This window comes from Nosocomiicoccus sp. HMSC067E10, from assembly GCF_001810835.1.
Taxonomy (GTDB): domain Bacteria; phylum Bacillota; class Bacilli; order Staphylococcales; family Salinicoccaceae; genus Nosocomiicoccus; species Nosocomiicoccus ampullae_A.
The window spans coordinates 1-57671 of record NZ_KV802771.1 but is presented as its reverse complement, the minus strand read 5'-3'; the positions used below and the strand labels follow the sequence as shown (position 1 = coordinate 57671).

57 protein-coding genes and 1 riboswitch (1 of these 58 running past the window's edge) are annotated in these 57671 nt (G+C 36.2%); of the genes, 18 read left to right on the top strand and 39 right to left on the bottom strand.

What is annotated here, in order from left to right; genetic code table 11:
- The 3 genes in view from HMPREF2767_RS06505 to HMPREF2767_RS06495 are tightly spaced (at most 17 nt apart) and all read right to left on the bottom strand, a layout consistent with a single transcriptional unit that may run on beyond the window.
- A protein-coding gene (locus HMPREF2767_RS06505) for an NAD kinase (protein WP_068127875.1) crosses the window boundary here: on the bottom strand, nt 1-496 show its 5' portion. It extends 302 nt beyond the left edge of the window; only the first 496 of its 798 coding nucleotides appear in the window; it begins with the start codon at nt 494-496; its stop codon lies off the left edge, out of view.
- Nucleotides 497-513: 17 nt separating this feature from the next.
- Nucleotides 514-1134, bottom strand: coding sequence for a GTP diphosphokinase (locus HMPREF2767_RS06500; RefSeq protein ID WP_068127871.1), 621 nt, complete (start codon nt 1132-1134; stop codon nt 514-516).
- A 15-nt stretch (nt 1135-1149) separates the two neighbouring features.
- Nucleotides 1150-1500: a UPF0738 family protein gene (locus tag HMPREF2767_RS06495; RefSeq protein WP_070623260.1), complete on the bottom strand. Its 351-nt coding sequence runs from the start codon at nt 1498-1500 to the stop codon at nt 1150-1152.
- Between the two features lie 115 nt (nt 1501-1615).
- Here HMPREF2767_RS06495 and HMPREF2767_RS06490 point away from each other — a divergent pair, with 115 nt between their 5' ends.
- The 3 genes from HMPREF2767_RS06490 to HMPREF2767_RS06480 are packed head-to-tail and all read left to right on the top strand — an operon-like array spanning nt 1616 to nt 3368.
- A complete protein-coding gene (locus HMPREF2767_RS06490; RefSeq protein ID WP_083302075.1) occupies nt 1616-2185 on the top strand; it encodes a CYTH domain-containing protein in 570 nt (189 codons plus the stop codon).
- A 10-nt stretch (nt 2186-2195) separates the two neighbouring features.
- Complete coding sequence (locus HMPREF2767_RS06485; protein ID WP_070623254.1) at nt 2196-2561, top strand: globin domain-containing protein; 366 nt, start codon at nt 2196-2198, stop codon at nt 2559-2561.
- Nucleotides 2562-2588: 27 nt separating this feature from the next.
- Nucleotides 2589-3368, top strand: a complete 780-nt coding sequence (locus HMPREF2767_RS06480) for a DsbA family protein (protein ID WP_083302074.1) — start codon at nt 2589-2591, stop codon at nt 3366-3368.
- 65 nt (nt 3369-3433) lie between these two features.
- Here the strand turns inward: HMPREF2767_RS06480 and pepF are convergent, their stop codons facing one another.
- The 4 genes from pepF to spxA form a co-directional block, all read right to left on the bottom strand.
- The gene (gene pepF / locus HMPREF2767_RS06475; RefSeq protein WP_070623248.1) at nt 3434-5233 is read right to left on the bottom strand and encodes an oligoendopeptidase F; all 1800 of its coding nucleotides are present in this window, start codon (nt 5231-5233) and stop codon (nt 3434-3436) included.
- A 42-nt stretch (nt 5234-5275) separates the two neighbouring features.
- Nucleotides 5276-6250 (bottom strand): competence protein CoiA, encoded by a 975-nt coding sequence (locus tag HMPREF2767_RS06470; RefSeq protein WP_070623245.1) that lies wholly within the window; start codon nt 6248-6250, stop codon nt 5276-5278.
- 51 nt (nt 6251-6301) lie between these two features.
- Entirely contained in the window at nt 6302-7057 is a 756-nt protein-coding gene (locus HMPREF2767_RS06465; protein WP_070623243.1) for an adaptor protein MecA, read from the bottom strand.
- Between the two features lie 122 nt (nt 7058-7179).
- Entirely contained in the window at nt 7180-7575 is a 396-nt protein-coding gene (gene spxA, locus HMPREF2767_RS06460; protein WP_070623240.1) for a transcriptional regulator SpxA, read from the bottom strand.
- Between the two features lie 226 nt (nt 7576-7801).
- On the opposite strand from spxA, the gene trpS reads away from it, so the two are divergent.
- The gene (gene trpS / locus HMPREF2767_RS06455) at nt 7802-8800 is read left to right on the top strand and encodes a tryptophan--tRNA ligase (protein ID WP_070623237.1); all 999 of its coding nucleotides are present in this window, start codon (nt 7802-7804) and stop codon (nt 8798-8800) included.
- A gap of 33 nt (nt 8801-8833) precedes the next feature.
- Here trpS and putP read toward each other — a convergent pair whose 3' ends face one another.
- The 8 genes from putP to HMPREF2767_RS06415 all read right to left on the bottom strand — a co-directional run bounded on the left by putP (nt 8834) and on the right by HMPREF2767_RS06415 (nt 18969).
- Nucleotides 8834-10384, bottom strand: a complete 1551-nt coding sequence (gene putP / locus HMPREF2767_RS06450; RefSeq protein WP_070623235.1) for a sodium/proline symporter PutP — start codon at nt 10382-10384, stop codon at nt 8834-8836.
- 183 nt (nt 10385-10567) lie between these two features.
- A complete protein-coding gene (fabF, locus tag HMPREF2767_RS06445; RefSeq protein ID WP_070623232.1) occupies nt 10568-11806 on the bottom strand; it encodes a beta-ketoacyl-ACP synthase II in 1239 nt (412 codons plus the stop codon).
- 14 nt (nt 11807-11820) lie between these two features.
- On the bottom strand, nt 11821-12765 hold the full coding sequence (locus HMPREF2767_RS06440; RefSeq protein ID WP_070623229.1) for a beta-ketoacyl-ACP synthase III: 945 nt from the start codon (nt 12763-12765) through the stop codon (nt 11821-11823).
- A gap of 112 nt (nt 12766-12877) precedes the next feature.
- Nucleotides 12878-14710 (bottom strand): oligopeptide ABC transporter substrate-binding protein, encoded by a 1833-nt coding sequence (locus HMPREF2767_RS06435; RefSeq protein WP_070623226.1) that lies wholly within the window; start codon nt 14708-14710, stop codon nt 12878-12880.
- 255 nt (nt 14711-14965) lie between these two features.
- Nucleotides 14966-16006, bottom strand: a complete 1041-nt coding sequence (locus tag HMPREF2767_RS06430) for an ABC transporter permease (RefSeq protein ID WP_083302073.1) — start codon at nt 16004-16006, stop codon at nt 14966-14968.
- A gap of 12 nt (nt 16007-16018) precedes the next feature.
- A complete protein-coding gene (gene opp4B / locus HMPREF2767_RS06425) occupies nt 16019-16981 on the bottom strand; it encodes an oligopeptide ABC transporter permease (RefSeq protein ID WP_068127828.1) in 963 nt (320 codons plus the stop codon).
- On the bottom strand, nt 16982-17923 hold the full coding sequence (locus HMPREF2767_RS06420) for an ABC transporter ATP-binding protein (RefSeq protein ID WP_068127825.1): 942 nt from the start codon (nt 17921-17923) through the stop codon (nt 16982-16984).
- On the bottom strand, nt 17923-18969 hold the full coding sequence (locus HMPREF2767_RS06415; RefSeq protein WP_070623223.1) for an ABC transporter ATP-binding protein: 1047 nt from the start codon (nt 18967-18969) through the stop codon (nt 17923-17925). Before HMPREF2767_RS06415 ends, HMPREF2767_RS06420 begins: the two co-directional genes overlap by 1 nt.
- A 243-nt stretch (nt 18970-19212) precedes the next feature.
- Here HMPREF2767_RS06415 and HMPREF2767_RS06410 point away from each other — a divergent pair, with 243 nt between their 5' ends.
- Together HMPREF2767_RS06410 and glpK are read left to right on the top strand one after the other, a co-directional pair.
- Nucleotides 19213-19407, top strand: a complete 195-nt coding sequence (locus HMPREF2767_RS06410; RefSeq protein ID WP_040929341.1) for a DUF2929 family protein — start codon at nt 19213-19215, stop codon at nt 19405-19407.
- A 68-nt stretch (nt 19408-19475) separates the two neighbouring features.
- Nucleotides 19476-20969, top strand: a complete 1494-nt coding sequence (glpK, locus tag HMPREF2767_RS06405; RefSeq protein ID WP_148129004.1) for a glycerol kinase GlpK — start codon at nt 19476-19478, stop codon at nt 20967-20969.
- 39 nt (nt 20970-21008) lie between these two features.
- On the opposite strand, the gene clpB is transcribed toward glpK, so the two are convergent.
- A complete protein-coding gene (gene clpB / locus HMPREF2767_RS06400; RefSeq protein ID WP_070623217.1) occupies nt 21009-23600 on the bottom strand; it encodes an ATP-dependent chaperone ClpB in 2592 nt (863 codons plus the stop codon).
- Nucleotides 23601-23772: 172 nt separating this feature from the next.
- Between clpB and HMPREF2767_RS06395 the strand changes: the two genes are divergently transcribed.
- Entirely contained in the window at nt 23773-24606 is an 834-nt protein-coding gene (locus tag HMPREF2767_RS06395; RefSeq protein ID WP_070623214.1) for an undecaprenyl-diphosphate phosphatase, read from the top strand.
- 492 nt (nt 24607-25098) lie between these two features.
- On the opposite strand, the gene thiT is transcribed toward HMPREF2767_RS06395, so the two are convergent.
- Together thiT and HMPREF2767_RS06385 are read right to left on the bottom strand one after the other, a co-directional pair.
- Nucleotides 25099-25647: an energy-coupled thiamine transporter ThiT gene (thiT, locus tag HMPREF2767_RS06390; protein ID WP_070457429.1), complete on the bottom strand. Its 549-nt coding sequence runs from the start codon at nt 25645-25647 to the stop codon at nt 25099-25101.
- Between the two features lie 29 nt (nt 25648-25676).
- A riboswitch (TPP riboswitch) is annotated at nt 25677-25764 on the bottom strand.
- Nucleotides 25765-25853: 89 nt separating this feature from the next.
- On the bottom strand, nt 25854-26162 hold the full coding sequence (locus HMPREF2767_RS06385; protein WP_040929346.1) for a metal-sulfur cluster assembly factor: 309 nt from the start codon (nt 26160-26162) through the stop codon (nt 25854-25856).
- Nucleotides 26163-26264: 102 nt separating this feature from the next.
- Between HMPREF2767_RS06385 and HMPREF2767_RS06380 the strand changes: the two genes are divergently transcribed.
- Genes HMPREF2767_RS06380 through HMPREF2767_RS06370 form a run of 3 tightly spaced genes read left to right on the top strand, consistent with a single transcriptional unit; the run spans nt 26265 to nt 29268 of the window.
- Entirely contained in the window at nt 26265-27095 is an 831-nt protein-coding gene (locus HMPREF2767_RS06380; RefSeq protein WP_070623211.1) for a Cof-type HAD-IIB family hydrolase, read from the top strand.
- Nucleotide 27096: 1 nt separating this feature from the next.
- On the top strand, nt 27097-27939 hold the full coding sequence (locus tag HMPREF2767_RS06375) for a DegV family protein (protein ID WP_070623208.1): 843 nt from the start codon (nt 27097-27099) through the stop codon (nt 27937-27939).
- Between the two features lie 3 nt (nt 27940-27942).
- On the top strand, nt 27943-29268 hold the full coding sequence (locus HMPREF2767_RS06370; RefSeq protein WP_070623205.1) for a CoA-disulfide reductase: 1326 nt from the start codon (nt 27943-27945) through the stop codon (nt 29266-29268).
- A 16-nt stretch (nt 29269-29284) separates the two neighbouring features.
- Here the strand turns inward: HMPREF2767_RS06370 and HMPREF2767_RS06365 are convergent, their stop codons facing one another.
- The 13 genes from HMPREF2767_RS06365 to HMPREF2767_RS06305 all read right to left on the bottom strand — a co-directional run bounded on the left by HMPREF2767_RS06365 (nt 29285) and on the right by HMPREF2767_RS06305 (nt 45825).
- Nucleotides 29285-30688, bottom strand: coding sequence for an alpha-amylase family glycosyl hydrolase (locus HMPREF2767_RS06365; RefSeq protein WP_070623202.1), 1404 nt, complete (start codon nt 30686-30688; stop codon nt 29285-29287).
- Between the two features lie 123 nt (nt 30689-30811).
- A complete protein-coding gene (locus tag HMPREF2767_RS06360; protein ID WP_068127794.1) occupies nt 30812-31192 on the bottom strand; it encodes a YisL family protein in 381 nt (126 codons plus the stop codon).
- Nucleotides 31193-31204: 12 nt separating this feature from the next.
- Nucleotides 31205-32095, bottom strand: coding sequence for a fumarylacetoacetate hydrolase family protein (locus HMPREF2767_RS06355; RefSeq protein ID WP_070623199.1), 891 nt, complete (start codon nt 32093-32095; stop codon nt 31205-31207).
- Between the two features lie 65 nt (nt 32096-32160).
- The gene (locus HMPREF2767_RS06350; RefSeq protein ID WP_070623196.1) at nt 32161-33228 is read right to left on the bottom strand and encodes a DUF418 domain-containing protein; all 1068 of its coding nucleotides are present in this window, start codon (nt 33226-33228) and stop codon (nt 32161-32163) included.
- Nucleotides 33203-36751, bottom strand: a complete 3549-nt coding sequence (gene addA / locus HMPREF2767_RS06345) for a helicase-exonuclease AddAB subunit AddA (protein ID WP_070623193.1) — start codon at nt 36749-36751, stop codon at nt 33203-33205. The genes HMPREF2767_RS06350 and addA overlap by 26 nt, the downstream gene beginning before the upstream one ends.
- Nucleotides 36744-40268 (bottom strand): PD-(D/E)XK nuclease family protein, encoded by a 3525-nt coding sequence (locus HMPREF2767_RS06340; RefSeq protein WP_070623190.1) that lies wholly within the window; start codon nt 40266-40268, stop codon nt 36744-36746. The genes addA and HMPREF2767_RS06340 overlap by 8 nt, the downstream gene beginning before the upstream one ends.
- A 14-nt stretch (nt 40269-40282) precedes the next feature.
- The gene (gene lepB, locus HMPREF2767_RS06335) at nt 40283-40816 is read right to left on the bottom strand and encodes a signal peptidase I (RefSeq protein ID WP_070623187.1); all 534 of its coding nucleotides are present in this window, start codon (nt 40814-40816) and stop codon (nt 40283-40285) included.
- 10 nt (nt 40817-40826) lie between these two features.
- The gene (locus tag HMPREF2767_RS06330) at nt 40827-41429 is read right to left on the bottom strand and encodes a TVP38/TMEM64 family protein (protein WP_070623184.1); all 603 of its coding nucleotides are present in this window, start codon (nt 41427-41429) and stop codon (nt 40827-40829) included.
- A 119-nt stretch (nt 41430-41548) separates the two neighbouring features.
- Nucleotides 41549-42742: an ornithine--oxo-acid transaminase gene (locus tag HMPREF2767_RS06325; protein WP_070623181.1), complete on the bottom strand. Its 1194-nt coding sequence runs from the start codon at nt 42740-42742 to the stop codon at nt 41549-41551.
- 32 nt (nt 42743-42774) lie between these two features.
- The gene (gene pruA, locus HMPREF2767_RS06320) at nt 42775-44328 is read right to left on the bottom strand and encodes an L-glutamate gamma-semialdehyde dehydrogenase (protein ID WP_371327357.1); all 1554 of its coding nucleotides are present in this window, start codon (nt 44326-44328) and stop codon (nt 42775-42777) included.
- Nucleotides 44329-44492: 164 nt separating this feature from the next.
- Nucleotides 44493-44876 carry a S1 domain-containing post-transcriptional regulator Ygs gene (gene ygs / locus HMPREF2767_RS06315; protein WP_040929362.1) on the bottom strand — a complete coding sequence of 128 codons (384 nt, stop codon included), beginning with the start codon at nt 44874-44876 and terminating at the stop codon, nt 44493-44495.
- A 69-nt stretch (nt 44877-44945) separates the two neighbouring features.
- Nucleotides 44946-45149: a hypothetical protein gene (locus HMPREF2767_RS06310; RefSeq protein WP_068127769.1), complete on the bottom strand. Its 204-nt coding sequence runs from the start codon at nt 45147-45149 to the stop codon at nt 44946-44948.
- A gap of 88 nt (nt 45150-45237) precedes the next feature.
- The gene (locus HMPREF2767_RS06305; protein ID WP_070623178.1) at nt 45238-45825 is read right to left on the bottom strand and encodes a peptidylprolyl isomerase; all 588 of its coding nucleotides are present in this window, start codon (nt 45823-45825) and stop codon (nt 45238-45240) included.
- 155 nt (nt 45826-45980) lie between these two features.
- On the opposite strand from HMPREF2767_RS06305, the gene HMPREF2767_RS06300 reads away from it, so the two are divergent.
- From HMPREF2767_RS06300 to mnhG, 7 genes are read left to right on the top strand one after another with little or no spacing between them, the layout of a single operon-like run.
- The gene (locus HMPREF2767_RS06300) at nt 45981-48374 is read left to right on the top strand and encodes a Na+/H+ antiporter subunit A (RefSeq protein WP_070623176.1); all 2394 of its coding nucleotides are present in this window, start codon (nt 45981-45983) and stop codon (nt 48372-48374) included.
- Nucleotides 48358-48825, top strand: a complete 468-nt coding sequence (locus tag HMPREF2767_RS06295) for a Na(+)/H(+) antiporter subunit B (protein ID WP_070457402.1) — start codon at nt 48358-48360, stop codon at nt 48823-48825. Before HMPREF2767_RS06300 ends, HMPREF2767_RS06295 begins: the two co-directional genes overlap by 17 nt.
- Nucleotides 48825-49166 (top strand): Na(+)/H(+) antiporter subunit C, encoded by a 342-nt coding sequence (locus HMPREF2767_RS06290; protein ID WP_040929366.1) that lies wholly within the window; start codon nt 48825-48827, stop codon nt 49164-49166. Before HMPREF2767_RS06295 ends, HMPREF2767_RS06290 begins: the two co-directional genes overlap by 1 nt.
- Nucleotides 49156-50649: a Na+/H+ antiporter subunit D gene (locus HMPREF2767_RS06285; RefSeq protein WP_068127758.1), complete on the top strand. Its 1494-nt coding sequence runs from the start codon at nt 49156-49158 to the stop codon at nt 50647-50649. Before HMPREF2767_RS06290 ends, HMPREF2767_RS06285 begins: the two co-directional genes overlap by 11 nt.
- Complete coding sequence (locus HMPREF2767_RS06280) at nt 50650-51129, top strand: Na+/H+ antiporter subunit E (RefSeq protein ID WP_068127756.1); 480 nt, start codon at nt 50650-50652, stop codon at nt 51127-51129.
- Complete coding sequence (locus HMPREF2767_RS06275; protein ID WP_070457398.1) at nt 51126-51425, top strand: Na(+)/H(+) antiporter subunit F1; 300 nt, start codon at nt 51126-51128, stop codon at nt 51423-51425. Before HMPREF2767_RS06280 ends, HMPREF2767_RS06275 begins: the two co-directional genes overlap by 4 nt.
- Nucleotides 51418-51819, top strand: coding sequence for a monovalent cation/H(+) antiporter subunit G (gene mnhG / locus HMPREF2767_RS06270; RefSeq protein ID WP_246827393.1), 402 nt, complete (start codon nt 51418-51420; stop codon nt 51817-51819). Before HMPREF2767_RS06275 ends, mnhG begins: the two co-directional genes overlap by 8 nt.
- 81 nt (nt 51820-51900) lie before the next feature.
- On the opposite strand, the gene HMPREF2767_RS06265 is transcribed toward mnhG, so the two are convergent.
- The 8 genes from HMPREF2767_RS06265 to HMPREF2767_RS06230 form a co-directional block, all read right to left on the bottom strand.
- Entirely contained in the window at nt 51901-52125 is a 225-nt protein-coding gene (locus tag HMPREF2767_RS06265) for a hypothetical protein (RefSeq protein ID WP_070623173.1), read from the bottom strand.
- Nucleotides 52126-52256: 131 nt separating this feature from the next.
- A complete protein-coding gene (locus HMPREF2767_RS06260; protein ID WP_070623170.1) occupies nt 52257-52619 on the bottom strand; it encodes a hotdog fold thioesterase in 363 nt (120 codons plus the stop codon).
- Nucleotides 52612-54078, bottom strand: a complete 1467-nt coding sequence (locus HMPREF2767_RS06255; protein ID WP_070623167.1) for a M17 family metallopeptidase — start codon at nt 54076-54078, stop codon at nt 52612-52614. The genes HMPREF2767_RS06260 and HMPREF2767_RS06255 overlap by 8 nt, the downstream gene beginning before the upstream one ends.
- Nucleotides 54079-54088: 10 nt before the next feature.
- Entirely contained in the window at nt 54089-54406 is a 318-nt protein-coding gene (locus tag HMPREF2767_RS06250) for a YuiB family protein (RefSeq protein WP_052327367.1), read from the bottom strand.
- A 57-nt stretch (nt 54407-54463) separates the two neighbouring features.
- On the bottom strand, nt 54464-55675 hold the full coding sequence (locus tag HMPREF2767_RS06245; protein ID WP_070623164.1) for an NAD(P)/FAD-dependent oxidoreductase: 1212 nt from the start codon (nt 55673-55675) through the stop codon (nt 54464-54466).
- A 96-nt stretch (nt 55676-55771) separates the two neighbouring features.
- Complete coding sequence (locus tag HMPREF2767_RS06240; RefSeq protein WP_068127736.1) at nt 55772-56131, bottom strand: HesB/IscA family protein; 360 nt, start codon at nt 56129-56131, stop codon at nt 55772-55774.
- A 31-nt stretch (nt 56132-56162) separates the two neighbouring features.
- Entirely contained in the window at nt 56163-56426 is a 264-nt protein-coding gene (locus HMPREF2767_RS06235; protein WP_068127732.1) for a DUF1450 domain-containing protein, read from the bottom strand.
- A gap of 44 nt (nt 56427-56470) precedes the next feature.
- Nucleotides 56471-56713: a NifU family protein gene (locus HMPREF2767_RS06230; protein ID WP_040929377.1), complete on the bottom strand. Its 243-nt coding sequence runs from the start codon at nt 56711-56713 to the stop codon at nt 56471-56473.
- A gap of 98 nt (nt 56714-56811) precedes the next feature.
- On the opposite strand from HMPREF2767_RS06230, the gene HMPREF2767_RS06225 reads away from it, so the two are divergent.
- On the top strand, nt 56812-57126 hold the full coding sequence (locus tag HMPREF2767_RS06225; RefSeq protein WP_040929378.1) for a YuzD family protein: 315 nt from the start codon (nt 56812-56814) through the stop codon (nt 57124-57126).
- The last annotated feature ends 545 nt before the right edge of the window (nt 57127-57671 follow it).

The following is a 57671-nucleotide window of genomic DNA, read 5'->3' as shown; positions in this document are numbered from 1 at the left end:
GTGACTTGTTGTATGCTGTAGAACCAGACGGTGTGGACACACAAATACCGTCTCCTCTAAACTTTTCAAAATGTTTCCCACCGATACCAACATCCACCGCAAGCGTCGACCCTTGTACCATTTTTAATGTCGTCTCATTTAACGCGAGATGACGTTCTTCACCGTCATCTGTATTTACTGTAACAGCGACTAATGGGAATTCTGTTTCAACAAATTTCCCACGGTCTATTAAGTCTATTAACAGGTCCGCTTCTTCTGGATGAAAATCTGCGTAAAATCCGAGGTTTCCAGTATGTACACCGACAAACATCGTTTCTTTTAATAAATGTTGATACATATGAAACGCACCGAGTAACGTTCCATCGCCGCCGACGGAGATAATAATTTCCGGATGTATATTATCTTCTTCCATACCGCGCTTTTTCATCCCTTGAATTAAATACTCGCGTGTATACTTTGACTTTTCGTCGTTTTTTGAGATAACTGTAAATCGCATAATTATCTCCTCCTCGTTTAGATGTTGCGTTTCTTAGAAAAGAACTTTTGTGCCTCTTGAACTTCTTCGCGTATTAATGACATTTCTTGGTCGAGCTGATACGCGGCGTCCGCTGCATTTTGAAGTCTTTCTTTTATTTCTACTGGGTACTCACCTTTATATTTGTAGTTCAGAGAGTGTTCAATCGTCGCCCAAAAGTTCATAGAAAGTGTACGGATTTGAATTTCAGCTAATATATTTACCGTACCGTCTACTGTTGAAACTGGGTATTCTATAATGATGTGATACGAACGATATCCACTTTCTTTCGTATGTTTAATATAATCACGCTCTTCGATAATTCTCATATCTTCTCGCTTATCGATTAAGTCTCTAATAATCATAATATCATCGACGAACTGGCACATAATACGGACACCAGCGATGTCGTACATATCTTTTCTAAGTTCGTCATAAGAGATATTATTTTTACTCGCCTTCTCAATAATACTTTGTACTGGCTTTACTCTTGCAGTAACAAATTCTATTGGAGACGAACGGTTCGTTAATTTATATTCTTGTCGAATACCTTTTAACTTAATTTTAAGTTCATCGATGGCTTGTCGATACGGAGATAAAAATACGCTCCACTCATCCATATTTTAAGCCCCCTTTTAAATTGCAAAACTTTCTACAATTTTACCTTCAAACTCTTTGCCATAATTACTATTATCTTTAATATTGTCGAGTAACACATCTAATTCCGTGAAAAACTCTTTAAGCTCTACTTGATCGTTTACAGTGACAGTTTTGTTATAGTATCTCGCTAACATTTCCCACGTTTCGGATACGAAATGCGTGCGGATGTACTCTTCACCATCATCTAATATGTAAATAATCGTAAAGTTATCAGAGTCTACAATCATTTGCTCTGTACTTATGAGTGTTTTATTCGTCAAATCATTTTCAACATAACATTTTAATGTATCGTCTTCATATTTAATTTCATTAATATATATATCCATTACTTTCACCTCTACCGGTACTTATTCTACCACACTTGTACCCTTTCGACGTACTTAATGTGTAATGCTTTACTTAATCTTATGAAATCGCAATAATAATGAATAGGAGGTCATTATGCAAGAGACTGAAATTGAATTTAAAAACTTATTAACTAAAGATGAATTTGAAAATATAGAACGTGCGTTATTTAAAGATGTTGAAGCTGTCTCTCAGACGAATTACTACGTCGATACGGACCGTTTCGATTTAAGAAGTAATTACTTAATGCTACGTATTCGAAAGCGTGAAGATATGAATATGTTGACGCTAAAAGTTCCGATGGATGAACACGTGACTGAAGAGTTTCACAACCCTCTTAATGAAGATATACATATCGGAGATATTGTAAATAAAGATATGCTCAGTCGTCCGATGTTTTTAATTATACGTAGTCATTTAATTAACCGAACATTACGTGTCGTAGACAAATTAACGACACTTCGTAAAGAAATAGATTATAATGGTGGAACACTCGTTTTAGATTACAGTACATATTTAGGTCATGAAGATTACGAAATCGAATTTGAAGTAGATGACGTGTCGAAAGAGACGGTCTTCAATGAGCTGTTAGATACGTTTAACATTACAAAAAAAGATACACCCGTTAAAGTTGAACGTTTTTATAATGCATTAGAGTCGAATTAAGGAGAAATAGATGGTTACAGTATATAAGCAACTTGGTGAAGAGACAATCGAAGCGTTAGTCGATCGTTTTTATGATTATGTTGATAATGACCCACGCATGCGTTTTTTATTTCCAGATGATTTAACTGAAACGCGCTACAAACAAAAACTCTTTCAAATCCAATTTCTCGGTGGTCCAAATAAGTATAATGAAACATTTGGTCATCCGATGTTAAAAATGAGACATATGCCGTTTCCTATCACAACAAAGGAAAGAGATGCTTGGCTCGACAATATGTCTAAGGCAATGAACGACTTAAACATTCCAGACGAAGTTAAAATTCAAGTATTAAGACGTTATGAAATTACAGCAAACGCGATGGTTAACAGTCGCTGATTTATTATTATTTAGAGGTGACAGATTTTGAAACATTCAAATGTAATTTCACTATTCCTCGAACCAGTAGAACATCAAATTGAAATATATTATTTCTTTGATCCGTTCCATAAAGATGCTTTAAAAATGGAAGCAATCGTAAACAAGCTACTACTCGAGTATGGTGATTATGTTCGTATCAATAAAATACTTGCTCCCTCATTAAGAGTACTGACAAAATGTCAGGCACAGTCGACTTCAAAGATTGACAATATCGCTCTTGCGTACAAAGCAGCAGAAGTGCAAGGAAGAAATAGAGCACGTAAGTTTATGCGTTATTTATTTAACAGAATTTCACCGACGAATTCTGTGTGCACAAAAGAACATATTATCGATAGCGCAACGCTCGCAAACCTTGATATTCATTCATTTATGGATGAGATGGAATCTGAAAACTTACACACGTTATTAAATCGTGATCTTGCATTATATCGTGAACTGGATATCAATCTACTACCAACTTTTGTATTTTTTAGCGGTGACATTGAGTCCGAAGGTCTTAAAATTGAAGGTGTTAACGAATATTTCATTTACGCATACGTCATCCATGAATTACTAGAAATCGATATACAAAAGAAAGCATTGCCTCATATTTATGAATATATTAAAAAGAACGAACTCGTCAGCATCGATGAGTTAAAGATAATCTATGATTGGCAAGATTCTGTATTACTAAAAGAATTAAAACAACTACAATTGTCACAGTATATCAGCTCTGTCACACACGGAGATGAAATCTATTTTGAAGCAGTCGGCAACCATGTATAAATGGTTGCTTTTTTATATATAAAAATATGAGAGTCACGAGTGACTCTCATATTTAGTTTATATCATTATTTATTTTTAATGAGTTGTTCGAATTGATCTAACTTCTCTTCAAAGAATTTCATCGCTTTTTCAATTGGTTCACGCGTTGTCATATCGACACCCGCATTTTTTAAGATTTCAATTGGATAGTTTGATGAACCTTTTTTCAGGAATTCATTAATGTAGCGATCGCTATCTTCTTTTGTACCGTTTAATACGATTTCAGATAACGTCGCAGCTGCTGAATAACCTGTTGCATATTGATAGACGTAGTAATTCATATAGAAGTGTGGAATTCTTGCCCACTCTTTACTTATTAAATCGTCATATGATACTGCGTCACCGTAATATTTCTTGTTTAAATCACCATACACTTCGTTTAATTTGTCCGCTGTTAACGGCTCGCCGCTTTCTTTTAACGTATGAATCTTATGTTCGAATTCAGCAAACATCGTTTGACGGAATACCGTTCCTCTGAATCCTTCAAGTTGCTCATTTAATAGATATAATTTCTTTTTATCGTCATCTAAATTTTTATATAGATAATCTGCAAGTAATGCCTCGTTAAATGTAGAAGCCACTTCTGCGACGAAAATTGAATACCCTGATTGGTTCGCTGTTTGGTTTTTACGGCTGTAGTAGCTGTGTACTGAATGCCCAAACTCATGTGCTAACGTAAACATGTTATCAACGTTATCTTGCCAGTTCATTAAAATATATGGATTTGTACCATATGTTCCAGAAGAATACGCACCAGAACGTTTACCTTTGTTTTCGTAAATATCTACCCAGCGGTTGTTAAATCCTTCTCTTAAAATGTCTTGATACTCTTCACCGAGTGGTGCCATTCCTTCGATGACGTGATTTTTTGCTTCTTCGTATGTGACTTTAAAGTCTTCGTCGACGAGCGGTGTATAAATATCATACATCGTTAACTCATCTAAACCTAACATCTCTTTACGTAACTCAGTATATCTGTGTAGTAAATGAAGGTTATCATTAACTACGTCAACAAGTTGGTCATATACTTCTTCAGGAATGTGGTTGTTTGATAACGCTTGATCACGGCTTGACTTGTAGCCACGTGCTTCAGCAGTGAACACATGACTATCGACTTCACCAGAAAGTGTTTGAGCTAACGTATTTTCATATTCTCCATACTTCTTGTATAGAGTTTCATATGCTGATTTTCTAAGTGTTCTATCGCTTGATTTAAGTAAATCAATATACGTCCCTTGAGTTAATACGTGTGAATTTCCGTCAGAGTCTACTGCATTATCAAACGATAAATCTGCGTTATTAAAAATCGCATATGTCGATCCTGGGTTGTTTAATACGAGACCTGCTTGAGCGAGTAACTTTTCTTCTTTATCGCTTAATACGTGTGCACGTTGTTTGTTAATCTTTTCTAGGTCGAACTTAAATTCTTTTAATTTATCTTCTTCAGCATAGCTGTTTAACGTCTCTTCATCGATTTGCATAAGTGCTGGAGTTAAGAAGCTCCATGCTGAAGCAAATTTTGTATATAAAGACATTGCACGAGATTCCATGCTTTGGTATTTACTGTTAGATGTATCCTGGTCATGTTTTAAATGTGAATACACATATACTTGTGATAAAGTAACGCCTAAATCTCTTTCAGCTTCAAGCACTTCTAGTAAGTCGTCAGAACTTTGAATGCCTTTTTCTCTGAACGTATCCGCTTCAGAAAGACGATCCTCTACTTCTTTATATGCTTCCTCCCATTTTTCATCTGATTCAAAAATTGATGTTAAATCCCACGTATCTTCTACGCGTTGATCTTCACGTTTTAATAATTCTCCCATAATGTACCTCCAAATTTGTAATCACTTACATTTTCTCAATATTTAGACTTTGATGCAACTAATTTTGTTCGCAATTCGAAATATTTCTTTAAATTCTTTTAATAATCGATTCGCGATATCATATTCACTCATCCCATTCACTTTTCGTATACTTAGAGATTTTACAAATTGATTAAAGTCATAATTTTTATTAATTGCAGCATGGTACAAAAAAAGCTTCCATTCAAGTGGATTATTATTAATATATCTCTCGGATGGTGTGATGTAGTATAGAAATTTTGGTAAATGATTTGTACTAAGGGATAACTGATATAAAAGTGAAATCGTCGGATTTAAATAACTACGTTTATTTCTTTCTTTTTGAATTTCAGATAATAGATCATCATTACTTCTCGTTTCAATCGAAAATAAAGGACAATAATGTTTAAATATTTCTTCATATCTTATTGTTTCGTTTTTAAAGAGCCACTTGTTTTGTTCAATGTTTTTAAGTAATACATAGCGTTTTACAGTGAGTTGGTCGTTAACTGTGTATAATACGAAATCTTTCATCACTGCATAGTGAAACTGTGTTAAGTAAAGAAGATTCCCTCTTAGAATTAAGTCCTCTTCTTTTAATAACCACGTGACGTCAATTCCTTCTTTTTTATATCCTTTTGTTCGATTTAAAATAATCGTCGGAGAAACTTTTGATAGTTGAATTTCAACTGCGTGATTATCATCGATGAGTAAATCTGGTATTTGCTGGATACGTTCTAAATAGTATTCCATTTTCACGTTAAAAATTTGTCCAAATTTAAAGTATAAGTCGTGTTTTAATTTTAGATGAAGTTCAGATTCACGGTTATATAAATGGCGCTCACACATATGAATACTAATGTGTGAAAAGTGCTCTTTTTTAATATCACCACGTTTTAGTTGAACCTCACTATTACATACTGGACAGTAATATTTTTCATTTCGCTTGGCGTCTTTTGCGTCGATTTCATTTCCGAATTTATCAATTGCGATTAACATAAAAAACACCCCTTTTTCTATATATGCTAGAAAAAGGGGCTTTGTCTTTTTTTATTTTTTAATTTCGAATTGTTTTCTTAATTGACGTCTTACGTTATATGCCATAATTGTCTTTCCGTATTCGATTAAAACTGCTTCGTTTCTATCTGAACGTTCACCGTACTCAAGTAAATTGAGTTTCATTTTCTCTGCATACGGTTGACCTTCGTTTGTGAAGTACACTAAATAATAGAACGCATTATTATATGATAAAAGTAGATCGTCATATAGCGTTTCATCTTCTTCTTGACGATAGCTATAATCAATTAACGTATCGATATCATCAAATTTAACGATAAACGGTCGCGTATAATCACGTTCCATTTCTTCTTGTAACATTTCTTTTAATTTCTCGAATTCTTCTACATCCATTGATTCTTGTGTTTCTAAAAAGTCTTCAATTAAATCATCTTTATCTTTTTTATTATCTATATCATCATCGTCGTTGAACGTTTCATCGAGTAATTGTTGTAGTTCAAAATCATCATGTTTACTTGAAAGTCCAAATACATTTTTATTTTCTGATTGAGATTTTGAAACGATTACTTCGATTCCTCGGTCAAATGCATGAACTTGAATCCATAACGGGCCATCACTCATGAATTCTTTTGTATGTTCGTCACTTACTTCGTTCATGAGTTTCCAGAAAAATTCTTCACCACGTTTACGATCCATCCATAACTCTTCTCGACTAAAACCTCGATTTTCAATATCATTATAAGAAATATAGAACTTCAACGTCTCATCGTCAATTCTTTCAAATCTCATGCACTCACCCCTCACTTTTAATAGTAACGTTCATTATACGAGTTTTGCAACAAAAATGCCAATTTAAAAACTCAAATAAAAAAGCTTGTAACTTTTCAGTTACAAGCTCAGTGTTTATATAATTATTCAGCCATACGTTTTGCTTCTTCTAAATGTAGAGTACGTACTTTTCTAGGTAAGAAGCGTCTAATTTCATCTTCATTATAACCGACTTGTAGTCGTTTATGGTCGATAATAATCGGACGTCTTAACATACCAGGATTTTCCATAATTAAAGTGTACAGTTCGTTCATTGGTAAACTGTCAATATCTACATTTAATTTTTGGAATGTCTTAGAACGTGTTGAGATGATTTCATCTGTTCCGTCTTCAGTCATTCTTAAAATTTCTTTAACTTCATCAAGCGTTAATGCTTCTGAAAAAATATTTCTTTCAGTGTATGGAATGTTATTGTCTTCTAACCACGCTTTAGCTTTGCGACAAGACGTACAACTCGGTGATGTAAATAATGTAACCATAATTTTCACACTCCAATATTTTCTATTATAGTAAAAAAGACATTTTTTAATTAATTAAACATCTTATTCCCTTGATGATTATATTATAAACCCTGAACATTAAAATAACATGAAAATATCTTAAAAAGTTTGAAAAAAATGTTAAATTATGCTAAAAAATCAGCATTTGATAGAAACTATAAACAGTATTAAAATAAAGATAATACATTTTTCGGAGGCAAACCATATGAAAACATTATTTTCTGGTATTCAACCGAGTGGTATACCAACAATTGGTAACTATATCGGAGCGATTACACAGTTCGTCGAAATGCAAGAAAAGTATGAGTCTTATTTTTGCATCGTCGACCAACACGCGATTACTGTACCACAAGATCGATTAGAATTACGTAAAAACACAAAATTACTCGCTGCAATTTATCTTGCAGCTGGATTAGATCCTAACAAGGCAGTACTTTTTATACAATCTGAAGTTCCAACTCATACACAAGCGACGTGGATTTTCCAAACGTTATCGTATATGGGTGAATTAGAACGTATGACACAATTTAAAGATAAAGCACGTAAGCAATCTCAAAAAGAAGGTATCCCAGTCGGTTTATTTACTTATCCGACGCTCATGGTATCTGATATTTTACTCTATAATGCAGATGTTGTACCAGTTGGTGATGACCAAGCGCAACACTTAGAGTTAACGCGCACACTCGCTGAGCGTTTTAACTTCCGCTATAAAGAAATATTTACGATTCCTGAAACACGACTTCCAAAATTTGGCGGACGTATTATGAGCTTACAAGATCCAACGAGCAAGATGAGTAAAAGTGATGCAAATCAAAAAGCGTTTATATCTTTAATGGACGATCCAAATGCTGCTGCCAAAAAAATCCGTAGCGCAGTGACAGATTCTGACATGATTGTAAAATATGATAAAGAAAATAAACCAGGAATTTCTAACCTACTCGTCATTTACTCGAGCTTTACAGATTATACGATTGAAGAAATCGAAGCGAAGTACGAGGGTAAGACATACGGTGACTTTAAAAAGGACTTAGGTGAAATCGTAAAAGCATTCTTAACCGATTTCCAAGAAAAAGTAAATCATTACTTAAACTCTGAAGAACTCGACGCAATTTTAGATGAAGGTCGCGACCGTGCATTTAAGAAGACAATAAAAACGTTAACTAAAATGGAAAATGCCGTAGGACTCGGACGAAAAAGAAAATAAGAACAAAAAAACGGGGAAATTTCCCCGTTTTTTTTATTCTAATTCATGTTTGATAATTGATTTTACTGTGTTAAGTTCTTTTTCAACATCTTGAGCTGGTTTTGCTGTAAATAAACTTACAACAACAGTTACAATTAAGTTAACGATGAAACCTGGTAAAATTTCATATAAGTTCCAGAAATCTGAACCTGTTTCACCCATTGGTGAAACAACTGTAATCCAAAGAATAACAGTCACTGATGCTGCGATCATACCTGATAACGCACCTGTTCTCGTTAAACCTTTCCAGTAAAGGGAGAGGATTACGATTGGACCAAATGCTGCACCGAATCCTGCCCAAGCGTTACCAACTAAGTCTAGGATTGTAGCATTCGGGCTCCACGCGATAACCATCGCTACTGCTGCAACGAGTAGTACTGAAATACGTCCAACCATAACAAATTCTTTTTGACGACTATTCGCATTTTCTTTACCACGAATTAACTTATAGAAGTCTTCTGTTAACGCACTAGACGTTACAATTAATTGTGACGCAATCGTACTCATAATTGCTGCTAAAATTGCTGCGAGTAAGAATCCACCAATTAATGGGTGGAATAATAATTGCCCCATTAAAATGAAGATCGTTTCTGGGTCTTCGAGCACTAATCCATTACTATTTACAAACGTAATTCCTGTTAAACCAACGAGTACCGCACCGAGTAGGCTGATTGCCATCCAACCAATACCAAAGCGACGTGCGGTTCTTAATTTTTTAACGTTTTGAACAGACATAAATCGAACGATGATATGTGGTTGTCCGAAATAACCTAGACCCCATGCAATAAATGAAATAATACCGATTACAGTCGTACCTTTAAACCAATCTAAGTTTGTCGGTTTAATTTCTGCCGCTTGGCTTAACGTATCAAAACCTGATAATTGAAGCATCGCAACAATCGGTACCATAACCATCGCAATTAACATAATCACACCTTGGAAGAAGTCCGTGAGTGATACTGCTAGATATCCACCAAAGAATGTGTAAACGATGATGATTACACCAATTAAGATTAGACCGAAGTGGTATGACGTCCCAAATGCACTTTCAAATAAACGTCCACCTGCAACGAGTCCTGAGTTTACATATAATGTAAAGAATACAACGATAATCAGACCTGAAATAATTTTAATTAAATTTGTGTTATCACTTAAACGGTTATTTAAAAATTCAGGAATCGTAATTGAATCATTTGCGATTTCAGTATACACACGTAATCTCGGTGCAACGACGAAGTAGTTTACATAAGCACCTACTGTTAAACCAATCGCAAGCCATGCTGCTGAGAGACCAACTGAGTAAACTTCCCCAGGTAACCCCATGATCATCCAACCACTCATATCTGCTGCTCCTGCAGACAGTGCGGTTACGTATGGTCCAATGTTACGACCACCTAGCATATACTCATTTAAATCTCCTGTCGATCGCTTGTAACTATACCAACCAATGACTAAAAGAATTAAGAAGTATAGTACAATCATAACGTACGTTTGCCAATCTAAAGTGACTGCGTCACGTACACGCGTAGCTCCTAATAATAGCACTTAAAGCGCCTCCTTTTACAATATAAGTTTAGTATACAAAATCATAAAAGCGTTTTACATAGCATTTAAAGCGTTTTAATATGAATAAATCTCTTTTTTTGTTTTAATACACATTTATTTAGTATGAAAAAATAAACGCGATATCAATTAAGATTTCGCGTTTATTCAATATTTAATTCTATATTATTCTGTATATTTTTTTAACACGAGTGTCGCATTATGTCCACCGAATCCTAAGCTATTTGTTACTGCGTAATCGATGTCTAAATCTTCTTGTCCGTCTTTAACATAATCTAAATCAAGTTTAGGATCTTGATTTGTTAAGTTAATCGTCGGATGGATTTTGCCTTCTTGAATACTTTTCGCAGTAATAATTGCTTCCATAGCACCAGTTGCACCGAGTAAGTGACCAGTCATTGATTTTGTTGAGTTGATTTTTAAATTGTATGCATGGTCTCCAAAGACTGTTTTAATCGCAAGTGTTTCAAACTCATCGTTATATGGTGTTGATGTACCATGTGCGTTAATATATTGAACTTGTTCTGGTTGAATACCAGCATCGTTTAACGCCGCTTGAATCGCACGCGCCCCACCTTCACCTTCTGGTGCTGGAGCTGTAATATGATGCGCATCTCCTGTTGAGCCGTAACCAACGATCTCAGCATAAATTTTTGCTCCGCGTGCTTTCGCATGCTCTAACTCTTCTAAAATAACGATGCCTGCACCTTCACCCATTACAAAGCCTGAGCGGTCTTCTGAAAATGGAACAGAAGCATAGTTCGGATCATTCGATTTACTTAACGCACGATTCGCTTGGAATCCAGCAACACCCATATGGGTAATTGGTGATTCAGTTCCACCTGTAATCATAACGTCAGCATCGCCTCTCGCAACGATTCTAAACCCGTCGCCAATCGAGTTTGTACCTGTTGCACATGCTGTTACAGTCGCACCATTAGGCCCTTTTGCGTTATGGCGAATCGATACTTGACCAGCTGCCATATCTGGAATCATCATCGGTACAAATAATGGACTCACTCGTTTTGGACCACGGTCGAATAATACTCTTAAACCGTCCTCTAATGCTTGAATACCACCGATACCTGATCCGATCCATACACCTGTACGTTCTGAAATTTCGTCGATATTTAATCCAGAATCTTTAACCGCTTCATCTGAAGCAGCAACAGCATATTGCGTAAAGCGGTCCATACGACGTGCTTCTTTACGGCCGAAATATTCTTCACCGTCAAAGTCTTTAAGCTCACCAGCGACGTGTACATCATAATCACTCGTATCTATTCTCGTAATTTCACCAATTCCGTTTACACCGTTTAATGCGTTTTCCCACATCTCATCGACAGTATTTCCAATTGGTGTTAATGCTCCCATACCTGTAATTACAACTCTTCTTTCGTTCATTTATATTCCTCCTATTATTTTCCCCAAGTCATACAGACAGCGCCCCATGTTAAGCCGCCGCCGAACCCAACTAAGACGATATTATCTCCATCTTTTATTTTATTATGTTTGACTTCATGTTCAATGCTGATTGGAATTGAAGCCGCAGACGTGTTTCCATATGATTGAATCGTTTCACTCATTTTTTCTCTCGGTAAGTTCATTCTCTTTCTAGCCGACTCCATAATACGAATATTCGCTTGGTGTGGTATGAGCATATCGATATCTTCACTTGACATACCTGCTTTTTCTGTAACAGATACGCTGAGTTCTCCCATAATTCTTACTGCGAACTTAAATACTTCTCTTCCGTTCATTTTAATGTATTTCGTATCTTTATCGTCATATAGCCACTTACCACCGTCACCGTTACTACCAAGTTCAAACGATTTGATACCGTATCCCTCGCTGACTTCACCAACGATAGCTGCACTCGCACCATCTCCAAAAAGTATCGCCGTAGATCGATCGTCAAAATCGATCTTTTTTGATAACTTATCTGCACCGATGACAAGCACCTTTTTATAAGTCCCTGCTTTTATGTAATTATAAGCAGTCGCTAACCCATATATAAATCCTGTACAAGCCGCTGCTTGGTCAAATGATGGTACATGATTTAACTCAAGTTTACTTTGAACGATATTCGCGACTGTTGGAAAGTGATGGTCTGGTGTTGAAGTAGCAACGATAATCATATCGATGTCATCTTTTGTTACTCCAGAGTTCTCCATCGCTCTTTTAGCTGCTATTACTGCCATATCACTCGTATCCATATCTTCTTCAGCAAATCTTCTTTCTTTTATACCCGTCATTTCAGTAATCCATTCATCTGACGTATCTAAAATCTTTTCAAAGTCGTGATTGGTCATTACTTTTTCTGGTAAATAACTACCCATACCGATGATCCCTACATTCGTCATCTCACCACACCTCACCTTTTTATTACTAGGTACTAATTTAGCACATTTTTTTGTTTTAATCAAACAAAAAAAGCTTAAGTACTCATGTACTTAAGCTTTAGTGAGTAGCGAATTACTCTTCATCTACACCGACTTTGTATAATTGGAAGTCAGGGTTATATCCGTACTCTTCAGTCCAGTTTTTAACACGTTTGTTAACTGGTACTACGTATGCACGGTAAAGAGTTGGGAATACTGGAATTTCTTCAGCCATAAATTCTTGCCACTCATTGTATACTTCTTTTCTGTATTCAATATCAAGTGCTTCTTGTGAGTTACCTTTTTTAAGTAATTCATCGTTTTTCTCAGAAGCGTAACGTGGGTAGTTGAATGCAGCTTTTCTTCCGTATAATCCTGAAGGGTCAACGTCAGAACCTACACCCCATGCACCTTGGTAGATGTCAATGTCTTTGTCATCGTTTTTAAGCATGTCGTAGAATGTGTTGAATTCGATTAAACGGCCGTTAGTTTTTTCTACGTTAAGTCCAATTTCTTTCCAAGATTGGATGTAGTAGTTTGCTAATGGTTCAGCAATGTCTCCACCTGACATAGAAGCGAAGTTGATTTGTAGTTTTTCACCGTCTGGTGTTTCAACGAATCCGTCTCCGTCTGTGTCTTCATATCCAGCGTCAGCTAAGATTTGTTTTGCTTTTTCTGGATCGTATTTAGGAGTTTCTAAGTCTTCTTTATACCAGTCTTTGTGGTAAGGAGTGATTAATGAGTTCGCTCCCCAACGTAGACCTTTATAGAACTTATTACCGACAGCATCGTTGTCAACTGCGTGCCACATTGCGCGACGTAATTCTTTGTCACCCATTTTCATTTCGTCTGGCTTGTAGTTAACTTCGTTTTTGTCTGCATCCCACTCACCAAGTTTGAAACCAATGTAAGTGTATGCTCCGTCAATTTGACCTAACCATTCAACATTATCCATTTCAGCAACGTCTGGATATTGGTCAGTTGGGAATGATAACGCTACGTCGATATCACCTTTTTGAACCGCATCAGCTACAGAAGATGAAGGAATAACTTTGATTTCGATTCCGTCCATTCCTGGTTCACCTTGCCAGTAATCTTCGTTTTTCTCAAGGATAATCGCTTCACCTGAAGTGATTGATTTAACTTTATATGGTCCAATACCAATTGGGTTTTGACGTGTTTGATCTGCTGCTGCCATATCTTTAACTTCTACACCTTCGTAGTACTTTTCAGGGAATAAGTATGCCCAGAAACCACCAGCCGTTAATGATGGTGCAAGTTCTTTGTATGTAAATACAGCTGTTTTATCGTCTACAACTTCGATACCAGAGATTTCATCAGCTTCACCAGCTTGATACTCTTCGTATCCTTCAATTAATGTAAATCCGTCGCTTGATCCGCGAACACCGTCGTAGTCAGGGTGACCGATTACTTCGTATGATGCAACATAGTCTTGGATAGTAACTGGTGTACCATCGTGCCATTTAGCATCTGCTTGTAATTTGAATGTTACTGTGTTGTCTTCTTCGTTTAACTCAAATCCGATTAATCCGTCTTGAGTGTACTGGAAGTCAGCGTCCATTCTGAATGCAGCTTCATCGAAGTATCCAATCATAGTAGCATCTGGAGCACCTTGGTAGAACGCCCAGTTTAGTGTACCTTCAAATGGAGTATCTGAAGTGTAACCAACTTTTAACGTACCTGAACCAGAAGGTTCACCTGTGTTTGAAACCGTTTTGCTGAAGTCTTCGTAATTATAGACTCCTTCTTCGCTAGGCTCTGCGTTACTTGTACCGCCGCCGTCATCTTTTTTGTCCTTATCGCCGTCAGCAGCGTCATCGCTTCCTCCGCCACCACAAGCTGCAAGAACAAGAGCTAGAGATGATCCCATACCGAAAAGTACGCGAGACCAATTGTGTTTCTTCATCTTTGTTTCCCCCTTTAGATATAAAAGATAACGGTATAGAAATGTTATCTAATTTTGATATTATCATAAAATTCAGATTAATCAATATCAAAATTGAATTTCTTTTCAAAAAATTGAAACCGTTTTAAATCTATAACAATATTATACCCTATTTCGAAAAAAAGTGAAATCGTTTTCGAATATTTTTTACAAATTTTTTGTAATTATTAAATAACACAAAAAAGACCAAGCATTCGCTTGGTCTTAAATGTAAATTTATGCATTACGTTGTCTCGCATCTCCTGCTCGGCGTAACGCTTCACCAACGTTACGTACACAAAGCATTAAGATTAAGATTAATATCGCCGCTGGTGCCCAGATCCACGGTCTTAAGCGTAGCGTTTGCGTTTGTGTTGCATAAGATAATAGCGTTCCGAGTGACGGTGTATCTTCAGGGAATCCAAATCCAATGAATGAGAGTCCCGACTCAATACCGATATTCGAAGCGAGTGATAGCGTTGAGTTAACAATGATAATACCGACTAAGTTCGGTAATAACTGTGTAAATATAATTTTAACGTGAGAACTACCTAACGTTCTCGAAGCGTTAATATAGTCTTGTTCTTTCTCTTGAATCGCTAGTGAACGTATTAATCTCGCTGTACCTGTCCATAAGAACGCACTCATGATGAGTGAGAAACTCACGACATTATAGCTTGGTGAAATTGTAACGTACACAACGATGATCATGATGAACGGTAAAACCATCATAAAGTCTACGATACGCATGAGGATATTGTCCACTTGTCCTCCGAAGTAACCAGAGATTACTCCATAAGCCGTACCGAATGATACTGATATTGCTGTAACGAGGAAACCAATTAGTAACGAGTTTCTCGTACCGATAATTAATTGTCCAAAAATATCACGTCCACCGTAGTCCGTACCGAGTCTAAACTCTTCGTTTGGCGGTTGGTTCAGTGATAATAAGTCTACTGTTACGATTTCTGATTGTTTTAAGAACATCGTTAGTCCAAAAACGTATGATGTAATTGCAATCATAATAATTAAGCTGAAAAGCGCAACTTTATCTACTAAAATTTCTTGAAGTAAAACTTTCCACCCCGGTGTCGATCTCGGCAAGTTTTCTACATCGATTGAATCGTGTGATTCAATTCCGTACACACCTGCTTGATTATGTGTATCTATATTCGTCGGGCTTGCATCATTTTTGTCATTCTCAAAACCTGTGTTGTCTGGATTGACATCTTTTAACTCACGGTTTTCATCATTTAAATTTTTATTATCCTTTGTCATGTGACACCCTCCTTATTTAATACGAATCCTTGGATCGATAATACTTAAAATAATGTCAGATAATAATGTACCAACAATTGTTAAGAATCCATAGAATAAAATTAATACGTTCGCAACACTGAAGTCACGCGTTGAAATTGATTCTAAGAATAAGCGACCCATTCCTGGATACGCGTAAATCATCTCGATGAAAATCGAACCACCAAGTAATCCTGCGATTTCATAACCAAAGAATGCAGCGATTGGGATAATCGCGTTTCTGAAAATATGTCTTCTATACACTTTACTTTCAGATAAACCTTTTGCACGTGCAAGTGTAACGTAATCTTTTTGTTTCGTTTCAATAATACCACCACGTAAGTACTGAACCGTACCAACGAGTCCAATTAAAGCAATCGATAGGGACGGTAATATTAAGTGGTGTATTTTACTAATGAAGTATTCTATCGTCCATGGTTCTACATTCGGGTTCACTGAACCTGAAGTTGGGAACCAACCTAAATTAAATCCGAATACTAACACCATAAGTAAAGCGAACATGAATGTTGGTGTTGCGAAACCTAAGTATGTGTAACCTGTAATAACGTTGTCTAATAATGAATCGTTATAACGACCTGATAACATTCCTAATGGAATACCGAGTAAGTAAATTAAAATTGTAGAGAATAATGATAACCAAACTGTGTTCATTAAACGGTCACCAATAACATCTAATACTGGCTGTTGTTTAAAGTACGAACGACCAAAGTCTCCTTGAAGCATGTTGAATACCCAGTCTCTATATTGAATATACCATGGGTTATTTAGCCCCATTGCCTCACGTTGTCTCTCTAATGCTTCTGCAGAAATATTCGGGTCTAATACCCCACTTAACGCATCCCCTGGCATTAAACTTGCGAGGAAGAAAATTAATAAACTCAGCAAGAACAATTGCGGTAATGCAATTAAGAATCGTCTAATAGTAAATTTGATCATTTAATTTTTACCTCCTTCTGGTGGTAAAGCGACTCTATGATTCTCAGAAATTTCAACGAGAGGGAAAGGCTTACCATCTTCATCTAAATAATCTTGGAAATGATTCTCATATTCTTCTTGAACTTCTTTACGTTTACGTAAGTTCTCTTCGATATTATCCACGTTTACATCCGGAATTGCAGCAATTAATTTTTTCGTGTAAATATGTTGTGGATTTTTAAAGATCACTTCGGCTGGACCTTCTTCTACAAGTCGGCCTTGATACATAATTCCAATCCACTCACACATATGTCTCACTACCCCTAAGTCATGGGCAATGAATAACATCGTTAAATCCATATCTTGCTGGATTTCCTGCATGAAGTTAAGTACTTGTGCTTGTACCGATACGTCTAATGCCGATACCGGCTCATCCGCGATAATTAATTTCGGATTTAACGCGATTGCACGCGCAACACCGATACGCTGACGTTGACCACCAGAGAATTCGTGTGGGTACTTGTAAATTGAACCTGGTGGTAAGCCAACACGAGAAAGCAGTCGGAGCACTTCTTTAATTAACTCGTCTTTTGATAACTTCTCGTAGTTTTTAAGAGGTTCAGCAACGATATCAAATACACGTTTACGTGGGTTTAATGATGAGTACGGGTCTTGGAAGATCATTTGAACGTCACGACTGACGTCTACTTTTTTACCACTGTTTAAGTGTTTACCTTCGAAGTAAATGTCCCCACCACTAACTTTATTTAGTCCCATAACAGCTTTACCAGTTGTCGTTTTACCTGAACCGGATTCTCCAACTAAGCCGTAAGTTTTTCCTTTTGGAATTTTAATCGTTACGCCGTCAACTGCACGGACGTAATCCTTTGTCGTATTAAAGAACCCACCTTTAATTGGGTAATAGACCTTTAGGTCGTTAATTTCTAATAAGTATTCCGCCATTACTCATTACCTCCTTGGTGCAACGCTCCAAACTGTTCCTCTTCTACTTCTTGAGTTAATTCAGCTGAAGAATCTAAGTAGAAGTGTTTATAGCACGTACATCTTACAAAATGTCCGTCTTCAACTTCACGTAACTGAGGATTCTCTTCGTGAGCCGACTCGTCAATCCATGGAATACGTGGTGCAAATCGGCAACCTGTACGATCCATCTTATCAAGTGCTGGAACTACACCTTGAATGACGTGTAATTTATCTCCTAACACATCTTCAGATGGTAACGAGTTGAGTAAACTTCTCGTATACGGATGAAGTGGGTTTTTAAACAATTCTTTAACAGGTGCCATCTCCACAATTTGACCTGCATACATAACAGCAACTTTGTCTGCCATTTCTGCAACGACACCTAAGTCGTGAGTGATTAAAAGTACACCAGAACCTAAATCGTCTTTTAGTTCACGAATTAAATCTAAAATTTGCGCTTGAATCGTAACGTCAAGTGCTGTTGTCGGTTCGTCAGCGATAAGCAGCTTTGGCTTATTTGCGATTGCAATCGCGATAACGACACGCTGTCTCATCCCACCAGATAATTCATGCGGATATGCTTCAGCGACTTGTTCTGCTCTCGCAATACCAACACGTTTTAATAACTCGATTGCATAAGCTTCTCTTTCGTTTTTCTCTTTCGTTTTATGAATTGTTAAAGTTTCTATAATTTGATCCTTGATTCTCATTAAAGGATTGAGCGCTGTCATCGGATCTTGGAAAACCATAGAGAATTCGCCACCGCGAATGTTATTCATTTCTTTTTCGCTAGCTTTCAAAATATTCTTATCTTCAAAGAACACTTCACCTTCAACACGCGCGTGTCTATGTAATTTCATAAGAGAAAATGCTGTCGCACTTTTCCCTGAACCTGACTCACCAACGAGAGCGAGTACTTCGTTTTTCTTAATATCGAACGAAACATTATCAACAGCCGGGTAGTATTCCCCTTTAATTTTAAATGATGTCGTTAAGTTCTTTACTGATAGTAATTTTTCATCCATATTGTTCACCAAACTTCCTTTCATGATTTTAAAGGATGTGCAAATAAGTTGTTTTTAATTGTAAAGACAATTGTAAGATAAATCAATATTATCATAAAATTTAATAAATTCTGATATGTATTTTTAAAAAATTGCCTTACATGTAAACGCATACACATATTATACTCTATGTTGTATACTTTTTGAATGATTTATTGTAAAATAAATATTGAAAAGAGAATTAAATTATTAGGAGTGTCTGATTTGAGATTTGTAATCACGTTCATTTGGGCATTTTTGCTCACTCAAATGATTAACTTTATCCTAAACAGTTTAAGTGGTGGCGGACAGCTATATCCTGAGATTGGATTATTATTTGCTGTGCTTATTACATTAGTCGTATTCTTCTTAGATGTCGTCATGAAGCCTCGCCACAATTACACTGAGGACAAACAGTAATCTATACTTACTAGAAGACTCTATTACGAATAGAGTCTTTTTTTCTATCATTATATAAACGAGGTGACCTGATGAGTTACATATTATCTATCGACCAAGGAACGACGTCAACACGTGCAATCCTCGTCGATAAAAATGGAGATATTAAAGCGACATCGCAAATGGAGTTTAAACAATATTTCCCTAAATCTGGTTGGGTAGAACATAACGCAAACGAAATTTGGAGTTCTGTGTTATCTGTGATCGCTCAAGTACTCGGAGATAACAATTTAACAGCCGATATGATAAAAGCAATTGGTATAACAAACCAACGTGAAACGACCGTCGTGTGGAACAAACACACTGGTCTTCCAATTTATAATGCAATCGTTTGGCAATCGAGACAAACTGATGGAATTACCGAAGAGTTAAGAGAGACTGGCCATGAGGAACTATTTAAAGATAAAACCGGTCTTATATTGGACCCGTATTTTTCAGCGACAAAAGTTCGTTTTATACTCGATAACATTGAAGGCGCACAAGAAATGGCAGAAAATGGTGATTTACTATTTGGAACGATCGATAGTTGGATTGTGTGGAAATTAACATCTGGTAAAACACATATTACAGATGTCACAAATGCAAGTCGTACGATGTTATTTAATATTCATACGCTCGAGTGGGATGATGAGATATTAGACATCTTAAATATCCCTAAGAAAATGTTACCTGAGGTAAAATCTTCAAGTGAAATTTATGCGTATACGGATACAAATCATTTCTTCGGCGCTTCAATTCCAATCGCAGGAATTGCTGGTGATCAGCAAGCGGCACTATTTGGTCAGACATGTTTTGAAGAAGGAGAAGCAAAAAATACTTATGGTACAGGTTGTTTCCTACTATTAAATACAGGCGAGGAAGTGCCCGCTTCAAACTATGGGTTAATATCGACAATCGCATATCAATTAAAAGATGAACCTGTTAAATACGCACTGGAAGGATCTATATTTGTCGCAGGGAGTGCCGTTCAGTGGCTAAGAGATGAAATGATGTTTTTTGATGATGCGGCAAAAAGCGAACAACTCGCAACTGAAATTGAAGACACAGACGTCTATGTCGTTCCCGCGTTTACAGGACTCGGTGCTCCATATTGGAACATGCATGCACGCGGGGCGATGTTTGGTATTACTCGTGGCACATCAAGAAAAGACATAATTCGCGCAACGTTAGAATCGCTCGCATACCAAACGTATGACGTTCTAAATGCGATGCGTAAAGATAGTAAGACAGAAATCAAACAGTTAAACGTCGACGGCGGTGCTTCTGCAAATGACTTTTTAATACAGTTCCAGTCGGATTTACTAGAATGTACTGTTGAAAGACCAAAATATTTAGAGTCCACAGCACTTGGCGCAGCATTTTTAGCAGGTCTTGCTGTTAATTTCTTTGAATCAAAAGAAGCGTTAAAAGATTTAAAGTCAATTGATCAGGCGTTTCATCCTCAAGAAAATAAAGAAAAAATCAACAAGAAGTACGACGGATGGAAACGCGCGGTTAAAGCGACAGAACTATTTTCAAACTAAAAAAACTCTATTGAGATTTTTCTCAATAGAGTTTTATTTTTATTGTAAGTCAAATGTAAATGTGCCGTCTTTTACGTCGATATCGACGTGCAGACCTTCTTCTAAGTTCGATTCAATCATTTTAATTGCGAGTGGTGTTTCAATTTCACGTTGAATGTAACGTTTTAATGGTCGTGCACCAAACTCTGGTTCATACGCTTCTTTAACGATATATTTTTTAGCATCTTGTGATACTGAAACACTCATATGTTGGTCGCTTAAGCGTTCATTTAACTCATCGATTAACTTATCGACAATACCTGTCATATTTTCTTCAGTTAACGGACTAAACATGACGATGTCATCCATACGGTTTACGATTTCTGGTTTAAAGTGTGTTAACACTTCACTCATAACGACTTCTCTCGTTTTATCGTTAATTTCTCCACCTTGTATCATCGTATCGAGTAGGTAATGTGAACCCAAGTTCGATGTCATGATGAGAATCGTATTTTTAAAATCAACTGTACGTCCTTGAGAATCTGTCAGTCTACCGTCATCCATAATTTGAAGTAAGATGTTAAACACATCTGTATGTGCTTTTTCAACTTCATCTAAAAGAATCACCGAATACGGATGTCTTCTCACTTGCTCAGTTAATTGTCCACCTTCTTCGTATCCAACGTATCCTGGAGGCGCTCCGATTAATCTAGACACTGCGTGTTTTTCCATATACTCACTCATGTCGATACGAATCATGTTGTCTTCACTATCAAACATCGTTTCAGCAAGTGCTTTTGCGAGTTCTGTTTTACCGACACCTGTTGGTCCTAAGAATAGGAAGCTACCAATTGGACGATTTGGATCTTTAATACCTGCTCTTGCACGAATAACTGCGTTAGATACGAGTTCTACCGCTTCATCTTGACCAACGACACGCTGATGAAGTAATTTCGGTAAATTAAGCAGACGATCTTTCTCTGTTTCAACGAGTTTTGTCACTGGAATTCCTGTCCATTGTGATACGATCATACCGATTTCTTCATCTGTAACAACTTCACGGATAATACGGTCTTTACCGTCTGTTTCGTCATGAAGTTCTGCTTCAAGAGCATTTAACTCTGCTTGAAGTTTCGGAATAATACCGTGCTGAAGTTCAGCAGCACGCTCTAATTGATAGTTGCTTTCTGCTTCCTCTAATTCTTGGCGCGCTTTATCGATTTCTTCACGTTTACGAGATACTCCGCTAATTTGCTCACGTTCACGCTCTACTCTTGCAGTTAGAGATTGTTGTGCTTCTCTCGCATCAGCAAGTTCTTTTTGAAGTTCTTCTAAACGTGCTTTAGATACTGGGTCGTCCTCTTTTAATAATGCTTGTTCTTCGATTTCCATCTGCATTACTTTACGATTGATTTGGTCGAGTTCAGTTGGGTTAGATCCCATTTCTGTACGAATTGTTGCACTCGCCTGGTCGACTAAGTCGATGGCTTTATCTGGTAAAAATCGTTCTGTAATATATCTGTCTGACAATTCTGCTGCAGCAACTAACGCACGGTCTGTGATTCTTACTCCATGGTGTACTTCATAGCGTTCTTTTAGTCCACGTAAAATTGAAATTGTGTCGTCGACTGTCGGTTCGCTAACGAGTACTCTTTGGAAACGACGCTCTAATGCTGAATCTTTTTCAATATATTCACGGTACTCATTTAACGTCGTTGCACCAATCATATGGAGTTCACCGCGTGATAACATCGGTTTAAGCATGTTACCAGCGTCCATTGCCCCATCTGTTTTACCTGCGCCAACGAGCATGTGTACTTCGTCGATGAATAATAAAATTCTACCGTCTGCTTCTTTGATTTCTTCTAATACTGCTTTTAAGCGCTCTTCAAATTCACCACGGAATTTTGCTCCTGCAACGAGTGCTGCTAAATCTAATTCAAAAATTGTTTTATCCTTTAGTGAATCTGGCACGTCTCCACGAACGATACGCTGTGCGAGCCCTTCAACGATTGCAGTTTTACCGACACCCGGTTCACCGATTAATACTGGGTTGTTTTTACGTTTTCTACTTAATATACGAATCGTGTTACGGATTTCCTCATCTCTACCGATCACAGGATCCATATTACCTTTACGTACTTCTTCGACAAGGTCACGACCGTATTTTTGTAATACTTCATATTGAATTTCTGGATTTTGAGTCGTCACGTTTTTTCCTCCTCTAATCTTTTTAATGATTTCTTTTACGATTGTATCTTTATTTCCAATTTGTGCTTTTAATGTGTCGTCTACATTTAATGCAGCGAGTAAAAGATGTTCTTGAGAGATATATTCATCGTTCATATCTCCCATTACTTTTTCTGCTTCACTAATTAAGCGACTAAATCCTTGAGACATATATTGCCCATACTGAACGTTGTCTCCTTCTACTTTGTTAAAACTTTTGAGTTTTTCATCATATTGTTTAATCAATTCATCTACATTAATATTTGCGCGTTGTAAAATATCTTTTGCCATTGAATCACTGACTGTAAATAATGCTTTTAATAGAGCAGCGAGTTCGATTGTTTGAATTTTATGTTCAACTGAAATTTGCTGTGCACGTTCGATAATCGACTGCACTTTGAAAGTCATTTTATTGATATCCATTTCCTCACCTCAAGTGTTTGACCAATTTTGACTATACTTATATTATACATCGTTATATTTTAATTTCAAGCGTTTCACTCAAGTTTTTGACCTTTTTTGACTATTTATTTTCTCTTTATTTATATATCACTTTGTACTATAGTTGTAATATTGATTAGGAGGACTTTAAATCATGGATATCGATATAATAGAACTGATTAAATATATATTCTTAGGGATATTACAAGGGTTAACCGAACCAATTCCTGTCTCTTCGAGTGGTCATTTAGTAATGGCGCGTGAACTTTTTGGAATTGAAGCGAGTGGTTTATCTTTTGAAATATTTTTAAACACTGCTTCACTCATTGCAGTCTTGTACATATATTGGAAAGATATTTTTGAGATTGCTAAAAACTTTTTACGATATGTATTTAAAAAAGATAGAGATTTAGAAGCAACGACGGATTTTAAATATGTTATTTACTTAATTATCGCAACAATTCCTGTTGGAGTTTTAGGGTTTTTACTAAAAGATGTTATTGGAGATAACGTATCGATTGGTTTTGTAGGGTTAATGCTTCTCGTTACAGGGACTGCTCTATGGTTTATAAAAAATAAATCAGGTGTTAAACGTGACGGTGAATTAACTGTTAAAGATTCCATCATCGTCGGTCTCTCACAATGTGTGGCGTTAATTCCAGGAATTAGCCGAAGCGGTGCGACACTCGTCGGTTCGATGGCAGTTGGACTTGAGAAGAAAAACGCATTAAGATTTGTATTCTTACTATATATACCAGTGTCACTTGGTACGGCAATATTATCGATTTCAGATATCGCGACTGATCCGATGCTCGACACACTACTCGTTCCTTACCTTGCATCATTCGTCGTTACAATAATCGCGACGTATATCGGGTTTAAATTACTAGAAGGTGCATTAACGAGTGGTCGCCTCATATATTTCAGTTACTACTGCTTCGCAGCAGGTATATTTGCGATTATGTACCAATTTATCGTGTTATCGTAAACGAGTGATTGCTTAATTTAACGCAAAATGTTTTTGTGTAAACGACCACTCGATTAGTTTGACAATTACGCGATTTGTGTTAATGAAACAGAGGCTCGTTTAACGCAAATCGAATTTAAGTTAAAAGATGAAAAACAATTTTACACAACACGTAATTACGTAAACGACCATGCAATTAATTTTACGCAAATCAAAATTCACGAGGTTTTTCATCTGAAGATAGGTCGGAGATGTGCTGAAGGCGCCGTTAGCACATTTAATTTAACGCAATTCGTTTTTCTGTTAACGAGAACTCTATTTCGTTCATGCATTTTACCTATTCGTTAACAAGATGAAGCACGCGTTTACGCAAAATGACTTTATGTAAACATCTTAATCATTTCATGAACAAAAAGAATCTAAACGTCAACGAAAAATAGAAGTCGTTCATGCAAATCTAATTTACGTTAAAATAAAAAACCAGCCGAACTTTTTAAGTTCGACTGGTATTTTTTATCTTTCTTCTGGTACAAATAATCGCTTTGCGACTGAGTATAAAATAATAACAATTGCTATACATACTGTCGTATTAATTAAGAACGTTGTACCATTAGCAATTAAGCTATATAACCAAGCTGGTTGGCCTTCTGGTGCGTAAATCCCCCAGAAAATCCACCCTGCAAAAAAGTGCATCGTGTAACGTAACAGAATCGCTAAAAATGAAAATGCAACAATTGATACTAAGTTTCTATACTTAGATGCCACTCCAGCAACTCCTAGAATACCGAATGCGAGTGGATATTCTAAAATAAATTGTACCGGATGTATGTAGTTCCCTGCCGCATCTCCTGTTACAATTTGTAAAATCGCCCAGATTAAACCTCCGAGCACACCTGCGCCGACTCCACGTCTGATCGCAAGAATTAAAATTGGTACCATTGAAAAACTAAAACTGTACGGACCAATTTTAAATGCAGAATCGATCCAGTCGATTCCCATACTTAATGCAGCTAATATCGCAATCTCCATCATCACGACTAGCTTGTCATTAGACCTTGTCATAAATACACTTCCTAAAAGTTTACTTATGAATCAATCGCGTATCATATTCCTTCGCGAGAATTACCTCAACAGGTTCAAGGGTATAATCTCAGCAATTATGCACCCCTTATGATTCATAGCAATTAATAGTATATTGTAAACACACTTTCCTATCAACTCTCTTTTAGAAATTAAAAAGCGCTCAACATATGTTGAGCGCTTAAATGTTATGATACGCCTAAAGCGATCTTCGCATAACGTGACATATTATCTTTTGTCCAAGGTGGATTCCAAACAATTTGAACGTTCACGTTTTTAACTTCCGGTAATTCTAATAATGATTCTTCAACCATTTGTACGATTTCTGGGCCCATCGGGCATCCCATCGACGTGAGTGTCATTTCCACGCCTGCATTACCGTCTTCATCTAAAAACACACCGTAAACTAAACCTAAGTTTACAATATCTATACCGAGCTCTGGGTCAATAACGTTTTCTAACGCACCGAGCATGCTTTCTTCCATTGCTTTATCCATATTCTGTCACCTCGCATATATTATCGTATATTCAATATAACAAATATTAAACAACTAGTGAATAATAATGCTATTATTAGAGTAGCCGAAAGGATGATTTTCATGAAACCGTATCTTATTTGTTTAGATTTAGACGGCACGTTACTCACTGATGAAAATACAATCGGAAACTATACAAATCGTGTCGTTCAAGAATTAAAAAGACAAGGACACTACGTCATGATTACTACGGGTCGACCGTATCGTGCGTCAGTTCCTTACTATAAAGAGTTACGATTAAACACACCAATCGTTAACTTTAACGGTGCATTCGTACACCACCCATTAGATTTTGAATTTAAAACATTACAAGAAACATTACCTCAAGATGTCATCGAGGATATCGTCGTACATATCGATAAATACGACATTAAAAATATTGTCGCAGAAGTTCGTGATGATTTATACTTCCAATATCACGACAGCGTCTTAATGGATGAGTTTTATATGGGGGATCCTAAAAAAGTCGCCGGTGACTTACGTGATAATATGCCAGAAGAAGCAACGTCACTTCTCATTAAGACAACTGAAGACCGCATCGATTATATTCGTCACGCATTTGATACTGTATATGCTGAAACACTTGCACATAGGCAGTGGGCACCACAACTTGCGATCATCGAGATTATCAAAAAAGGCGTCTCAAAAGCGACAGGTATCAAATATGTATTAGACGCTTTAAACTTAGATGAGTCTCGTACAATCGCATTTGGAGATGAAGACAACGATCTTCAAATGATCGAGTACGTCAGTCATGGTGTCGCTATGAAAAACGCAATCGATGAATTAAAAGATATCGCGAAAGACGTCACACCGTATGATAACAACAACGACGGTGTCGGTCGATATTTAAACGATTACTTTAACTTAAATATAGAATATAAGGAGTCATAATATGAAATTATTAGTAGATAGCTGTTCAGACATCAGTTTAGATTTTGCTAAAGAACACCAGTTATTTTTTATACCACTTAAAATCAACGTCGATGGTAAAGAATATCTCGACAAATACGAAATTTCAAGTGAAGAAGTATCAAAAGCAGTCGATGATGGCATTCGTCCACTGACGAGTCAAGCAAACCCAGATGAGTTATATAACTATTTTAATGAAGCTTTAAAAGAAGACTCGACGATTATTTATTTATCGTTTTCAAGTCAATTATCTGGAACGTATCAAAGTGCGAACATCGCGCGCGATATGATTTTAGAAGAGCGTGACGACGTTGATATTACTGTCATCGACTCGTTAAGTGCAAGTTACGGTTACGGGCTACTCGTTGAACGCGCTGCAAAATATGTAAATGACGGTTTATCTAAAGAAGAAGTTATAGAAAACATCGAAAGAGATAAAGCACACATTCGTCATTTATTTACAGTATCTGATTTAGATTACCTCGCTAAAGGTGGTCGTCTCTCTAAAGGGCAAGCATTTTTAGGTAGCCTTTTAAACATTCGCCCTCTTCTCCATGTAGAAGACGGAAAACTCGTACCGATAGAAAAGTATCGCGGAGTGAAACGCGTTTTAAAACGTATGGTTGAACTTATGAAAGAAGAAGGCGCAGCGACTGAAGTACACATTACACATGCTGATAACTTAAAAGACGCAGAAGCGTTAAGAGATTTAATTTTAAAAGAGACGGATTTAACGAACGTTCAAATTTCTAGTATCGGTCCAACGATTATTTCACATACTGGAAACGGAACGATTGCACTATTTTACTTTACTGAAGGAGTGTAATATATGAAACTTGTCATAATCGGTGGATTATCAGGTGGAATGACGGTGGCAAGTCAATTTAGACGACTCGATACAACGAGCGAAATCGTTGTATACGATAAAAATCCATTTGTTAGTTTCGCAAACTGCGGCTTACCGTATTATTTATCCCGTGAAGTGAGTGAGAGATCTGATTTAATCGCTCGTACTCCTGAACAATTAAAAAATCAAGGCATCGATGTGCATACTGAACATGAAGTCATTTCAGTAAACGATAAGGAAAATTATGTTACAGTTAAAAATTTAAAAACAGGAGAAACATTTGACGATCCATACGACAAATTAATAGTATCTCCTGGCGCACGAGCGAATGAAATAGACGCAGTAAAACACGCGCCCCAATCATTTGTACTCCAGCACTTACATCATTTAGATCTTATCGAACAATATATTACTGAACATGATGTCAAACATGCGGTTGTAATCGGTACAGGATTTGTTGGTCTCGAAGTGTCTGAACAGTTATGTAAACGTGGCCTTGGAGTAACAATCCTCCAACATAACGATAGAGTATACCGCACAATTGAAGAAGAGTTTAGCGAACCGATTAAAGAAGAGATGGATAAAAACGGGATTCGATTAGTGCTAAACAGTGAACCTGTAAAGTTAGATGGAACAAAGTTAACATTAAATAGCGGTGAAGTCATCGATGCAGAACTCATCATTCAGGCAATTGGTATTACACCACGCACAGACTTTTTAAAATCGTCTAACGTCGTCATGAATGACGGCTATATACCAGTCGATGAATATGGATTAACAAACATCGATAATATTTACGCTATTGGTGACGCAATAGAAACGCATTATCAGCACGTACCACATAAAAAAGTATCTGTGGCGCTCGCTTGGCCAGCACATCGACTCGCGTACATTATCGCAAATCACCTTGCTGAAAACGATCAGTACAAACAGGACGGATTACTTTCGGTATCTATTTTAAGATATTTCGATGTTGCTGTTGGTAAAATGGGATTATCATTAAAAGACTTAGAAGACGAAGACTACATCATCGTTGAGCAAACACAAAACAATAAAGCAGGATATATGCCAGGTGCAAAACCTTTATCTTTAAAAATTTACGTCGACAAAAACACACGTAAAATTTTAAGAGCATCCGGTATAGGCGAAGAAGGACTCGACAAACGTTTAGATATACTCTCAACACTCACACGTCTCGGTGGGACTGTTGATGATCTAATTAACATTGAGGTTGCATATGCACCTCCATTTAGTAGTCCAAAAGATATCGTCAATATGCTCGGATATAAAGCAATCGGGAAGCTATAATAGCTTCCCGATTATTTTATGCATTCTCTTTTCTTTTACTACGTTTTGCAACGATAAATATAAATATCGCAAATCCACCGAATATTAATAGACTTGAAATTAAGTACCAATGGTTTAGACCAGGTGATTCAATGACTGCAAATAATTCTGTTAACTCTCTGTCAATGACAGGGTATAATGAATTTCCGTGCGGTTGCACACGCTCACCAAGTAGTAACCCACTCAGTTCTTTTCCATCTTTTACATATTCATTAGTAATCTCTAATTTTTGCGTCTCACTCGTGTTGTTAATTTCTAATATAAAATCAACGTCGTCTGTTTTAAATAACACAGTATATAGACCGTGATCATTTACAATCGTTTCAGTGTCACGATTAAATAAATTAGGATGTTGAGTAAATACTTCAGCAGTTGTTTTCATAAACTCATGAACTTCTTTATCTGTCCATAAATTCATTTGTGGATGAATCGTTTCGAAATTATCCCCGTTTTGTGCAATTTCAGTTCCGTAAGTTACAAACACTGGTCCATCATGCGCGATTAAATACGGATATAACATTTTTACACGAGTCCCAGGGAAGAGATTGTTTTTAACTGAATATGACGTAAAACGTTCACTAAAGAAGTGATCCGCCATTAAAATTTCTTCACTGTTCGTATACTCAGGAATATCTTTATCGAGTCCACCGAATGCTTCTGCAATACTTTTTCGTTTTGAATCGTAAGCAGTGTAATCAAAGTTTGTAGCATCGACATCTTCACTTAAGACGACCGCATACGTTTTAATATCGTCTGGTAAAACTTCCGTTCTATCGACATTTTGTACGATGTACATACTGACACCATCAATATCAAAGTTATTGACGAATTCAGTCATCAATTCTTTATATTTTTGACGATTTTCTTCATTGTTAAAATCAATAAATTGACGGTCGATTAGATCGATATACTCTTCCATAATCGGTGTCATTTGTGGATTGTCTAAAGCAGTAAACTCATCCGTCGCTATCGTCGGAAGATCCACGATAACTTTTAAATCTTTGTCATGTGCTTTACTTATAAAGTCTTTAAACTTCTCTTCTCCACCGAAGCGTTCAGCAATTTTTGTGTAGTCCGTGACGCTATACCCGAGGATGTCAGAATTGTCCATTTCAAATACTGGACTTAATTGAATCGTGTCAAATCCCATCTCTTTTATGTAGTCTAACTTATTCTCAATACCTTCTAAGTCTCCACCGTACGGTAAATAATAATCACTATTTTTGTTATCAAACGAATCATTATCTTCATTTTTATTTAAAAATCTATCGATTACAATTGTATATACACGTGACGTATCGTCAGACTCTGCATAGACATCACTAATATGTATAGATGAAAACATTAAGATAAATAACGTGACATATAAAAACTTCTTCAATCTACGTCCACCTTTCAATTATGTACTTTCAATTATACTGGATTTTAATTTTTTATGTATAGAAAAATAGTAAGTTCACTGATTCTACATAAAAAAACTGCAGATTGCTCTGCAGTTTTAATATTATAAAACACCTAGTGGTAAGTAAGAACCAAGTAGAACTGTAACGATAATTACGACAATCGCGATGATTAAAAGCATTTGTACGTTCGTTTCTTTTTTCTCACGAACGAGCGTCATTTCCATTAGAGCAATCGCTCCAAGTCCGAGTAATGCTTTTAGACCATACATCATATGACCGTTGCTTACGTTACCAATGATACTTAAGTTTTGAATGAAAATCATTACACCACTAAATAGTACGATAATGTAAAACAGTCTTAGTGTCATGTGTAAAATAAACGCTCTACGATTTTCAGATGTAGGATTTCCTTTGTATGAAAAATACGTAATTAGAAATAATACAAAAGCGAGCGCAATTGCTGTTAAGTGTAAATGTAACATCATGTGTCTCCTTTATTTAATATAAGTTGTTAATGTACCAATTCCATTAATTGATACGCGAACCGCATCGCCTGACTCTAAGAAATCAGGGTGCTCCATTCCTGCAGCTACACCTTCTGGAGTTCCTGTAGCGATAATATCTCCAGGTAACAGTTTCACGTACTTAGAAACTTCTGCAATAATATCTTCAACAGACAGAATCATATCACGCGTATTACCGTCTTGACGAATCTCATCGTTCACTTTTGTAACGATCGATACGTTATTTAAGTTCGGTAATTCATCTTTAGTCACGATATATGGACCAACTGGTGCTGCTAAACTTTTCCCTAAGAAAAATTGTTTGAATGATTTTTGTAAATCACGTGCTGTGATGTCGTTTACAATCGTATAACCGTACACGTAATCTAGGGCTAAGTGTGGTTGAACGTTATGCGCTTCTTTACCGATTACAATACCAAGTTCACCTTCATAATCTAACTCTTCAGTGACGTCACTAAATGAGTCGATTGTACCTTCATCACCAACTAAGCTTGAATTTGCTTTAGTAAATACAGTCAGTGATACTTCATTATTTAACTCATCTGCGTGTTTTTTATAGTTACGACCGAAACAAATCAGGTTGTTTGGTGGTGCAACTGGTGGTAAAAATTCAATTTCGTTAAACGGTGCTTTGTATAAATGGTTATTATCGTCCGCTTCAGCTTTTTCAACTAAAGTACGTACGATTTCTTGGAAATCTAACGTATTATACGTCGTGATTCCTTCAAGTAAAGTTTTTGGATATTCTTTTTCTTCTCCAAATTGTTCAAATAGTTTTGGTAAGCTCCAAGCACTATCTTCTCTTTTCACTTTCACTCCGTAAGTCGGATTGCCTTTATAAGTAAATGATAAAAATTTCATGAGACGACTCCTTTATCCCTTTTAATTAGTATAACAAAACATCGCTTTAATATCTTTAAAATTAACTAACGTTTATTTTTAAAAATTTCTAATAGTGTAATATTGAATTTATTTAATATGTGCATGAGCGCATATAATACGATGAGTATTATAAATATAATTAAAACGAGCGTTGCCACTGTGACTTCTCCGTAATAATTAAAACCGATTCCGTAAAAAATGATGCTCATTAAAAAGTTAAATACGATAAATAAAAACAACACGTATTTCCCAGGAATTTCAAACAGTAGCGTCGCGAATTTAGGTGCTTGTTCGACGAGTAATATTATCGTTAAGAATAATGCAAATCCGAGCATCATACCACCAATATTTTCCCCAATCAGCTTTCCACTTCTACTGCCTAAACTTAATACTTCGATCATTTTTATAAAAAGTGCACTCGTTAATACAACAAGCGTTAAAATAAACCCTTTTGTTTTAAAGTATTTCTCGATATCGATACGTCCTAAAATACTACCGATAAATGTAAGTGGTAATGAGACGAACATAAACAGACTAAAGAAATCCATTGCACGGATGGAAGATACGTTTAATTCAATCATCGAAATGATATCTTTTTCACGGTATACTCCGAGATAATTATTCAGTTGCTGGATGCTTGAGTATATAATATCATTTGTTGAAACGGACGTTAACGCTGGTATAATTGTCCAAACGACTAAATATAAAATTAATAATATAACAGCTGTGATTAAGCTAATTATTAATGAATTTTCTCTAAAGAATAAAACGACCATACCACTTAATGGGATGACAAATAATATAATAAAACCATTAAATAATACACTACATCCAAGTAACACTAAAAATACTAGAGATAATCGTTTTAAGACGGTTACCTTATCATATTCTTGTCTTGAAATGATTAACCCCGTCACAAGAGACAGAAGTGGTATCATTACCCCACTAAATATTAAATGGTAGAGCTGAAATGATCTCAGCTCTCTACCATATAAATACTCGTAAGGATTTACGTAAATAATCGGGAGTAAATAATAAATTCCGACGGCAAACATTGTAAAAATAATTGTAAAACCAATGAGTGCATTATCCTTTTTGACAGTCATAGACATTTAACACTCCATAATTGAAATAATATAAGTACACATCTACTTGTGCGTTTAGTGCGTGTTCAATTGAACGTCTATATATATCCATTTGAACACTGTATCGTTCTATTAAATCTGCTTCTGATTCATTTGTAACTCGATCCGTTTTGTAGTCAATAATAATATAACGATCATCATGTTTCACTAAGCAGTCTACAATACCTTGTACCATCTTACCATTTACATCGCTAATATCGATCGTTTTTTGACTCATTATAAATGGTAATTCTGTATAGTTTTGTAGAGACTCTTTAAATATAGATTGTATCGTTTTATCTTCAACAAATCGTAATCCATACTCCGTCATGCGTGCTCTGTTTTCTTCAGTCACATATTCTAAATCTTGTGTGTAGTTATGTACGATTGCACGTACTAAACTTTCTTTATTGTCACTTTGAATGATTGAATCTATTCGATGAACGACTTGTACCATCACTTCATGCATAATCGTCCCGAAAATCGGTGCATCTTTTGTGTCATCTAAAAATGCAGGCTTTCTAAGTCGAACTTCTTTTTTGTAAATGTCCGTTCTTAACTCTGCGGTTTCATCGATTGTTTCGTTTCTGCGTTTAATTTCAGTGACAGAGTCTTTGACACTCTCTAAATAGTCGTCTCCACCTTTATATTGATAATTGAGTCGTTCAATAATTTCTGGTGAAGGATACACGCTATCCGTTAAATCAAATAAGTCATCAAGCGATAGACGTTCTGTCACTTCAGCAGTCTCTTCTCCATTATCGTAATACATAGATGTCTTAAAGTATGGATTATCTTTATTTGCAAATAAAATTGGAGTGAGTAATGTTCTGTAATCACTAGCGTTTAACCTGAATTCTTTTGGTAGTGGTACGTTCGGTTCTATTGAATCGACGTCAATGTCTTTAATTTCAAACACGTCTAAAAACAATGCGTTTTCTTCTTGATACGATTCGAACTTATCTAACGGTTCGTCTTTTAATAACGGGATATATAAACATTCTTCTGCTCGTGTTAATGCAACATATAATAAGCGAAGTCTTTCTGAAATATCTTCTTTATGAAGCATATCTTTCATATATTCATAATGTAAGTTAGACTGTATAAGTTTATGTGTCGCGTCATAAGTTTTCATCGACACACCATACATTGGGTGAACGAGTATCGAATCATTTAAATCACGACTTCTTAAACTGCGCTGATTATTCACTAAAAAGACGTGTTTAAATTCTAATCCTTTAGATGAGTGAATCGTCATCACTCGAACGACATCTTCTTCCTCACTCACGACTTGCTCCTCTCCAAAATCAACATTACGATCAGATAAGTACTGAATATAGTTTATAAACTCATACAGTGAATGGTGGTTTCTTTTCATAAATTCCATACTGTAAATCATTAATCCGTTTAAATTTGCCTTACGTGTATCGCCGCTCGGAAGTCCCGCAAAGAATTCTATAATATCGTACCTGTCGTACATATATTTTAATAGTGATGTGACTGAACGATATTTCGCTTCTTCTTGTAACAACTGTAATTCTGATAAAAGAAACTCAATTTTTTCTTTTGTTTCATCGTCTACATCATAATTTTTTAAAGACTCATAGAAATATCCACCTTTATTTTCATCGTTAACTCGTATTTTAGCGATATCTGTATTTGTAAAGTTAAAGAAAGGCATACGACACAGACCAACTAAATGATCGTCTTGAAGCGGGTTATCAATCACTGAAATAAAGTTCACCATCGTGCGTATTTCAAGCGTGTCAAAATACCCCGTATTATTTTCGTATACTAACGGTATGTTATATTCTTTAAATTTACTATGATACGTATCGATGGCTTGTCGTGCTGGCGTTAAAATTACGATATCTTTATAGTCGACGTTTTGTTCGCGTAACTCCAAAATTTTCTTGATGACGTAATTGATTTCTGCTTCTTCTTTAGACAGTGCACCTTTTAAATATACGATGCCTTCAATTTCCGTTTGTACTGGCGTTTTATTTTTCTCAAGACCAACGTGTAACGCTTCGTTATCCGTATAGTCGATTTCACCGACATCTCGGTCCATGAGATGCTTAAAGATAAAGTTCGTCGTTTCTAACACGCCGATATTCGAACGGAAGTTTTTATTTAGCGTAATTAACGTACCAGAATCTTCTTGTTGGAACGCATCCATCTTTTCTAAAAAGAGTTTAGGTTCTGCTTGACGGAATCTGTAAATCGATTGTTTAACGTCTCCAACCATAAATAAGTTTCCGTCATGCGCATCACCAGATTTTAAACGCATAATAATCGATTCTTGTACTCTGTTTGTATCTTGGTACTCATCAATCATCACTTCTTTAAACTTATTCTGATACAGTTTACTAATCTCTCCATCGTTACAAGATAGAATATTAATCGCATAGTGTTCGTAATCGTTAAAGTCCATCGTGTTCGATTCACGTTTACGTTTACCATACGCTTCAATTAATTCCACTCCGAGCTGTATAAAAGTATTCCGTACACCGTTCATATTTGCCATTTCTTCTAAAAATGAATCTAACGTCATAACGCTTAATCCTATAACAGATTTTCGCTTTTCACTCGTTTGATCAATCAGTTGACTAATATAGTTTTTATCCGCTTCATCTTCGATACTCTTATATACTTTAGTATTCCTAGTGATCATTTTAGTATCAATTTCTGTTGAAGATGCGGTGTTATTTCTAACTTTTAAATGGATTGCTTTAAACTCATCAGCGAGGTCTTGTAATTTTTTAATTTGTTTATCGTTATAATCTAAGTCCACATGTACTGAAAACAAACCTTCTAGCAGCTGGTCTACCGCTTCAAGTGCTTCGTCTATTATCTTTAAGTTTTTCTCTTTATAGCGGTCGTAAATTTCCGTTAACTTTTCGACATCTAACCACTCGTCCATTAACCCTTCTAAAAACGAGAGTGGATGTTCTGTCGCAATCGCCTCGCTATACAACTTTAATACTGCTCTTTTTAAATAATCATTTTGTTTATCTGTAGATAAAAACTCCTCAAGCATTACGAAATTTTCATTGTTTTCTTGATAATGTGATTCAAGAATTTGATCTAATACATCATTTTTTAACGTCGTCGTTTCTTCGTTAGATAACGTGCGCATGTCTGGAGAAATACCGATCGTATTGTAATGATTTTGAATTAAAAACTGACAAAAACTATGGAGCGTACTAATATGTGCATCATTGACTTTTAATATTTGACTTTCTAAACGTTTCTTTTCGCTATCGTTTGTCGAGTTTTTTAAGCGATCAATTAATGCTTCTTCGAGCTTTGATTTCATATCTTTCGCACTCGCGTTTGTAAAAGTAGATACGAAGATTTCATCGATAGAATAAGTATCGTTTAGTATATTCGTAATAATACGCTCGACGAGGACAGCTGTTTTACCACTTCCTGCAGCTGCTGAAACTAATACGTCGCTGCCTCTTGTATCAATCGCACGTTGCTGATCTTTTGTAAATTGTTTACTCAACTGCCTCGCCTCCTCGCTTAATTTTCTCTACTACTTCAGTTACTTCTTGCGCATCTTTATCTATAAAATCACGTTGGTTCATCATATAGTCGATGTTACATGCAGATTTAAATTTACAGTAACGACACGGAGAGAGCACGCCATTTTCTAAAATCGGATTGATTTTAACATTCCCGTCGTATATGTCATCAACCGCATGTTTCACTTTCTCAACTGCATAGTCCTTAAAACGTTCATACATATCAATGGATAAAAATCGTGATTCTGATCTTTTATGAATAACACCTTTTGATGTAAAACCTGCGTAATATTTTGTTGGGTCTTCATCATTTAACAGTGGAGATAAACTATCATGAACAGATGCTTCTATATAATCCACGTCGTTTTCATTAACAACTATTAACCCTTTTGGTTTTAACTGATCTTCTTTTAGTTCTTTTAATATCTCTTCATACTTTTCAGGTGTTTTCGCAGTCAATAATTTATTTTGCGTTTGATTGTTAGCACTCGTTTTTGTAGTTACGACTGGATAGAACATCATCGTTAACGGCAGTACATTTTCTCCGAATTTATCAGCATTTGACTCAATAATATTCATATAAATAAATTGTTGAAGTTCTGTTCCGAGATATACGTCTTTTAAATCGAGATCTTTAGTTTTACTTGATTTATAATCGATTAAAGAGATATAAGTACCATCTTCACGTACATTTGTATCAATTCGGTCGATAACTCCTCGTAGATTTACTATGTTTTTCTTTTCAGTCTCGAGTTGATACGCACCAAACAAATCGTTTTCGTGACCGAATTTTTCTTCTAAATATTGAATGTTAAAATTCGATGCTTCTAAATAACGTTGTAAGTTAATCACGACATCTGTGATTGTCTCAATACTTTTTAGTTTTAATATTCTATAGTATCCCGTATGTTCAAATATACCGTGAGAAATATTTTTAACTGCAGTATTCACAGACTCTGTTACCGCTTTGTTAATATCAGATGGTGTTTTTTCACGAAGTTCATAGTTAAAATGATTTTTCAACACATCTTCTATAACTGAGTGGTATAAGTTACCGAGGTCTACCGCTTCAAGTTTAAATTCTTCACGCTTATCGATTTTTAAACCATAGTCCATAAAGTGTTGGAACTGACAGTTATAAAAGCTTTGAAACCTCGATACAGACCCACTTAAAACATCACCGTATAATTCTGTCGCGACTGATGTATTGATTTTTTCACTTTCGTTTTTATACGATAACTGTCTCACTAACTGATTAAATATGTCTTTATGATTAACGTCATTTTTAAGCGCTTGAAGTGCTTCTAAAAACACTTTATCCTTAACACCTTTTGTCAATGTATCTTTATATTGTTTCGGTGTATTTAATATATTTCTTAAATGCTCAAGGAGTAAATCACGCATACTATTGATGCTGGAGATATTATATTCCACATCTCGAGTACCATATAAAGACGGATTGATAACCGGCATGTTTGAAGCGTTTTTTAACTCCTCAACAAACGGGCTAATTTTTGTCGGTTCATTTTTTAAATTACTCACCGCATAGCTAATGAATAGTCCATCCGTTGGACGCGTCACACCATGATAAAATACAAAGCGCTCATCTTGACGAAGTACTTCATCTCTAGGAGAGATTTGAATGTCGTTCAATTCAAACGCTTCTTTTTCTTCGTCTGTGATAATATCGTTATGACTCATATCCATTGGCATGACGTTGTTGTTCATACCGATCATAAATATATATTTTTTATTTTCAACTTTCGCAAGGTCCAGTAATCCAACAGTGACTTCATCGAGCGTTGCTGGTAATAAGTTAAATTCCGCTTCAAGTAGACCTTCCATTAAGTTATCGACAAAGATGTTAAACTCAACCGTTTCTTCTCCATATACGATATTCGCGTCATCTAGAAGACCGATAAAGTGATTGTATGCATCCTCAGTTTCGTTTTGACGATTTTTGTTATCAATATCATCGATATGTCGTTCAAGTCGCTCTAATACACCATTTTCTTCTAAAAAGCGATATATAGTACGGATGTAATCAATCGCTTTTGCACCGTCGTTCAATTTAGCGTAAAAATTTTCTAATGCGCCGAGCACTCTGTTTTTATAGTCGAGCATCGCTTTGATTTTTAGTTCATCATCTTCAGTGAGTTTTAATTCTTTACCGTCGTCTCGTGTTTCTAGAAAGCGTCTAAATAAATCATCATTAAATAATCCGGATTTATAATCGATTCCAGATTCTAATATGACGTTTTCAAAAAAGTATAATGCATCGTCGTCATTTTTATAATTTAAATAACCACTTTTCATAATGTTAATGATCGATTCACGCTTAAAATTTTGACGATAGGCGTTAAATACACTCATCATAAATTGTATAAATGGATGCTGCACCATTTTATACTTTTGATCGACTGAATATGCGATATCGAATTTCTCAAAGTAATATCGTAGTACTTCAATATAACTACTATCTCGATATAAAATACCGATATCTTTATATCGAACATTTTTTGTACGTACGAGCGTCTCGATTTGTCGCATCACTTCTTCGACTTCGACTCTCATATTTGGTGCTTTTATAAGTTTAACGCCGTCATTACTATTTATCGGTGTACCTTTACGTAGAAAACGTTCAACTTCATATAACCCCTCACTGTTTGCACGATAGTTTTCATGAGAAAATTCGATGACTTTAACTCCATCGCCACCAAACAATTCCTCTCTTTTTAAACTATCGATGACGTTTTCTGTCTTTCTAAAGAGCTCTAAATTATCCCCGCTATGCATCAGTAAAAGTGTAATGTCATCAGTAAATCGAGTGAGCGTCTTAATAAGTTGAAGTTCTAGTTCTGTAAAGTTATGGAATCCATCGATATAAATCGTCGCATGATTTAAACTTTCAACTTCATTCACATCAATTGTCTGTAGTACTTCTAAAAAATGTGGCATTAAGTTAATATTTTCAATTGAATAGTCTTCAATCGTATCGATCCATGTACGATACACTTTTACGAGGTCTTCATACTTCTCTTTCGTTCTGTTGTCTTTAAATGTTAAGCTCTCAATATCATCAGCACTAATATCATAGTTTATAAACTCTTGTATCGTCTTTAAAAGCTTTTGCGAGAATTTTATATATTGCCTTGAATCTTTATAGTACTTTAACGTGTCGGGTTCAAACTGCTCAAGGATTTTATGTATAAGCATAATATGTCCGACTTCACTAATACGATTTTTTTCTCGATGTCCAATTTCATTAAAAACATGCCAAATAAAACGAGAGAAGCTTAAGACTGTCGTTCTTAAACTTCCTTTGTACGTTTTATCTTCATCTGTCGTTAATATTTCTTCATACGTTAAAGTGTTTTGCGTTGGTGTTATGATATAAATTCGATGTCCAAGTGGATCATTATCCGTTTTCTCATTAATTTGTCTAAACATCTCTTTAGATTTACCGGCACCACTTATACCTGTCCATACTTTAATCATCGTATACCTCCTAATTAATTAGAGAAATCATTCGATATTTCAGAAAATGGCCAAAATCTTAAGAATACTTTTCCGATAATTTGATCATCCTCTATGAGACCAAATTGCCTTGAATCTTTACTTACTGGACGGTTATCTCCTAACACTAAATATTGTCCCTCAGGAATTTCACCATTGACACCGAGGTCTGATAACTCAAAGTTATCTAGATAAGAATTTCCTTTGTACGACACGTATCTTTCATCGATGCGTTCACCGTTGACATACACTTCTTTGTCGACCATTTTAACGTCGTCTCCTGGTACACCGATGACGCGTTTAATGTACGCTTCGCCTTCCTTATTATCAAATACGACAATGTCTCCATGTTCAACGTCATGCATCTTGTAAGATACTTTACTTACAAATACTCTATCTCCATCTATAAATGTTGGCGCCATGCTTGCACCATCAACGACAAATTGTGTGAGTAAAAATTGTCTCACTAAAAATACGACGACGAGGGCGACGACAATCGTCACAACCCATTCTCTAATTTCCTTTAACATACTGCCACTCCTAATTACTGTTCATTTTTCTATTTAAATAACGTTCATATAATTTTGATATCACATATAATACAACTAAAAATACAACTGATAATATAAGTCTCGTTGGTGATGTAAAAAATGTCGTTACATCGTGACCGACAATTGAAATCGATAGTATCATTATAAATTTTGCACCGATTAATATATACAAATAGACGCGTTTTTTTACGTTAGATACTCCAGCTATCACGTTGACAACAGATGAGGGAGTAAATGGTAATGACATTAATATAAATAAAAACGTAAACCCTCTTTTGTCAATGAATTCTCGCATCTTAATTAACGTTTTATGTTTATTAATATAGCGCGTTGCGGGTGTTTTTAAGAAGTTTCTAACGACTAGAAATACTGAATAACTCCCGATTACACTTCCTAAATAACTCATCAAAAATCCAATAAAAAAGCCATACGCGTTCGTATTTAATATGACGATAACGATCAGTGGTAAAAACGGTAAAAACGATTCTATAAAGACGAGTAATAAGCCGACGAAGATACCTAAGCCATCGAACGCTTCAAATATCTGCTCCAGCCCTTCTTTAGTTGTAAACAATTCGATATATTTCTGCATCGTTTCACCTACCGATTATCGTTTGTTATATTATAACACCTTTTAAATGATGAAGCCTTAGAGAGGCAACAAAAAAAACTCTCATACACTTACATGTATGAGAGTTTTCGTTTTTAATCTTATTTAGAAAGTACTTCTTTAATTTGGCCAATTGCCCAGTCTAAATCTTCTTTTTCGATAATTAGAGGTGGTGCAAAACGAATGACTGTGTCATGTGTTTCTTTACATAATAGTCCACGCTCTTTTAACGCTTCACAGTATGGTCTCGCATCTTCTGTTAGTTCCATACCGATGAATAATCCGCGTCCACGTACCTCTTTTATGATTGGGTTATCGATTGTTTTAAGTTCTGATTTCATGTACTCACCGAGTTCGTTTGAGCGCTCTGCAAGTTTTTCATCGAGTAAAACGTCGATTGCTGCAATAGATACTGCTGCTGCAAGTGGGTTACCACCGAATGTTGAACCGTGTGTTCCAGGAGTCATTAACTCAAGTACTTCTTTGTCTCCAAGCACAACTGATACTGGTAATACTCCACCACCGAGTGCTTTTCCTAAGATGTACATATCTGGTTTAACGTCTTCCCAGTCACATGCGAATAATTTACCACTACGGCCAAGTCCACATTGGATTTCGTCAGCGATCATGAGAACGTTGTTCTCATCACATAACTCACGAACTTCTTTTAAGAAGCCGTCACGTGGGATGTTAATACCTGATTCACCTTGAATCGGCTCTAAGATTACAGCAACTGTATTTTCATTAATTGCCGCTTTTAATGCGTCAATATCACCATAAGGTACAAGTGGGAAACCTGGTACTAATGGGTGGAAGCCGTCTTTATATGCTTCTTCACTTGAAAGTGAAATCGCACCTAACGTACGGCCATGGAAGTTACCATTCATACCGATGATTTCTTGTTTACCATCTTCGATACCTTTCACTTCTTTACCCCAACGACGTGCTGCTTTAATTGCAGATTCAACTGCCTCAGCACCAGTGTTCATAGGAATACCCATTTCTTTTCCAGAAATTTCGTTAAGTTTATCTAACCATTCACCTAAGTTGCTTGAATAGAACGCACGAGATCCAAGTGTTACTTTATCTGCTTGTTCTTTAAGTGCTTCGATAATTTTAGGGTGACGGTGACCTTGGTTTACTGCTGAATATGCTGAAAGCATATCTAAATACTTGTTACCTTCTGGGTCTTTTACCCATACACCTTCTGCCACGTCAACGACGATTGGCAGAGGTTTATATGTTGGTGCCGCTACTTTATCAGCAAGTTGAATGATATCTTTTGATTGTGTCATACTGACACCTCCTATTATAGAAATGAATTATATTAGAACATTTCTGAAGTTGTTTTACCTTGCATGTGGAGTAATAAGTAGTCTGGTCCACCTGCTTTAGAGTCTGTACCTGACATCTTGAATCCACCAAATGGCTGATATCCAACGATTGCTGCCGTACAACCACGGTTGAAGTATAAGTTACCAACGTGGAAGTCACGACGTGCTTCTTCTAAATGTTCACGGTTGTTAGTGAATACTGCACCTGTTAAACCGTAGTCTGTGTTGTTTGCAAATTTGATTGCTTCAGTGAAGTCTTTAGCTGTTGCGAATCCGACAACTGGTCCAAAGATTTCTTCTCTCATCACTTGGTCATCGTGTTTAAGTCCAGAGAATACTGTTGGATAAACGAAGTGACCTGTTTCATTTTCGATTTTACCACCGATTTCAAGTTTACCTTCTTGTTTACCGATTTCGATGTACTTCTCGATTTTATCTAATGACGCTTGGTCAATAACTGGTCCCATGAAGATATCTTCAGATGGGTCACCAACTGTTAATTCTTTTGTTTTTTCTACTACTTTTGCAAGTAATTCATCATGTACGTCTTCAAGTGCAATTACACGTGAACATGCTGAACATTTTTGTCCAGAGAATCCGAATGCAGAGTTTACAATTGCATCTGCTGCTTCGTCTAGATCTACACCGCTGTCTACAACGATTGTGTCTTTACCACCCATCTCAGCGATTACACGTTTTAAGTTTACTTGTCCTTCGTGAACAACTGCTGCACGTTCATAAATACGTACACCAACGTCACGTGAACCAGTGAATGATACGAATGCAGTATCTTTATGGTCAACTAAGTAGTCACCAATTTCTCTTGATGAACCTGGGATGAAGTTGATTGCACCTTTTGGTAATCCAGCCTCTTCAAGAACTTCAACAAATTTGTACGCAACAACTGGCGTGTTTGAAGAAGGTTTTAATAATACTGTGTTACCTGAAACAAGTGCTGCAGCTGCAGTACCTGCCATGATTGCAAATGAGAAGTTCCAAGGTGAGATAACATATCCAACACCTAAAGGAATGTAATCGAAACGGTTGTATTCATTTGCACGTGATTGTACTGTTTTACCATTCGCTAATTCTAAGTTTTGACGTCCATAGTAGTTTAAGAAGTCGATTGCTTCAGCAACTTCTCCGTCCGCTTCTTTCCATGGTTTACCCGCTTCTTTCACTAAGTGACCAGTAAATTCTGCTTTTCTGTCGCGTACGATTTGTGCTGCTTTGAAAAGAATATCTGAACGCATTGAGAATGAAGTTTTTCTCCATGATTCAAATGTTTCTTTTGCAACTTCCATCGCTTGGTCTGCTTCTTTACGTGTCGCTTGTGAAACGTATCCGATGATTTCTGATTTGTTTGCTGGGTTGTATACCTCACTTTTATCTTCAGTGAAAATTCTTTCACCGTTAATAACTAATGGGAATTCTTGACCGAAGATCTTTTGAGCTTCTTTAATTCCCTCTTTAACCCATGCTTTGTTTTCTTCTTTCGTATAGTCCACGAATGGTTCGTGTCTATAGTGATTCATAGAGTAATCCATAAAAAAGTATCCTCCTAAAAATAGTTTATCTTCTATTATAATCTCACATTACTATATGAGTATTCAAGCTATTAGATAGTTTTGTATAAACTTACAAATCTATGTATTATTAGTTCGTTTTTTGTAAACTAAAAAAATAAAAGACTTAGCGCTTGCTAAGTCTTTTACCGGTCATACATTTGTTCTTTTGCCTCTTTAATCCAAATAGGCATACGTTGTCGTAGGGAGTCAAAACCGTATTTTTCGGTTTGTTCAATCGTATCTAATATCGATTTTTCTGCCTTTTTCTTACACTTTTGCTTGAAGTATTCATTCTCTTTTAAGGTCAGATTTAATTTCCCATCCCTATCGTTCACTGCTAAAATTTTGCACTTTACAATCTGCCCTTTTGAAAGATAATGATGGATATTTTGTACGAAGTTATCCATCACTTCTGAAATATGGATAAGTCCTTCTACACCATCCATCGTTTTGACAAAAGCACCGTATGGCCGAACGTTTGTTACTTTTACTTTAACAAATTGACCTGCTCGGTAGTGTTTTGTCACGAAAAAACCCCACTTCTATAACACTATTGTATAATAGCATATTTTAAGTGAGGCTTCCATTTATTCTATCTATTTATGATGATCGTCATGCACGTCTGAATTTATTTTATTTAAAACTTCTTGTTCGAACTCTTGTGCACGTTGTTCTTGTTTTTTTGAATATTTTCGAATTAATACGAACGCTACATACGCTAATACGATACAAACAACGAGCGTAATAATTCCAGGAATATATTCAGTTTTATCTTCAGGGAAATAAAGAAATTCCATCATAAGTCATTCACACACCTTTACCTTATTAGTATAACAAATTATGCGGATTTTCCTACGATGAAATTCTGACAATTATTTGTCGACTGAATTATAAAACTTCAATCGTTTCGATAACGATGTCCTCTACTGGTTTATCTATTGGACCAGTTGTTACACTTGCGATATCATCGACAACGTCCATTCCTTCGATCACTTGACCGAAAACAGTGTGGCGGTTATCTAACCATGGTGTTCCACCGAGGTCAGCATACGTTTTAATTACCTCTTCAGGATATCCAGCACCTTCTAGTTGACCGAGCATGTTCATCGGAACACGAATCGCTTCTACGATGAAAAACTGTGAGCCGTTCGTGTTTGGTCCACGGTTTGCCATTGATAACGCACCACGGAAGTTAAATAACTCTTCGTGGAACTCATCTTCGAAGTCCTCATCCCAAATACTTACTCCACCCATACCAGTACCTGTAGGGTCTCCACCTTGAATCATGAAATCTTTAATAATTCTGTGGAAAATTTGACCATCGTAATAGCCGTTTTTAGCATGTGTGACGAAGTTTTCTACAGTTTTCGGTGCTTTATCTGCAAATAGTCGTACTGTAATGTCACCTTTATTTGTTTTAATAACGACACTTTGTTCGTTTTCTAATACTGTTTTGTCCATTTGTGAAAATGCCATTGATCTTTCCTCCAATATTTCAACATTACTTAAATTGTTGTATGATTAAACTTCATTTTGTTCCAACAGTCATTATAGAACATATCGTGTTCATTTAAAACCGATATTAATTCATGTATAATAAAGTCATATAATTGTGAGAAGGAGGTTATGGTGTGACGTTATTACATTTTTTAATATTACTACCATTAATAGCAGCTGTTATTATACCGGTAGTGTATAAATATCAAAAAGACATCCATCTCGGATGGTTTGTACTACCAGTACCATTCGTTATCGTGTCTTATTTATTTACGTTAATACCAACTGTAAAAAGTGGGTCAAAAATCTACTACACGTTAAACTTTATGCCAAAAATCGGCATGAACTTCGATGTATACATAGATGGCCTTGGATTACTTTTTGCCATTTTGATATCTGGAATTGGAACGTTAGTCGTTCTATATTCGATTGGATATCTTTCAAAAGATGAAAAACTCGGTAACTTTTACGTCTACCTCTTAATGTTCATGGCAGCGATGCTCGGTGTTGTGACAATTGATAACGTTTTAATGTTATATATGTTTTGGGAGTTGACGTCGATCTCGAGTTTCTTACTCATCGCGTTTTGGACGACAAAAGAACGTTCAACTTACGGCGCTCAAAAATCGATGTTAATTACGATGTTCGGTGGTTTTATGATGCTCGGTGGTTTCATTTTACTTAGCATTATTACGGAAACATTTAGCATTCGAGAAATGATTGCTTCATCAGATGTGATCGCATCAAATGGTGTTGGAGTCATTGCACTCGTGTTAATTTTACTCGGTGCATTTACAAAATCAGCTCAGTTTCCGTTTTATATTTGGTTACCTGATGCAATGGAAGCACCAACTCCAGTCAGTGCTTATTTACACTCTGCAACGATGGTTAAAGCAGGGCTATATTTAGTTGCGCGCTTTACACCAGTGTTTATGTGGAGCTTAACGTGGGTCAATACGATTTTAATTATCGGACTCATTACACTCGCATGGGCATCATTTAACGCAGTCGTTAAAGATGATATGAAAGCAGTACTCGCATTTTCTACCGTGTCTCAACTCGGTTTAATTATGTCATTACTCGGGCTTGGAGCTTTAGCTGTCACTGCTGGTTTTAATGAAGAAATATTTACAGTCGCAGTCATTGCTGCAGTATTTCATATTATTAACCACGCGACGTTTAAAGGTGCGCTATTCATGGTGACAGGGATTGTCGATCACCAAACAGGTACGCGTAGCATTAAACGACTCGGTGCGTTAATGACGATTATGCCAATCAGTTTTACAATTACGTTAATTACTGCATTTTCTATGGCAGGACTTCCGCCATTTAATGGATTTTTATCTAAAGAAATGTTCTTAGAAGCGATGTTTGAAATTTCTCAGTCGAACATCACTATATTAAGTACGATTAGTGTTTTATTCCCATTACTTGCGATTCTCGGAAGTATATTTACTTTCGTCTATTCGATGAAATTAATATTTGGGGTATTTACTGGAGAATCATTTGATACTCCAAAAGAACCTTCTGAAGCACCGATGCTGATGTTAATTTCACCAGTTATTTTAGCTTCACTCGTCGTCATTATCGGCTTATTCCCGAACATTTTATCGAATACGATTATTAGTCCAGCGGCCAGTGCAATTTTAGATCGTCAAAACTTTGTCGACGTATCGATTAGTTTTTGGCACGGTGTAACACCTGCTTTACTCTCTACGATTTTAATCGTCTTAGTCGGAGCACTACTCTACTACTTTAGAGAAAGCTGGATGTTTATTTACGATTATATTAAGGAGCGTTTTACGTTAAATAACTTCTATGACCAGTCACTCGTAAACAGTACAAAATACTCTAACAAAGTAACGAATACATTATCTACAGGATTTTTAAGAACATACCTACTGTATATATTCGGCTTCTTAACAATTTTTAGTATCGTTACGATGTTTAGAACTGGTTTAAATTTAAGTCTTACAGATCTTGCACCTATAGGAATTCAAGAAGTGATTCTAATTGTTGTTATATTAGTTTCACTCGGAATTATTATGATTACAAAATCTCGTATGGTCAGTATTATTATGCTCGGTGCAGTTGGATTTAGTATGGCGTTATTCTTCGTATTCTTTAGAGCGCCGGACTTAGCATTAACTCAACTCGCGATTGAAACTGTAACGACGACTCTATTCTTAGTATGTTTCTATCACTTACCTAAAGTGAGTAAGTTACCAGAAACACGTCAGTTTAAATTAACGAACTTCATCGTTGCAGTAATGGTCGGAGCAGTTTCGATTTTAATTGGATTATCTGCATACAGTCATCGTATATTCGAATCGATTTCTGAATATCATATCGAACACGTATATGACTTAGCTGCAGGTAAAAATATGGTAAACGTTATTCTCGTTGACTTCCGTGGTTACGATACTGTGTTTGAAACAGTGGTATTCGCAATCGCCGGAATCGGTATTTACATTTTAATGAGAATGACAAGCCTAAGAAAGGATGATGAAAATGAAGAGCACACTTAAAAGAGCCGGCTATAAGGCACTCCATCGACAAATGAACGATGTGCATTTACAGTACATCTCTAAAGTTGCGTTTTTCATCATCACGATGTTTAGTTTGAACTTATTCTTTGCAGGGCACTATACGCCAGGTGGAGGATTCGTCGGTGGATTACTCATGAGTTCAGCAGTGCTACTCTTACTGATTGCTTATGATGTAAAGACGTTAAAGAAGATGCTACCGATTCCGTTAAAATTATTAATATCACTCGGGTTACTGTTCGCTATTGGAGTCCCGTTCTTATTAATGATGTTCGGTAATCCGTTCTTTACACATGCTTTAACAGATGTTTACATTCCATTATTAGGTGACGTGCATATCCACTCTGCAGTGTTCTTTGACCTCGGTGTCTTTTTAGTCGTATTCGGGGCAACTATACTCATTTTAATCGCAGTTGGAGGGGTGAAGGATTAATGGAATTTGTAATGATTATTCTTTCAGGTGTACTCATCGGATGTGCGACGTACTTAATCCTCTCTAAAGGTGTGTTAAGAATTATTATCGGTATTTCGGTATTATCCCACGGTGTTCACCTTATGTTACTCACGATGGGACAGTTAAAGCGCGGAAACGTTCCTATTCTAGATGAACGTGTCGAAGTGTATACCGATCCGTTACCACAAGCGATGATTCTTACAGCAATCGTTATATCGTTTGCACTGACTGCTTATAGTCTAGTGCTTGCGTTAAACAACTATAAAGTACTCGGTACAGATGATACTGAAGACATGAAAGGAAGAGACGATGGTTATTAACTTATTACTTATATTGCCATTAGTCATTCCAGGTCTTGCTGCGGTGATTATGTTACTCGTCGGTAGAAACCCTGTGTTACACCGAGCAATCACAACACTCGCAAGTATCTTAATGGTAATTTTTTCAATAGTTATTGTACAGCGTATATATACAGATGGTGTGTTAGTTACAAATATTGGTAACTGGCCTGCACCATTTGGAATTACAGTCGTTTACGATATGTTAAGTGCTTTACTCGTATTAACGACATCGATCATACTGTTTTTCGTTACAGTCTATTCGTTCCAATCGATTGGCGTTAATAACGAACGTTATTTCTATTATCCAATGATGTTATTTATGATCATGGGTGTAAACGGCGCGTTTACTACTGGAGATATTTTCAACATGTTTGTATTCTTCGAAGTGTTTTTAATCGCGTCATATGTATTACTTACAATTGGTAGTAGTACGATTCAGTTACGAGAAGGCTTTAAATATTTAGTCGTTAATATTATTTCATCGAACTTTTTAGTACTTGGAATTGGATTTTTATATTCTGTTGTTGGTAGTTTAAACATGGCAGATATCCACGTGAAGCTATCTAATTATGACGGTAATTTAACGGTCATTACGTTAATCGGTGTCGTTATTATGTTTGTATTCTTAACTAAAGCAGCGGTATTCCCGCTCTACTTCTGGTTACCAGATTCATATAACGCACCACCAATCCCAATACTTGCAGCGTTCGGTGCATTACTGACAAAAGTCGGTGTGTACGCACTGATGCGTACGTACAGTCTATTTTTCAATTTAGACTATAGCTATATTAGTACTGTTTTACTCGTCTTATCGATCTTAACGATTATTATCGGATGTATTGGTGCGATTTCAACGTACGACATGAAGATGGTCATCATCTATAACATTATGATTGCGATTGGGTTTATTATCTCAGCTGTCGCAATGCTCGATTTAGATGGTATGATCGGTAGTATTTACTACCTCATTCATGACATGATTATTAAAACAGCGTTATTCTTACTCGTTGGTTTTATCATTTATAGAACTGGTAAACATAACGCAAAAGATATACACGGCTTAATGTCAGTTCACCCAGTCGTTGGTTGGACATTCTTCTTAGCAGGATTATCACTTGCAGGAGTTCCACCATTCCCTGGATTTTTCGGTAAAGTGTATATCGTGAAATCATTATTTATAAATGAACACTATATTTCAGGCGTCATTATTTTATTCTCTAGTTTAGTGATTCTATACAGTATTATGAGAGTATTTATACACGTGTTCTTCGGTGAACACGCTGTAGAAGAAGAGTTAAAACCAATGAAGACTGATAAACTGCTCTTTAGTGCGGTTGGACTCGTTATCGTATCCATCGTATTCGGTTTAAGTGCAGATTTCTTATATCCATACTTTGAAATGGCTGCACAAGCACTCGCAGATCCGTTTGTTTACTCAGAATATATTATGGGGGTGGAGTAAATGGCAATACAAGTATTACTCAATTTCTTACTCGCATTCCTTTGGGCGTTTATGAACAACAGTTTTACAGTGAGCACTCTCGTGATGGGGTATTTAATGGGGCTAATTGCCGTATCCATATTACGTAACTTCTTACCAGGTACGTTTTACCTCATCCGCGTATGGAGAATTGTTAAGTTATTCTTCGTATTCGTTTATGAGTTACTCGTTGCAAACATCGAAGTTGTAAAAATCGTCCTTCAACCAAAAATGAACGTATACCCTGGATTCTATGCGTATCCGTGTGATTTACAAAAGGATTGGGAAGTCGTACTTCTATCTTCTCTTATCACGTTAACACCAGGTACAGTCGTCGTTGCAATTAGTGATGACTTTAAGACGCTATATATCCACGGGGTAAACTTAGTCGATGCCGATAAAGAAATCGAGGCTATTAAAAACTCATTTGAACGTCTCATTAAAGAGGTGGGTCGTCCATGATTTCATTTTTACAAGTCATATTCATTATCGCAATTATTGGAATGGCAGTCGCGCTCGTTATCGCATCGTATAGAATTATTAAAGGACCGACGTTACACGATAAAATCGTAGCGTTAGATGCGTTTGGAGTTATGTTAATGGGAACAATCGGGATTTTCTCAGTCCTACTTGACACTCCGTACTTAATCGTTGTAATTATGATTATCGGTATGCTCGGTGCTGTCGGTACAATCGCAATGGCGAAGTTTTTAGAGAAAGGATGGGTGATCGATCATGATAGAGATCCTGATGACTAGTATCGTAACGATACTCGTATTAAGTGGGGTATTCTTTTCAATCGTTGCAGGAATCGGTATCGTGAGACTTCCGGACATGTACTCACGACTCCACGCAGCAAGTAAAAGTTCAACACTCGGTGTATCACTCGTTCTACTCGCTGTTTTCTTATACTTTTGGTATTTTGAAGAGCGATTTGAAATCACATTGCTACTCGCACTTGTATTCATTTACATCATTGCACCAACAGGTGCACATATGCTTGCAAGAAGTGCCTTCCACTCAGATGTAGAGCCGTATAAACTAACAATCTTAAACGAATTACGACGTGACGAACTTGGATACGAAGAACTCACAGAAGAAGATAAATTAAAAATTGAACAACGTAAAAAAGAGCAAGAACTTGATGAATAACAAAACGCCCATTCTAGAAGGCTAGAATGGGCGTATTTTTGTGGATTGAATTTTGGGTTTATATCATTTCTGTTAAATATCTCATCGATCTACCAATTCTTTAAAAATTTCATCATCTTCAGTTAAAATTTCATTTATCAAGTTTAAATCTAAATTGTTTTTCTTAACTTCTAATGATATTTTATCGTTATCTTCAATGAATTGAATTGTATCATTTACATTAACATCTAAGGCTTTTAAAACATTCTCTGGGATTTCTACATTAATAACTTTATTATTAATTTTGAGTTCGCTTAAAACTTTCATACAAATCACCTCATGTTCTATTTATATAAAAATGTTGTTTTAATATTATACCATGAAGATAATTATTATTAATTAATTTCACCTTACAAAATACCTCCCTAAACCTATTTTTGATTTAGAGAGGTATAAGTTTACTTCATATTCGTCAAAGTCATTCGTCCAACTGCTGTGATTTTTCCTTCATCGTTTGTAATTTCTGCTGTCCAAACTTGTGTTGTTCTACCGATATGAACTGGTACTGCTGTTGTTGTCAGTTTACCTGATGATACAGGTCGAATATGGTTGACGTTGATTTCAACGCCAGCTGCATATCCTTCTTCAACGTTTTCAGTACCACCAAGTGACGCTGCTGTTTCGATTAAGACAGCATTCATACCACCGTGTACGATACCAAATGGTTGGTGCATTGCTTCAGTAATATCGACTTCAATGACCGCACGTTTCTTATTTAACTCAATGATTTCGATGTTAAATGCTTCTAGTAAATTAGTCATACATAGAACCGTCTAAAATGTAGTCAACGACTGTACGGATCATCACACCACTCGCAGCTTTTGGACCATATGCATTTTGTTTTGCAAACTGCGATGTACCAGCGATATCAAAGTGTAACCACGGATAATCTTCAGTAAACTGATTAATAAATGCCGCTGCAAACGAAGCTCCACCGTATGGACGTAAGTTACTGTTTAAAATATCTGCAACTTGTGTATCTTTTACTGCCGCTTCATCGGATTCATCCATCGGTAAGTGCCATAACTTTTCACCGACTTTTTCTGATGATTTTAAAACGTCTTCTAAGTATTGTCTACTTTGATTTGTAAATAAACCTGTACGTGACTCTCCAAGTGCTCCGATTACAGCTCCAGTGAGTGTCGCAAAGTCCATAATTACGACTGGTTTATGTGTAATTGCTTCAGTAACAGCATCCCCAAGAACGAGACGTCCTTCTGCATCTGTATTTGTAATTTCAACGCTTAACCCGTTTTTAGCGATGACGACGTCATCTGGACGGTTTGCATTGCCTTTTACCATATTTTCAGCGAGCGCAAGTACTGCTACAACATTTACTGCACGTTTTTGATCGACGAGTGTCTTCATCATACCAAGTACGTTTGCTGCTCCACTCATATCGTATTTCATCGACACCATGCCTGTACGTGGTTTTAATGAATAACCACCTGAATCGTAAGTGATTCCTTTACCGACAAGTGCAACAGGCGCTTTATCACTATTTTTATACTCAATCGTAACGAGTCTTGGTTTTCTCTCAGAACCGTCACCGACTGAATGAAGGAGACCATAGCCTTCTTCTTTAAGTGTTTTGTCGTCTTTTACTGAAATTGTAACGTTGTCTTTTCCAGAAAATTCTTTTTCAATTAACTCGACAAGTGATTCTGGATACAGTACGTTTGGAGGCATTTCACTTAAGTTACGACTGAAGTTCATCGCCTCTCCAGCTTGTTGACCTTCTTTAAGTTTATCTTCGTTTACCTCTTTATTAAAAGATAACGTTAGCTCGTAACGCTTAAAATCCTTTTTATAATTAAACGGCTCGTATACACTAATTTCACCCATTAAGCCGACGTCGTATAAAAAATCGTCGTCTGAACTAAATGAGTCAACGTATAGATACGCATCTGTTACTTTATCTTTTTTAAGTGCTTGTAATACTGTGCCGAACGCTTCTTGAAGCTTTAATTGTGTTAAGTCTTCTGATTTACCGAGACCGACTGTATATACTTTTTTTACGTTTGTTTGTAACACTACACTCGATGATTCGATTTTTTTGAATTTTGACTGGATGACTCCAGCATCGATGTATGATTTAAAGTTCCCATTAAATAATGCATCGAGTTCTTCGAAGTTTGAGTCGTTTTCAAAGTCTTCTTTTACACCGATGACGATTGCTTTGTTGTTGTCGTTTAAATTACTTTCAAAATTGTACTTCATATACTCACTCCTAGAACATTTGATAGCCAAGCTTACGTAAGTAGCGTATTGTTAATCCGGCTAATATAATGCCGATAAAACCACTTAATAATATAATCACGTCAAAAATTTGGACGTTAATAATATTACTCCACGCTTCTTTAAATGCAGTGTTTGGCGATTTTATGTACTCTACCGTATCAATTCTGTCGATGATTAAAACAACGATAACAGGATAAACAACAGCCATAATCCACGTCATTTTTAAAATCATATTTAATATAAAACTAATACCGTAAAAGAGTACAAAATATAAAATGATAGATATAAATACTTGAACGATATTCACCGTGACACCTCTATTAAAAAAGCATGAGTATGATCAATACTCATGCTTAAAATTTTCTTACAAGAATTTACCTTTTGTGAATCCTAGTACTGGTCCACCAATTTTAGCGACTGCACGTGTATCGATTACTTTCTTCATAAATGCAGCTGATTTACCTTTAATTTCTTTACCATAAACGACACCGATACCGTTTTTAGCACCTAGTGAACAAACTGTTCCTTTGTCGTCATATACGAATGGTTCAACTTTTTTACCACGTAATTTTGCAGCGATAATTTTTGCAGTGTGTTCACCAAGTTGCATCGCAATTTGTGCTGTCGTTGGATATGGACGTGCGTTTTCGCCTGTTCCGTTCATAACCGCTGAAACGTCACCGATTGCGTATACGTTGTCGTATCCTTCGATTGTTAAGTCATCTTTAACGATGATTCTACCGCGCATAACGCCGTCGAAGTTTTCTTCCATTAACTTGTTACCACGAACCCCTGCAGTCCAGATTCTGTTGTTTGCTTTAACTGTTTCTTCTTTATCGTTAATTTTAACGACGAATCCTTCTTCGTTTGCAGCAACGATTGGTGTTCCGAGTAAGAACTTAACGCCTTTACTTTCTAAGTACTTTTTAGCGTAACCGCTGAGATCTTCACTGAACATCGGTAACATTGAAGGCATTGCTTCTACACACGTAATGCTTACGTCGTCGTAGTTAATACCTAAGTTGTCACATAAGATTGGAAGTGAATCTACTAATTCACCGAGGTACTCAATACCTGTGAATCCTGCACCACCAACTACGATTGCTAAGTTATTTTTATCTTTAGACTCTAAGTAGTTGTTGAAGTTCTTTTCAACTAATGCACGTGCTTTAAGTGCAGTTTGTGGGCTCGTAATTGATTCAGCATGTTCAGCCATTCCTTCAATTCCGAATGTTTCTGATTCGAAACCTAATGCAACGATTAAAATGTCATACTCGACATTTCCTTTTGTCGTTTCAACTACTTGGCTGTCTTTATCGATTTTTGTTACTTCAGCAACAACGAAGTTTGTTTTCATGTTGTCTACAACTTTATTAATTGGGTAAACTCCGTCTTCCCAGTTAATTGTTCCTGCAGCTGTTTCATGTAACCATGTTGCTTCGTAGTGGTACTCATTTTTATTGATTAAAGTAATATCTGCTTCAGATAAACCTAATTCTTTTTGAAGACCAACTAATGCGCTAAGACCCGCGTATCCTCCACCGAGGATTACAATTTTCTTTCTTTCGAAACTCATCACTACATCTCCTAAATTTTTATAATATAAAAACGCTAATATATATAACATAATATTAGCGTTTCCAAGCATATATTTCAAGCATTCCCTAACAATTTAACATTGTTCTGGAGTGCCTTTATTTGTTTTTGTTCTAAATGATGCTCCGCATCCACATGCAACGCTCGCTAGAGGGTTATCAATCGTGAATCCACCACCGAGTAACGACTCTTTAAAATCGATTGTCGTACCATCGACGACACCGATATCAAACTTATCCACTAACACGCTCACTCCGTGATGTGTAAATACTAAATCACGCTCAGTAGGTTCTTCTTCAGCAGCCATACCATACGTTAGACCCGTACAACCGCCACCCTCAACTTTAAAACGTAAATAGCCGTCTTGCATGTTATTATCTTCTAACATCGTTCTTACTTTATCTGCAGCAGCTTTTGTTAATGTCACTCGACTCATTTTTGTCACCTCTCTGATTCACTTATCTTTATTATAATGAATCTTTGATATAATCAAAAATATCTGGCTCGTCATCTTTTTTTAATTGTTCTAATACACGAACGAGTAGTTGTTCATCTGTCTTTGCCGCAACGCGTTTTCCTTCTACGATACAAAACGCAGTCCGACTACATACACCACAATCATTCGTGCATTCGTAATCCATAACGTCCACATCGTCTTTATCCATTAAGTGTTCGTAGGTGTGTTTAGACGTTTTTTCAATGTTTGATCGGCAAAATTCTACGAGTTTCATATGATCACCATAAAAATAAAAACTAGAGAATTGACTCTCTAGTTTTAGAATACTTGTTCAATTTCAACGAAACCAGGTACTTCTTCTAGTAATGCGCGTTCGATACCCGCTTTAAGTGTAATCGTTGAACTTGGGCATGTACCACATGCACCGAGTAAACGTAACATAACGACGCCATCTTCAACGTCAACGAGTTCAACGTCTCCGCCATCTCTTAATAAGAACGGACGTAATTTATCTAAAACCGCATCAACTTGTTCATACATAGTGTCTTTTGTTGTTGCCATATATATCACTCCAAAAACGTTTATAGAGAAATCACTCTGTAAATATATTATAATAGATTAAACGATAAAAATCTATCGGTATATAGGAGGATTCGTATATGAGCTATTCAGTAAATGTCTACGGAAGAGACGTCATTTGCGCGAGCTGTGTAAACGCACCGAGTTCAAAAGATACGTATCAGTGGTTAGAAGCATTATTCAGTAAAAAATATCCAGACGCGGACATTCGTGTAAACTACATCGACATCGACCGCGACGAAAACTTTTCAGATTACGACGAAGAGTTAATAGAACAAATCAACAACGATGAGTTATTTTATCCACTCGTCACAATCAACGACGAAGTCATTCAAGACGGTTACGTCCAATTAAAACCAATCACAAAATGGTTTGAAAAAAATGGTGTTGAATAAGACTGTGTCGTGTGGGACGAGACGCTCACTTCGGTGAGCGTTTTTTTGCGGCGTGGTTTGTGTTTTTTTATCCTAAAACAGTAATAAGACTTCTTCTTAAGATTTTATCTAACAATAATTTCGTGATTTTGTTATATATCTCGATTTATTTAACAAATATCGAGTCGTCGACCCGGTTTTTGTTAATTATATTTTTTTATCTAACAAAAATGACCCTAAATGCCGAGTTTTTGTTAATTATCCGCATATATTTAACACTTTCACCATTTTTTTGTTAATTAAGATGAAAAACCTAGTTTAGATCGGATTTCCGGCAGGCATTTTGGGTCTTTTTATCCCAAATCAGTAATAAAACCACTTCTCAAAATTTTATTTAACAATAATTTCGTGATTTTGTTAGATATCCGGATTTATTTAACAAATTTCGAGTTGTCGACCCGTTTTTTGTTAATTATAATTATATATCTAACAAAAACGACCCTGAATTCCGAGCTTTTGTTAATTATCCCGATTTATTTAACACTTTCACCATTTTTTTGTTAATT

Coding starts and splice junctions, on each gene's coding strand:
- HMPREF2767_RS06395 (WP_070623214.1), top strand. CDS start 23,773: ATGGATATCGATATAATAGAACTGATTAAATATATATTCTTAGGGATA.
- HMPREF2767_RS06490 (WP_083302075.1), top strand. CDS start 1,616: ATGCAAGAGACTGAAATTGAATTTAAAAACTTATTAACTAAAGATGAA.
- HMPREF2767_RS06330 (WP_070623184.1), bottom strand. CDS start 41,429: ATGCAGAAATATATCGAATTGTTTACAACTAAAGAAGGGCTGGAGCAG.
- HMPREF2767_RS06430 (WP_083302073.1), bottom strand. CDS start 16,006: ATGACAAAGGATAATAAAAATTTAAATGATGAAAACCGTGAGTTAAAA.
- HMPREF2767_RS06230 (WP_040929377.1), bottom strand. CDS start 56,713: ATGGCAACAACAAAAGACACTATGTATGAACAAGTTGATGCGGTTTTA.
- HMPREF2767_RS06305 (WP_070623178.1), bottom strand. CDS start 45,825: ATGGCATTTTCACAAATGGACAAAACAGTATTAGAAAACGAACAAAGT.
- HMPREF2767_RS06470 (WP_070623245.1), bottom strand. CDS start 6,250: ATGTTAATCGCAATTGATAAATTCGGAAATGAAATCGACGCAAAAGAC.
- HMPREF2767_RS06435 (WP_070623226.1), bottom strand. CDS start 14,710: ATGAAGAAACACAATTGGTCTCGCGTACTTTTCGGTATGGGATCATCT.
- HMPREF2767_RS06370 (WP_070623205.1), top strand. CDS start 27,943: ATGAAACTTGTCATAATCGGTGGATTATCAGGTGGAATGACGGTGGCA.
- lepB (WP_070623187.1), bottom strand. CDS start 40,816: ATGTTAAAGGAAATTAGAGAATGGGTTGTGACGATTGTCGTCGCCCTC.
- HMPREF2767_RS06295 (WP_070457402.1), top strand. CDS start 48,358: ATGAAGAGCACACTTAAAAGAGCCGGCTATAAGGCACTCCATCGACAA.
- HMPREF2767_RS06485 (WP_070623254.1), top strand. CDS start 2,196: ATGGTTACAGTATATAAGCAACTTGGTGAAGAGACAATCGAAGCGTTA.
- trpS (WP_070623237.1), top strand. CDS start 7,802: ATGAAAACATTATTTTCTGGTATTCAACCGAGTGGTATACCAACAATT.
- HMPREF2767_RS06440 (WP_070623229.1), bottom strand. CDS start 12,765: ATGACGAATGTAGGGATCATCGGTATGGGTAGTTATTTACCAGAAAAA.
- HMPREF2767_RS06495 (WP_070623260.1), bottom strand. CDS start 1,500: ATGGATATATATATTAATGAAATTAAATATGAAGACGATACATTAAAA.
- HMPREF2767_RS06500 (WP_068127871.1), bottom strand. CDS start 1,134: ATGGATGAGTGGAGCGTATTTTTATCTCCGTATCGACAAGCCATCGAT.
- HMPREF2767_RS06380 (WP_070623211.1), top strand. CDS start 26,265: ATGAAACCGTATCTTATTTGTTTAGATTTAGACGGCACGTTACTCACT.
- HMPREF2767_RS06325 (WP_070623181.1), bottom strand. CDS start 42,742: ATGACACAATCAAAAGATATCATTCAACTTGCTGATAAAGTAGCGGCA.
- clpB (WP_070623217.1), bottom strand. CDS start 23,600: ATGGATATCAATAAAATGACTTTCAAAGTGCAGTCGATTATCGAACGT.
- mnhG (WP_246827393.1), top strand. CDS start 51,418: ATGACTAGTATCGTAACGATACTCGTATTAAGTGGGGTATTCTTTTCA.
- HMPREF2767_RS06285 (WP_068127758.1), top strand. CDS start 49,156: ATGGTTATTAACTTATTACTTATATTGCCATTAGTCATTCCAGGTCTT.
- HMPREF2767_RS06280 (WP_068127756.1), top strand. CDS start 50,650: ATGGCAATACAAGTATTACTCAATTTCTTACTCGCATTCCTTTGGGCG.
- HMPREF2767_RS06340 (WP_070623190.1), bottom strand. CDS start 40,268: ATGATTAAAGTATGGACAGGTATAAGTGGTGCCGGTAAATCTAAAGAG.
- HMPREF2767_RS06260 (WP_070623170.1), bottom strand. CDS start 52,619: ATGACTAATTTACTAGAAGCATTTAACATCGAAATCATTGAGTTAAAT.
- HMPREF2767_RS06290 (WP_040929366.1), top strand. CDS start 48,825: ATGGAATTTGTAATGATTATTCTTTCAGGTGTACTCATCGGATGTGCG.
- HMPREF2767_RS06420 (WP_068127825.1), bottom strand. CDS start 17,923: ATGGCGGAATACTTATTAGAAATTAACGACCTAAAGGTCTATTACCCA.
- opp4B (WP_068127828.1), bottom strand. CDS start 16,981: ATGATCAAATTTACTATTAGACGATTCTTAATTGCATTACCGCAATTG.
- thiT (WP_070457429.1), bottom strand. CDS start 25,647: ATGACAAGGTCTAATGACAAGCTAGTCGTGATGATGGAGATTGCGATA.
- fabF (WP_070623232.1), bottom strand. CDS start 11,806: ATGAACGAAAGAAGAGTTGTAATTACAGGTATGGGAGCATTAACACCA.
- HMPREF2767_RS06375 (WP_070623208.1), top strand. CDS start 27,097: ATGAAATTATTAGTAGATAGCTGTTCAGACATCAGTTTAGATTTTGCT.
- HMPREF2767_RS06265 (WP_070623173.1), bottom strand. CDS start 52,125: ATGAAAGTTTTAAGCGAACTCAAAATTAATAATAAAGTTATTAATGTA.
- pruA (WP_371327357.1), bottom strand. CDS start 44,328: ATGGATTACTCTATGAATCACTATAGACACGAACCATTCGTGGACTAT.
- HMPREF2767_RS06225 (WP_040929378.1), top strand. CDS start 56,812: ATGAGCTATTCAGTAAATGTCTACGGAAGAGACGTCATTTGCGCGAGC.
- HMPREF2767_RS06235 (WP_068127732.1), bottom strand. CDS start 56,426: ATGAAACTCGTAGAATTTTGCCGATCAAACATTGAAAAAACGTCTAAA.
- HMPREF2767_RS06240 (WP_068127736.1), bottom strand. CDS start 56,131: ATGAGTCGAGTGACATTAACAAAAGCTGCTGCAGATAAAGTAAGAACG.
- HMPREF2767_RS06310 (WP_068127769.1), bottom strand. CDS start 45,149: ATGATGGAATTTCTTTATTTCCCTGAAGATAAAACTGAATATATTCCT.
- HMPREF2767_RS06415 (WP_070623223.1), bottom strand. CDS start 18,969: ATGGATGAAAAATTACTATCAGTAAAGAACTTAACGACATCATTTAAA.
- HMPREF2767_RS06350 (WP_070623196.1), bottom strand. CDS start 33,228: ATGTCTATGACTGTCAAAAAGGATAATGCACTCATTGGTTTTACAATT.
- pepF (WP_070623248.1), bottom strand. CDS start 5,233: ATGGGAGAATTATTAAAACGTGAAGATCAACGCGTAGAAGATACGTGG.
- HMPREF2767_RS06385 (WP_040929346.1), bottom strand. CDS start 26,162: ATGGATAAAGCAATGGAAGAAAGCATGCTCGGTGCGTTAGAAAACGTT.
- HMPREF2767_RS06360 (WP_068127794.1), bottom strand. CDS start 31,192: ATGTTACATTTACACTTAACAGCAATTGCGCTCGCTTTTGTATTATTT.
- HMPREF2767_RS06465 (WP_070623243.1), bottom strand. CDS start 7,057: ATGAGATTTGAAAGAATTGACGATGAGACGTTGAAGTTCTATATTTCT.
- HMPREF2767_RS06355 (WP_070623199.1), bottom strand. CDS start 32,095: ATGAAATTTTTATCATTTACTTATAAAGGCAATCCGACTTACGGAGTG.
- HMPREF2767_RS06275 (WP_070457398.1), top strand. CDS start 51,126: ATGATTTCATTTTTACAAGTCATATTCATTATCGCAATTATTGGAATG.
- HMPREF2767_RS06255 (WP_070623167.1), bottom strand. CDS start 54,078: ATGAAGTACAATTTTGAAAGTAATTTAAACGACAACAACAAAGCAATC.
- spxA (WP_070623240.1), bottom strand. CDS start 7,575: ATGGTTACATTATTTACATCACCGAGTTGTACGTCTTGTCGCAAAGCT.
- HMPREF2767_RS06245 (WP_070623164.1), bottom strand. CDS start 55,675: ATGAGTTTCGAAAGAAAGAAAATTGTAATCCTCGGTGGAGGATACGCG.